This is a genomic window from Ideonella paludis (assembly GCF_018069865.1).
Taxonomy (GTDB): Bacteria; Pseudomonadota; Gammaproteobacteria; order Burkholderiales; family Burkholderiaceae_C; genus Ideonella; species Ideonella paludis.
In genome coordinates this window covers 115,343-172,046 of sequence record NZ_JAGQDG010000008.1, presented here as the reverse complement: position 1 = coordinate 172,046, position 56,704 = coordinate 115,343, and the positions used below count along the sequence as shown (strand labels likewise).

The following is a 56,704-nucleotide window of genomic DNA, read 5'->3' as shown; positions in this document are numbered from 1 at the left end:
TTGTGCCGGAATTGGGCGTGCCCGAAGACCCGGTGACAGGCAGCCTGAATGCGAGCTTGGCGCAATGGCTGATCGGCAGCGGCCAAGCGCCGGCGCAATACCGGGTATCGCAAGGCACATGCATGGGGCGACAGGGCCGGGTCTATGTGCAAGCTGACGTGCAAGACATTTGGATCGGCGGGCACATTGCAGCCTGCATCAGCGGCACCGTCATTCTGGGAAACCACTAGCGCATCTTTGCAACGTCTCGCTCACGAGAGTCTCAAGCTGCCCTACACTTCCGCCCCGGGGAGATTCATCAAGCAGTATCGAGGAGTCTCATGAGATTCAGAGAGGTCGTGATTTTCAGCGGCCAGCGTTTTCAAGTGCCGCAAGGCATTCAACGCATTGACCACCGCAGTACCCATGGATGGCAGTTGCGCTATGCAGGGACCAAGCTCTTTTCAGACCATACCGCCGATGGCAGTGGTGCAGAAAAGGCTTTGAACTTGGCCATGGATGAGCTTCAAAAGCGCATCCGCAACACCCCTCCCGCGTCGCGCTTGCAGCGTGCGCCCAGCAAACACAAACGCAATGACCTGCCCGTAGGGATCTCCGGTCCGGTGGTGCGCTTGCGCAAGGGCGGCACGGTGCGGGATTGCAGCTTGTCGGTGCTCTTGCCGCGCTTTGGCCAAGCCTCACAGCGCAAGAGCGTCTACATCGCCACCGAGAACACCTATACCGTGGAGAAGTTCCAGCAAGCCCTGGACAAAGCGGTGGCCCTGCGTGAGAAAGCAGAGCGGGTGTACAAAAAGGCGGAGTTGGCCGCCGCCAAGGCCGGGGCCTTGGATCTGAAGCGTCAACTCAAGCGCTGATCAGCGCCCACGAAAAAGCCCACTGCAGCATGCGCTGAACAGTGGGCTTGGCCTTACCGGCTGCGAGGGCTTGCCCCCGCACGCCAGCCTACGGCTTGGCTTATTCCTTGCGGAAGTCGTCGTGGCAAGCCTTGCAGGTCTTGGCGGCGCCACCGAAGGCTGCCTTGATCTGATCCAGATTGCCCGTCTTGGCCGCTGCGTTGAGCTTGGCGACTTCTTCTTGCATCTTCAAAGCACTGGCCTTGTACTCATCGGCCTTGCTCCAGACCTCGGGCTTGGCACGGGTGTCGCCGCTGGCGGTGCCGTCAATGAAGCCGGCCCAAGGCAGGGCGGCCATGTTGTTGACGATCTCCGCATTGATCTGAGCGGCGCGGGCGTCAAAGGCCGCCTTGCCGTTGGCCATAGCGCCAATGCGCGCAAAGTGGTTGGCCATCACCGTGAAGGCGGCCTTGCGGTACTTGATGGCATCTTCAGGCTTTTGGAACTGAGCTGCTGCGGGAAAGGCGGCGGCCAGTGTCAGCACCGCGGTGGCGGCCAAAGTAAAACGCTTCATAAACATCCTCCGAAAAATGAGGGCCAGGGGCCTCGGGTCCATCCGTGCACGCTGCATGCCCGAAAGAGCACCTGCGCGCGTCCGAGTGTACGCATTTGAAAAGTCGCAGGGCGTCGCTCAAGAACTTCATGAGAGATCCTCGGTGTGTTCCGGCGGCCTGCGTTATCGTTGCAAGACATCACCATTTTTTTGAGTCGCCCCATGTCAACGCCACCCACCCCTCTCGTCCCCACCCGCGTTTGGGACTTGCCCACGCGCCTCTTCCACTGGCTGTTGGTGGTGGGCGTGGTGGGCCTGGTCATCACCGGCAATGTGGGGGGCAACGCCATGGTCTGGCATGCCCGCTTGGGTGTGGGCGTGGGTTGTTTGCTGGTGTTTCGCTTGCTGTGGGGCGTGGTGGGCGGGCGCTGGTCCCGTTTTGCCAGCTTTGTGCGCAGCCCCGCTGCGCTGCTGCGTTACTTGCGCGGCGCCAGTACACCGGATGAGCATGTGCATGTGGGCCACAACCCGCTGGGCGCGCTGTCGGTGCTGGCCCTGTTGACGGTGCTGCTGGTGCAGGTGGCCACTGGCTTGGTGTCGGATGATGAGATTGCCTTCACCGGCCCCCTGGTCGCTTTCGTCAGTGGTGCCACCAGCAGCCTGGCCACCAGTTGGCACAAAGGCTGGGGCAAGCTGATCTTGATCGGGCTGGTGGTCCTGCACGTGGCTGCCATTGCTTGGTACAAGCGCAAAGGCCAAAACCTGGTCACCCCCATGATCACCGGCGATGCAACGCACCCAGCAGACACCCCGGCCAGCGCCGATGGCCTGGCCCAACGTGGCTTGGCCCTGGCCTTGTTCTTGGCCTGTGCGGCAGGGGGCGCTTGGGTGTTGGCGCAAGGCGGCTGAAGTAGACTTGCCCGCATTGCGCCCACGACCCTCGCCATGCCCGCCCCCCAGATAGAACTGCTGCCCGCTGAGTCGCCCGAGGCGATAGAGGCGGTTCGAGAGATTTTTCGCGAGTACGCCAGCAGCTTGGCGGTGGACCTGTGCTTCCAGAACTTCGAGCAAGAGCTGGCCGCACTGCCCGGTGACTATGCCGCGCCCGGTGGCTGCTTGCTCTTGGCCTGGGTAGATGGCGCGCTGGCCGGCTGCGGTGCCTTCAGGCCGCTGCCGGATGCCGACTACGCCAATGCCTGCGAGATGAAGCGCTTGTTTGTGCGCCGAGCCTTCAGGCGTTTTGGCTTGGGGCGCGCCTTGGCGCAAGCCCTGATCGACCGGGCCAGCCAAGAGGGCTACTCGTGCATGCTGCTCGACACCCTCGACGACATGGAAGCCGCGCGCGAGCTCTATACCTCGCTGGGTTTTGAGGAAGTGGCGCCCTATTACTTCAACCCGATTCCGGGCGCGCACTACCTCAAGGTTGAGTTACTCTGAACGGCCCCAGGGCAGCATCAGCGCCAGCGTCAGCAGCTTCTCAAACTCGGGCCTGAAGCCCGCGATGATGGCATCGGGCTCGGGGCACAGCACATCGTCGGTGATCAGGCCGAACTGCACGCCACCGGCATAGCTGAGGATGCTCACGCCCATGCCGATGTCGCCGCTTTGCGGCACCCAAAACATCACTTGTTTGACGGTGCGGCCGCAGAACTGCAGCGGGTCTTTGGGCCCCGGCACATTGGTCATCACCGCTGTCGCCTTCTTGGCAAACATGTTGAGCAGCGAGGCCTGCACCGGCTTGATCAGCAAGCCGGCCACGGCCAGCAGCGCAAAGGCCAGCACGGGCTGGTAGCCGCCCTTCAGCTCGTTCATGCGGGCACGCACGGCTTCCAGGCGCGCGACCGGGTTGGCGATGCCCACAGGCAGCACCAAGGGCACCAAGCCAAAGCGGTTGCCCAGCTTCCAGGCCTGCTCTAGCGGGCGCAGGTTGACGGGCACCATGGCGCGGATCTCTTTGCCCGACGGGTCTTCGCCGCGGGCGCGCAGGTACTCACCAATGGCCCCCGCCACACAGGTCAGCAGCACATCATTGATGGACGCGCCCAGGGCCTGGCCTACCGCCTTGACCTCGTCCAGCGGCAGCGGCTCGCCCCAGGCCACGCGCTTGCCCGGCGTGGCCTTGCCTTTGAGGCTGGTGGGCGAGTCGTCAGGCATCAAGGCCAGTGAGGCAGCGTCGTTGATGACCTGCATGCCCACTCGCGCGGCCTCCAGGCCCTCGACCATGGGCTGGCCGGGGTTGGCCATCAGCTCGACCGACTTGGCCATACCTCCCCCGGTCAAGCCAATCGCCTTGATGGTCAGGTCGGCCATGGGCTTGATCAGGGCTTCGCCCAGCCAATCATGCTCAGCGCCCTCGGCCTGACGGCGCTTGCGTTTGGGCGGCGCTTTGCCGCCATCGGTGATGGAGAGCATCACCGAGATGAGCGCAATGCCATCGGCGATGCAGTGGTGCACCCGCACCACCAGCGCGCTGCGGCCGTCTTCCAAGTTTTCGACCAAGTGAATCTGCCACAGTGGCCGGCGCATATCGAGCGGCGTGGCTGAGAGGTCGGCCACTCTGTCTTTGAGCGCATCAAGGGGCGTTTGGCCCGCCTGCGGCTCCAGGGTCTCGGGCACCACATGAGCGTCGATGTCAAAGTGGGTGTCTTCCACCCACTGCGCGCCCACCGCGTCTTCCACCACCTTTTGGCGGAAGCGGTCGTACTGCAACAGGCGCTCGGCCACGCGCAAACGCGCCTCGGCCACCGACAAGGTCGGCTCAATCAGCCATACCCCCACAATCATCATGAGGTTGGCAGGCGTGTCCATGCGCAGCCATGCGGTATCGACCCGCGACATACGTTCAATCAAAGGGCCAGCCATGGTGGAGTCATTCCTCTAACGCAAGTTCTTCTGTCTCGGACGATGCTGGTTAAGATCGCGAGCGTCAAGCCAGACTTTCACCCATCTCACTCGATCAGGAGACACCCATGGCCGACTTGAAAGCCCAGTTCGAAACCGCCGTTGCTGAAAGCAAGCAGTTGCCCGAGAAGCCGGACAACATGACCTTGTTGCAGATCTATGCGCTCTACAAGCAAGCCACGGCGGGCGATGTGGAAGGCAAGCGCCCTGGGTTCACCGACATGGTGGGCCGCGCCAAATATGACGCTTGGGACGGCCTCAAGGGCAAGAGCAGCGACGAGGCGATGCAGGAATACATCGACCTGATCGAGTCCCTGAAATAAGCCCCGGCTGCCGCTGCGCCCGCAGCTCCCAGCGCAAGACCCGGCCTGATGCTTTGCAGACGGCCGGGTTTTTCTTGGGTGCGGCGCTTCAGGCCTTCTTGGCTTTGGCCTCAGCCTTGGCCACGGCCTCGTCCAACTGCTTGCGGGTCTCGGCCTCAAACTGGCCGGCAAAGGCCTTGAACAAGAAGCCCAGCTTGGCGGTGATCTCGAAGTGGTCGCCCGCCACAATCATCTGGCCCGTCACGCCAGAGCGTTTGAACTCCAGCGTGTCACTGGTCTCCCCTTCGAGCATGGTGCATTCCAGGTCAAGCTTGGCCTCGGCATGTTCGGCCCACTTCATGGCCACCTTGCGGGCTTTGGCCAGGCCCAGCGTGTGTTCTTTACGGACGTTGATGTCTGACATCAGCTTGTTCTTTCTGTCTCAAAAATTGTCGGTAGGGCTCAAGGCTTTCAAAGCCGCTTCGCGTTCGGCGGGCGTCAGTGCCCCCAAACGCGCCACCGCCGCGTGAAAGCGCGCAAAGTCGCGCCCCTCTTTCGCAAACAAGGCCTCAAAGGCGGGCACCCACTGAAGGTAGGCGGCTTGCATGCCCAGCGTGGCGTTGTTGGCGCGTGCAAAGAAGGCATCGTAACCGGCAAACCCACCCCAGCGCTCGCGCTTGAGTTGTTCAAACTCGGCTCGCATCTCGGTCATCACAGCGGCCTTGCGCTCGCGCTTGATGGCGTCGCTGTCTGGCCCGCTGTAGAGCGCTTGCAAGCGTGCGCGTGTCTTGGCTGTCAGCGCACGCATGTCGGCGCGCCGCTCATCCAGCGCGCGGTGCCGCGCTAAAGCGTCGGCCGAGCCGTGCTGCTGCAGCCAACGCTCGCCGCCTAAGCGCTCGACGGCCGTCGCATAGGATTCATTAAAGGTGGTGTCGCCTTTGATGAACACGACTTGGTGCGACAGTTCATGAAAAATCATCCGAGCGAGCTCAGCCTCAGGCCACTGAATGAAGGTGTTGAGCAAGGGGTCGCCCCCAAGCCAATCGCTCATTCCCAGCGTTGAGTAGGCAGGCACCGGGTAGACGCTGGCCTCCCAGCCCTGCGCGCGAAGAGCCGCCGCCTCGGCTTGGGCTGCCGCCTCGTCGAAGTAGCCGCGATAGCTCACACAGCCCACCACCGGGAAGCACCAAGTCTTGAGCGTCAGCGAGAGCTCGGGCGCGGCCACCACATTCCAGACGGCTGCGGGGCGTTTCAGGTCGGCATAGCGGCGGTAGCTGTCGTTGTCGGGCAGCTTCAGCTCGCTCACCGCAAAGGCCCGCATCTCTTGGCTCTGGGCTAAGCGCTGCTTCAGTGCAGCGGGGGTTTGTTCATCGGCCAGCCATTCCGGCACGGGCTTGGCCGCCCCCACCAAGGCCAGATGGCCGGTGGCTGATTGCGCCAGATAGCCCACACTGCTGCAGCCGCTGGTCAGGCACAGCGTGGTGGCGGCCAACAGCGCCAACACCACCCCCCCCAGGGGCAGCGCCAGCAGCCATCGTCTCAAACGCATGTCCGTCAGGCCCGAGCTTGAGCGGCCGCCAGCGGTGCCACCTCGACCAAGCAGTCGTAGAAGCTGGGGGCCTGGCCCAGGTCGGTCAGTTGCTGGTGCGTCACTTCATTGACATTGGTGCGGTTCACGCCCAGCTTGCGCCACCAAATGCCCAGGCCGTTGACCACGCCTGCTCGGGCTCGCTGGTTGATGCGAGCCACGCAGTGGTAGTCACCGCGGTCATTGAAGACGCGCACCATGTCGCCATCGGCAATGCCGCGCTGGGCAGCGTCGTCGGCATGCATCTCCAGCACCGGCTCGGCTTCGATGTCGCGCAAGCTCTTGACGTTGACGAAGGTGGAGTTGAGAAAGTTGCGCGCCGGCGGCGAGATCATGGCCAGCGGAAAGCGCTGCGCCAGGGCAGGCGCCGACACCACGCTTTCGTAGTTGGGCACATGGTCGGGCAGCGGCACCCCCGGCCCCATGGCCCAGGCCTTGCCATTGGGCGTGGGGAAGCCGCCCTGGGCGAAGGGCGCGTCGGGCAGCGGCAGCTTGACCCAGCCGTCGCGACGCAGGGTGTCAAAGGGCACGGCGTCGGTGAAGGCCTGTGCGGCCAAGGCCTCGTCGCTGTCGGTAAAACACGGCTCGGCAAAGCCCAGGCGCGCCGCCAGTTGGCGGAAGATCTCGCAGTTGGAGCGGGCCTCGCCGCGCGGAGGCACGGCTGGCTCGTTCACCAAGGCATAGGTGTGGCCGTAGCTGGTGTGCGCGTCCCAATGCTCCAGTTGCATGGTGGCGGGCAGCACGATGTCGGCATGGTCGGCGGTGTCCGTCAAAAAGTGCTCCAGCACCACGGTGAACAGGTCTTCGCGCGCAAAGCCCGCCACCACTTGGCGGGACTGCGGCGCCACTGCCACCGGGTTGCTGTTGTAGACCACCAGGGCCTCAATCTTCGGGCCGAAGTCGGGCGAGGACTCACGCAGCAGGTCTTGGCCCACGGTGCTCATGTTCAACGTGCGTGGCCGGCGCTGGCCCAGCAAGTCCGGCCGCTGCAGCCAGGCATCGTTGCGCACCGGCTTGAACCAGCCCGAGGCGCTCATCAACAGGCCCCCCGCCTTGTGGCGCCACGCCCCCACCAAACAGGGCAGCAGCGCAATCAGGCGGGTGGCATTGCCGCCGCCGCGCACGCGCTGCATGCCGTAGTTGAGCCGGATGGCGGCGGGGGCTGTGGTGCCGTAGTCGCGGGCCAAGCCACGGACTTCATCCGCCGTGATGCCGCAGACCTTGGCCACCCGCTCAGGCGGCCACAGCAAGGCGCGCTCACGCAAAGCTGGCCAGCCCTCGACATGCTGGGCCAGGTAGTCGTGGTCCAGCCAGTCGTTGACGATGAGCTCATGCATCAGGCCCAGCGCCAGCGCACCGTCGGTGCCCGGCAGCAAGGCAATGTGCTGGTGGCATTTTTGGGCGGTTTCGGTGTGGCGCGGGTCGATGGCGATCAGCTTGGCACCGGCGCGCTTGGCGGCCTGGGCGAAGGTCCAGAAGTGCAGATTCGACGCAATCGAGTTGCTGCCCCAGATCAGGATCAGGCGGCTTTCGGTGAAGTGCTCGACATGCATGCCCACTTTGCCGCCATAGGTTTGCTGCAAGCCCTCGCCACCGGCAGAGGCGCAAATGGTGCGGTTCAGCAAGGACGCGCCGAGCTTATGGAAAAAGCGCGCCGCCATGCTCTCGCCCTGCACCAAGCCCATGGTGCCGGCATAGCTGTAGGGCAGGATGGCCTCAGGGTTGCGCTCGGCAATGGCACCCAGGCGGCTGGTGACCTCGTCCAGGGCCTCGTCCCAGCTGATGGCCGCAAACTGGCCGCTGCCTTTGGGGCCGACGCGGCGCAGGGGTGTCAACACCCGCTCGGGGTGATTCACCCGTTCGGCGTAACGCGCAACTTTGGTGCATAAGGCCCCGTGCGTCGTCGGGTGGTCGGCATCACCTTGGATGCGGATGATCTGCTCGCCCTCCACCGTGACCTTCATGGCGCACGTGTCCGGGCAATCATGGGGGCAGGCGGCCCGTACAAGCCGTTGAGTGGGGCTGGATGTCATGTCGCTCATGATGTCATAGGCTTGATGTGGCTCATCACCTTATAGAAAACACTCTTTCCCAGAGCTTAGGTTTTTTGCAAGAATCGCGGTCTAGGCGCAGATCGTGCTTTCACCTTCTGATGTTGAAGCCGCTGTGGCTTCCGCTTGGCATGACAAGAAAATAGCAGGACCATGAGCTGTAACGTTCCTCGCCGCGCTGCCTTGCAGCGCTTGGCCGCCCTCGGTGCCGCGGCCACCTCCCTGCCCAGTTTTGCGCAACGCGACGGGCGCCTCATCCTCGGCCAGTCAGCCGCATTTTCCGGCCCTGCTGCGCAACTGGGTTTGCAAATGAACCGCGGCGCTCGGCTGTGCTTTGACCAAGTCAATGCCAGTGGTGGGGTCAACGGCGCCACCATTGAGCTGCGCACGCTGGACGACGGCTATGACCCCGCCCGCTGCAAGGCCAACACCGACAAGTTCATCAACGACAACGTGTTCGCCCTGTTCGGCTATGTGGGAACGCCGACCGCTCTGGCAGCCCTGCCGCTCATCAACGATGCACGCATTCCCTTCTTCGGGCCTTTCACAGGCGCGATGGGCTTGCGTGAGCCGTTTTCTCGCAATGTGTTCCATCTGCGGGCGTCCTATGACGACGAGACAGGGCTGATCGTCAAGCAGCTCACCGCCTTGGGCCTGAACAAGATTGCCGTCTTTAGGCAGAACGACAGCTACGGCCAAGCGGGCTTGGATGGTGTCACCAAAGCCTTGAAGGCCCAAAGGCTGGAGCCTGTGGCCATCGGCACGGTGGAGCGCAACAGCACTGATGTGGCCGCCGCCGTCAAAACCATTGTGGCGGCCCGGCCCGATGCTGTGGTGCAGATCTCGGCCTATAAGAGCTGTGCAGCCTTCATTCGGGAGGCCCGCAAAGCCGGCTATGGCGGCACCTTTTTCAACGTGTCGTTTGTGGGCACCCAAGCGCTGGCGGATGAACTGGGCCGTGAGGCGCGCGGCGTGCTGGTCAGCCAGGTCATGCCCTACCCCTACACCCAGAGTATGCAAATCACGCGCGAGTACCTGGACGCCGTGAAGGCCGCTGGGGCCGACGCCAAGCCCAACTACTCCAGCATGGAAGGTTATTTGGCGGCCAAGGTGTTTGTGGAAGGCCTGCGCCGCTCACGCAGCCTGAGCCGCGATGGCCTGATTGGTGGCTTGGAGTCCATGAGCAACGTCAACTTTGGCGGCTTTGCGGTCAACTTCAGCCGCACCAACCATGTGGCCTCGCGCTTTGTGGAAGTCTCCATGCTGACGGAAGACGGCGGCGTGCGCCGTTAGGCCGGAGCGCGAGCCCCGCCCCCGGGGCAACCCCAATCCCTGCGGCTGGCAGGGCCGCAGGCGCCGCACTAAGATGCGGCGCATGTACTTTGGGACAGCCCGATGAAACTCATTGACAACATCGTCGCCTCGGCGGCCGACATCTCCGCCATCCGACGCGACATCCATGCGCACCCTGAGCTGTGCTTCCAAGAGGTACGCACCGCCGATGTGGTGGCCCAGCAGTTGCAAAGCTGGGGCATTGAGGTGCACCGCGGCCTGGGCACTACCGGCGTGGTGGGCATCATCAAGGCCGGCACCAGCGCCCGCGCGGTGGGCTTGCGCGCCGACATGGACGCCCTGCCCATGACCGAGTTCAACACCTTTGCCCATGCCAGCAAGCACCCGGGCAAGATGCACGCCTGCGGCCACGACGGCCACACCGCCATGCTGCTGGCCGCCGCCAAACACCTGGCCCAGCACCGCGACTTTGACGGCACCGTGTACCTCGTCTTCCAGCCCGCCGAAGAAGGCGGTGGCGGCGCGCGCGAGATGATCAAAGACGGCCTCTTCGAGCGCTTCCCCATGGATGCGATCTTTGGCATGCACAACTGGCCCGGCATGGCCGCTGGCGACTTTGCCGTTTGCCGCGGCCCGGCCATGGCGTCCAGCAATGAGTTCAAGATCACCATCACCGGCAAGGGCTCCCACGCCGCCCTGCCCCACAACGGCATCGACCCGGTGCCCGTGGCTTGCCAAATGGTGCAGGCCTTTCAGACCATCGTCACCCGCAACAAAAAGCCCACCGATGCGGCCGTCATCTCGGTGACCATGATCCACACTGGCGAGGCCACCAATGTGGTGCCCGACACCTGCGAGATCCAGGGCACGGTGCGCACCTTCACCGTCGAGGTGTTGGACATGGTCGAGCAGCGCATGCGCGACATCGCCCAGCACACTGGAGCCGCCTTTGGCGCCACGGTGAACTTTGAGTTCCACCGCAACTACCCGCCCACCATCAACCACCACGCCGAAGCCGACTTTGTGCGCAGCGTGATGCAAGACTTGGTAGGCCCCGCCCACACCCACGAGTTTGAGCCCACCATGGGCGCCGAAGACTTCAGCTACTTCTTGCAAGCCAAACCCGGCGCCTACTTTGTGATCGGCAACGGCGACGGCGCCCACCGCGCCGCCTACAGCCTGGGCCACGACGCCGCCCATTTAGGCCCCTGCAACCTGCACAACCCGCACTACGACTTCAACGACGACTTGATCCCGCTGGGCGGGTCGCTGTGGGTGAAGTTGGTGGAGAAGTATTTGGCGAAGGGGTGAGGCTGGGGGGCTTCCAGCAACCGTTAGTGCGTGCAGTGGGTCTCGGGGGCGTGATTCCGCTCATGTCACCCGGCCTCCGGCCTCCTTCTTAACTTCGCTGCATCACGCCCCCAAGCCCCTCTGCAGGTTGACTCTTTGTTTGACTATGCTGCACAGGAGTTGACGCACTGGGCGGCGTGCTGCCGAAACAGTCCATGCCCAGATTGGTCAACACAGCCGAGGCAAACTCTAGCAGTTGACCGTCTGCTTGACAGAGATGCTTGCAGCTCAGGCGAAGCTCATGAGTGAATAAAAGTATTACGTCGTCGATTACGCCACTGGCATACCCCGCTAGGTCTATCGCAGTGACGCAGTTGCGACGGAGTACTTCAGCACCAGTAGGCTATGGCGAGCCAAAAGAACGGGGGCCTGGTCGGATGCCGAGGCAGAGGTAAGGCCACTGTTGAATTTGTGGCTGAAGGGCGACTTCGACCCAGAAGATGACGAAATCAGTGAGGATCAGGCCACCGCGTATCTCAATGAATGGCGCAAAGGCCGTTGGCCCGGTCGCGAGTAGGGCACCTATTCACTCCAGGAGGCAACGCGCAGTGGGGTCAGCATTCAACCCATTGCAACGATGGCATCAAACGGCTTTGCACACGGTGGGCAATCACAGGAACAAGAATGTAGGCTCAGGCTAGGCTCACGGAGCTTGGCTGTTGACCCCCTCGTTTAAGCACTTGTGCTTCGCTCCTCTACCCACAAAGGTTTGCCATGTCTTCCATCGTCATCGTGTTTCACAGTGGCTACGGCCACACCGCCAAAGTTGCTCAAGCCATTGCCGAAGGCGCAGGGGCTGCGGCCAGCCTGCTGGCCATTGATGCTGAGGGCAATGTGCCCGAAGGCGGCTGGGAGCAGTTGAATGCCGCCAAGACCATTGTGATGGGCTCGCCGACCTATATGGGCAGCGTGAGCTGGCAGTTCAAGAAGTTTGCAGATGCCTCGTCCAAGGCCTGGTTTACCCAGGCTTGGAAGGACAAGCTGTTTGCGGGCTTCACCAACTCGGCCTCGATGAACGGCGACAAGCATTCCACCCTGCATTACCTCATGACCCTGGCCATGCAGCATGGCGGCCTGTGGGTGGGCATGGGCCTGATGCCCAGCAATCGCAAGGCTTCAACGCGCGACGACATCAACTATGTGGCCTCGTTCGCGGGCCTGATGACCAGCACGCCGGCCGACGCTTCTGCCGACGAGATGGTGGCCGGCGACATTGCCACGGCCAAGGCTTTTGGCCAGCGCTTGGCCGCGGTGACGGCGGCGCGCTAAGCACATCACGCAGCATTGAGACGGCAGGCCCGGGAGGGCCTACCGCCTCCACCACCACTGCTTAGTTGATGGTGATGCGCTTGGACGAGGTATCCGGGCGCTTCTTGGGCAGCGTCAGGGTGAGGACACCGTTGTCGTAGCGGGCCTGGGCGGCGTCGCGGTCGATGTCCACCGGCAGTTGCAGGCTGCGCGACAGGGCACCGTAATAGCGCTCGGCCCGCAGCACGCGCCCTGCTTCGGTCTGGCGGTCTTGCTGCTTGATTTCAGCCTTGAGGTTGACCACGGGGCCGTCGATGTCGACATGGATGTCGTGCTTGTTCACACCCGGCAGCTCGGCGTGCAAGGTGTAGCCCTCGGCGTCTTCAGAGACATCGATCTTGATGGTGGCGGGCAGGGCCTCGCCGTGCAGAGGGCGCACAAAGAAAGCAGGGCCTGCGATGTCACGCAGGAACTCGTCCAACAAACCGGTGCGGGAAGCAATGACGTTCATGGCAACTCCTTGAAGCTGGCGGTGAGAGAAAGACGACCACGCTGGGTCGCATGACACTCAGATAGAGGTCGCCTCCGCAAACTTCAAGAGCTGACTTTCAGAGTGCTGCGTCTAGCTTTGACGCAGCGCAAAGTGGCACTCAGACCGCGAAGCCCAAGCCCTGCAGGTCGCTGCGCAATTGCTCGGCAGTGGTGAAGCGCAGCGCCGGCAGGCCGGCCTCCATAGACGCCGCCACATTGGCCGGGTGGTCGTCGATGAACAGGCCTTGGGCGGCCTGCTCGGTGCTCCAGCCAAACTGCGCCAAGGTCAGTGCAAAGATGGCGGGGTCGGGTTTGATCAGGCCCACGCGGCCCGAGAACACGCCGTCGCTCATCAGCCCAAACACCTGGGGGTGGTGTTGCTCCAGATGGTCGGCCAGGGGCTTGGGCATATTGGAGAGAAAGTAGATGGGGTGGCCCGCCGCGTGCAGCGCGCGCATGACGGCCAAGGTCTCGGGCATGGGCTGCAGTTCCTCCGCCACACCCAGCACCACGGCATGGACGTCTTCAGGGCTCAGGCCGGTACGGGCCGCGATGCGTTGGCACAGGGGTGCCACTTCGATCTGCCCGGCGTCAAACAAGCCCCAGTCGCCCTTGAAGTCTTGGAAGACTTCTTTCGCCCAGTGTTGGGCCAGCGCTGGCGTGGTGGCGCGTGTGGGCAGCACGCGCATCATCAAATCAATGGGCCGCCAGCGGAAGACCACGGCGCCAAAGTCGAACACCACGGGGCGTTGTGCGGCGCTCATCGTGCTCATGCGCGCACCTTGGCCAGCAGGCCGGCGGTGGAAGCATCCAAACCCGTCACATCCCCGGAAGCCAAGCGCGGCAAGAGTTGGTTGCACAAGGCCTTGCCCAGCTCCACGCCCCATTGGTCAAAGCTGTTGATGCCCCAGACCACGCCGCTGGTGAAGACGCGGTGCTCGTGCAGGGCAATCAAGGCGCCCAGGGCGCGTGGGGTGAGCGCCTCCAACAGCAAGGTGGTGCTGGGCCGGTTGCCGGGGAAGCTGCGGTGGCGGGCCAGCACCTCGGGCGCCAGGTCGGGCGACGCGGTGGGAGCCTTTTCGCCCAAGGCCTCGGCGGCAGTCTTGCCCTGCATCAGGGCCTGGCTTTGGGCCAGGCAGTTGGCCAGCAGTTTGGTGTGCTGGTCGGCCAGTGGGGTGCGCACGGCCTCGGGCAGCTCGTAGCGGGTGTGGGTGGGGGTTTTGACGGCGATGAAGTCCACCGGGATCACGTCCGTGCCCTGGTGCAGCATCTGGAAGTAGGCATGTTGGCCATTGGTGCCGGCCTCGCCCCAAACCACCGGGCTGGTGGCCACGGTGAGCGGCGCGCCACCTTGATCCACACATTTGCCGTTAGATTCCATCTCCAACTGCTGCAGATAGGCGGCAAAGCGGCGCAGGCCTTGGTGGTAAGGCGCGACCGAGCGGCTGGCAAAGCCATGGAAGTTGCGGTACCAGACATCCAGCAGGCCCAATTGCACCGGCAGGTTTTGGGCCAATGGGGCGTGGCGGAAGTGCTCGTCCATGGCGTGGGCGCCGGCCAAAAACTCGCGGAAGGCTTGTGGGCCAATGGCGATGGCCAATGGCAGGCCAATGGCGCTCCACAGCGAGTAGCGGCCGCCCACCCAATCCCAAAACCCGAAGGTCTGCGTGATGCCAAAGTCGGCAGCGGCCTTGAGGTTGGTGGTCACGCCGACAAAGTGGCGAGCGGTGTCCACACCGCCTTGGGCCAAGAACCATGCGCGGGCCGCCTGGGCGTTCGCCATGGTCTCCTGGGTGGTGAAGGTCTTGGAGGCGATGATGAACAGGGTCTTGCGCGCGTCCAAGCGGGCCAGAAGTGGGGCGATGTCATGCCCGTCCACATTGCTGACGAAGTGCAGTCTCAATGCCCGGTGCTGCCAAGGTTGCAGCGCGATGGTGGCCATGGCAGGGCCGAGGTCAGAGCCGCCGATGCCGATGTTCACCACATCGGTGATGCGCCCGGCGTCGGCCTCGGCGCGCACGGTGTCGGCATAGGCCAGCAAGGCGTCCAGCACGGCATGCACATCGTCGCAGAAGGGTGCAGCACCACGCGGGGCGCGCAAGGCGGTGTGCAGCACCGCGCGGCCCTCTGTGCTGTTGATGGGCTGGCCGGTGAACAGGGCCTCGCGATGGGCGGGCAGGTCGGCCTCTTGGGCCAGCTCCAGCAGCAGGCGGCGGGTGTGTTCGTCCCACAGGTTTTTGGACAGGTCGGCAAACACCTCGGGCGCTTGCAAGCTGAAGCGCTCGAAGCGCGCCGCATCACTGGCGAAGCGCTCTTGGAGCTTCAGCTCACGCCCATGGGCCTCGTAATGCCCTGCCAGGGCCGTCCAGGCCACTCCCCCCACTGCTTGGCTCATGTCACTTGCTTTCTGCGATCAGTTTGTCGAGCTTGCCCGCGTCAACGGCGAACAAGCGGATGCCTTCAGCCAGCTTTTCGGTGGCCATGGCGTCTTCGTTCATGGCCCAGCGGAAAGCCTTTTCATCCAAGCTCAAGGCGGGAATGTTCATGGCCTGCGCGGCTTGGGCGCTCAAGGCGGGTGCCAGCGGTGCGTCTGTGGCTTGCAAGGCGGCCAGCAGGTCGGGGCTGATGGTCAACAGGTCGCAACCAGCCAGGGCCACGATCTGCCCGACATTGCGGAAGCTCGCCCCCATCACCTCGGTGGCGATGCCATGCTTTTTGTAGAAGTTGTAGATGCTGGCCACGGACTTCACGCCAGGGTCGTTGGCACCGGCCATGGCCGCTTCGTCCCACTGGGCGCCGGCCTGTTTTTTGTACCAGTCGTAGATGCGGCCCACGAAGGGCGAGATCAGTTGAACCTTGGCGTCACCACAGGCCACAGCCTGGGCAAACGAGAACAGCAAGGTCAGGTTGCAGTGGATGCCTTCGCGCTCCAGCTCGGCAGCCGCTTGGATGCCTTCCCAGGTGGATGCGATCTTGATCAGCACGCGGTCGCGGCCAATGCCTGCGGCCTCATAGAGCGCCATCAGGCGACGGGCGCGGGCCACGGTGGCGGCGGTGTCAAAAGACAAGCGTGCGTCGACTTCGGTGGAGACGCGGCCGGGGACCACTTTGAGGATCTCCAGGCCAAAGCGCACCAACACCTGGTCGACGATTTCATCCAGCGCCGCGCCGCGGTGGGCCGCCACGGTGTCGGTCAGCAAGGGCGCGTAATCCGGCTGCTGCACCGCCTTCAGGATCAGTGACGGGTTGGTGGTGGCGTCACGGGGCGCAAACTGCGCCATCTGCTTGAAGTTGCCGGTGTCGGCCACAACGATGGTGTGAGCCTTGAGTTGGTCGAGTTGGTTCATGGGCTAGGCCTGGGTGGGGTGGACGGTCGTGCTGCGAAAGGCGCGCCTGGTGCAGCGTGAAAACCAGAATGATGCCAGCGCCGCCGACGCCCCCACCGCCTTCAGGGAAGGCTGGGGCCTGTTGACCGCCACAAGAAACTCATGCATCATCCAGCCCGTAATTTTATTACACATCTTCAACGGCAACATCATCACGACCATGGCTTTTGATCTGGTTTTTTTCGGCGGCACGGGCGACCTGACCTGGCGCAAGCTGATGCCCGCACTGTTCCAAGCCTTCCGCCACGGCAAGCTGCCGCCCGGCGGCCGTATCTTGGCGGTGGCCCGTGATGATCGGACAGATGAGCAGTACCGCGCCTTCATCCAAGAGCGCTTCTCGGAAGTGGATTCGTCCAAGCGCCCCAGCGACGAGGAGTTTGCCCAGTTCGCCGCCCTGCTGCATTACCGCCGCATGGACCTCTCTCAGCCCACCGACTACCAAGGCCTGAAGGCCTGGTTGGACGAGCGCGGCGCTGAAACCGTGGTGCTCTACCTGGCCACCAGCCCGCACCTCTTCCCGGTGATCTGCGAGCAGCTCGGCGCCGCCGGGCTGAACGACAGCAAGGTGCGTGTGGTGCTGGAGAAGCCGCTGGGCCACGACCTAGCCAGCGCCAAGGAGATCAACCGTGTGGTGCGTTCGGTCTTCCGCGAAGAGCAAGCCTTCCGCATCGACCACTATTTGGGCAAGCCCTCGGTGCAGAACCTGATGGCACTGCGCTTTGGTAACGCCCTGTTTGAGCCCCTGTGGCGGCGCGAGAGCATCGCCAATATTCAGATCACCTTGGCCGAAGGCCTGGGCGTGGGCACGCGGGGTGATTTTTACGACCGCACCGGCGCGCTGCGCGACATGATTCAAAACCATGCGCTGCAACTGCTGACCATGATTGCGATGGAGCCGCCATCGTCGTCGGACGCCGACGCGATTCGCGATGAAAAACTCAAGGTCCTGAAGTCGCTCAAGCCCTTCACGGCCACCCACATCAGCCGCGATGTGGTGCGTGGGCAATACCGCGCCGGCACGGTGGATGGCAAGGCCGTACCGGGCTATCTGGAGGAGGTCAAGGTGCCCGCGGGCAGCGCCTGCGAGACCTTTGTCGCCATCCGCACCGAGGTGCAGAACTGGCGCTGGGCCGGCGTGCCGTTTTACCTGCGCACAGGCAAGCGCTTGGCCGCGCGCGACGCCCAGATCGTGGTGAACTTCCGGCCGGTGCCGCACCCCATTTTTGCCGGCGGCTCACGGGCCAATAAGCTGATCATCAAGCTGCAGCCAGAGGACGGGCTGGAGTTGCAACTCTTGGCCGCCAAGGGCAACAGCCATGGTGAGTCGCTGACCACGGTATCGCTGGACTTGGACTTCGACAAAGCCTTCCCCTCCGAGCGCGTGGGGGCGTATGAGCGTTTGCTCTTGGATGCGATTGCCGGGCGCCTGAATCTGTTCGTGCGCAGCGATGAGCAAGAGCAGGCTTGGCGCTGGGTGGAGCCTATTCTGGATGCTTGGGCTCAAGACAGCGGCGACCTGAAAACCTATGCCGCCGGTAGCTGGGGCCCGCCGGCCGCCAGTGCGCTGGTGGCGCGCGATGGTTTTGCCTGGGCCGAGGAAGAGTAAGCTCTTTCACCTAAGCTCTGGCCACCACGCATCTTCAAGACACCACCATGCTCGACCGTATCCGCGCCTCCATCCCCGCCCTGCCGCCAGCCGAGCAGCGTGTGGCCAAGCTGGTGTTGCTGGACCCTCGGGCTTTTGCCTCGCTGCCGGTGAGCGAGCTCTCGGAGCGGGCGCATGTCAGCAAGCCCACGGTGGTGCGCTTTTGCCGCAGCGTGGGCTATGACGGCCTAGCCGATTTCAAGCTCAAGCTGGCGGGCACGGTCAACGAAGGCGTGCCCTTTGTGCACCGCTCGGTGGACGAGGACGACAAGCCCGGCGACCTGATCGTCAAGGTCATTGATAACGCGGTGTCTGCGCTGCTGAAGTACCGCAATGACGCGGCCGGCCATGCTTTTGAGCGGGCGCTGGTGGCACTGGCCGAAGCGGGCCAGCAAGGCAAGCGCATTGAGTTTTTTGGGGTGGGCAACTCCGGCATCGTGGCCCAAGACGCGCAGCACAAGTTCTTCCGCTTGGGCGTGCGCACCGCCGCCCACAGCGACGGGCATGTGCAGGTGATGGCGGCCACCATGCTGCAGCATGGCGATTGCGCCGTGGTCATCAGCAACTCAGGCCGCAGCAAAGACCTGATGGATGTGGCGGAGATTGCGCAGCGCAAAGGCGCCACGCTGATCATCATCACGGCCTCGGGCTCACCGCTGGCGCAATTGGCCCAAAACCACAATCAGATATTGCTGGCGGCCGACCACCCTGAGGACTACGACCGCTACAGCCCCATGGTGTCGCGCATGCTGCACCTGATGATCATCGACATCTTGACCACTGGTGTCGCCCTGCGCCTGGGGCCACAGATGCGCCCGGCTTTGCAAGAGATCAAACGCAACCTGCGCTCTCGGCGTTACGCCCAGGCGCAAGACGATCAGTGAGTGGCGGCTGGGCTCATGCCCAGCATGTCATCCACGCCGTAGAGCTTGGCCAACTCTTGCAAGCGCGCAGGTACGTTCACCACCACCAGCTCCCGCTGATGCGACTGCGCGTGGCGTTTGCACTCCAGCAGCACCGCCAAGGCGGCGGAATCAATGTGCGTCAACGCTGCCGCATCCACCGTGACTGTGGGCTCGGCTGCCTGCGCAATCGACGGCAGCACGCTGCGCAAGACCGCGTTGGCCTCGCGAAGAGTCAAGTGGCTGGGCAGCGCGATCATGGGGTCAGCCCTTGGCTGCCGACGAAGCGGCCTTGTTGCGGTCTGCCAGCTTTTTGATCAAGCCATCAATGCCCGTGGCACCGATTTCTTGATTGAAGCTGCCTTTGTACTGCTCGACCAGCCAGACACCCAAGACATTCACGTCATAGATCTTCCAGCCACCGTCGGTTTTCTCCAGGCGGTAGTCGAGCTGAATCGGCTCGCCCTTGCCTTTGACTTCCGTGCGCACGACGACTTCGGTGTCTTCAGCAGCAGCCCGGTAAGGCTTGAGCTGGACGGTTTGGTCTTTCACTTGGGTCAGCGCACCGGCATAGGTGCGCACGAGCAGCACTTTGAATTCGTCTTGCAAACGCTTTTGCTGCTCGGGCGTGGCGGCACGCCAGTGACGGCCCACCGACAGAGAGGTCATGCGCTGAAAGTTGACATGGGGCATGACCTTGGTGTCGACCAAGGCAATGATCTTGCCGATGTCGCCGCCTTGAATGGCCTTGTCAGATTTGACGACATCGATCACTTCGCTGGAAATTTGCTTGATCAGCGCGTCAGGGGCCACCACCTGCGCTTGGCTCACAGCGGGCACCACATAAGCCGCCACGGCTACCGTGGTCACAGCCAAAGAGCGGTACAGGGATTGAGCAAACATGATGTTTCTTTCCTTGAATGGCACACCCTCAGCACAATGCTCAGGGTATGGAGGACAACGTTTCGACGCTGGCTTGGGTTCACCCGCCAGCTCGGTAAAGTTTTACGTCTTGGTCAAAAGGCTTACTGCGCAGCGCTGGCGGGCTCTGCGTCAGCCGGCTCTTCGGGCGGGTTGCCGTCATAGACCAAGCTGCGACGGCGGGCCAGATAGGCATCGCGCAAAAAGCTGTATTTGTCCAAGGCGACATCGGCCAGCACGCGTTCAGCACTCAACAAGCCCGCTCGGGTGCTGACCACACGCAGACCTGAGAGTGTCACCACAGCGCCGGTGTCGTTGACAAAGTTCAGGCCGCCCCCTTTGAAGTCCACCGGCAGCGCTGCGGTGTCACGCAGGGTCGATGGGCCCAAGAGGGGCAGCACCACGTAAGGGCCGGGGGGCACGCCCCAAAAGCCCAAGGTCTGGCCGAAGTCTTCGGAGTGACGCTCCAGGCCGAACTCAGTGGCAGGGTCGAGCACCCCGCCCAAGCCGAAGATTGTGTTGCTGGCCACACGCAAGGTCATGCGTGCGGACTCGACCACCTTGCCCTGCAGCAGCAGGTTCACGGTCGACCAGACATCACCCAGGTTGCCGAAAAAATTCTTGACGCCCTCGCGCGCAGGGTCCGGCACTGTGTTTTGGTAGCCCTTGGCGACAGGCTTCAACAGTGCGGCATCCAGCGCGTCATTGACGTTGTAGACCGCCCGATTAAAGCCTTCCCAGGGGTCAGCGGGCGAGCCCGTGGTGCGTGAACTTTGGGCCAGTGCAGGCAGGGCCGACAGTGCCAAAGCCAGGGCACACAGGCCGGACTTGAATGCGCCTTGCATCACTTGCCACCTTCTTGCTGCGAGCCTGCGTCAGAGGCCTTGTTGAACAGTAACTGCCCAATGAGGTTCTCCAACACGACGGCCGATTGTGTTTGCCGAACGACATCCCCAGCGACGAAGACCTTTTCATCGCCACCGGGCTCCAGGCCCACGTACTGGTCGCCCAGCAAACCCGAAGTCAGGATCTTGGCTGAAGAATCCTTGGGAAACTCGATGCCCTTTTGAATCTCCATCACCACCAATCCTTGATAGGTTTTGGGGTCGAGGGCGATGCTCTTGACACGGCCGACCGTCACACCGGCGGAGCGCACCGGCGCGCGCGCCTTGAGGCCACCGATATTGTCGAACTTGGCCGACAAGGTGTAGGTGTCACCCGAGGAGGTGAAGGCGCCCAAGTTGGCCGCTTTCAGCGCCAAGAACACCATCGCCGACAGGCCCAGCAGCACAAACAGGCCCACCAACACTTCAACACGTTTCTTGTTCATCATTCCATCTCCCCATCACGGCGTGGCGAACATCATGGCTGTCAGGACAAAGTCCATGGCCAAAACGCCCAACGAAGCTGTCACCACCGTGCGGGTGGTGGCATGCGCCACGCCTTCCGGAGTAGCCTGTGTCTCGTAGCCTTGGTACAAGGCCACCACCGTACAGATCACCCCAAACACAAACGATTTGACAACACCGTTGCCCACATCGCGCCAAACATCCACCCGCGACTGCATGATGGACCAGAAGTTGCCCGAATCAACCCCAATGAGCCAGACCGCGACCACGTAGGCCCCGAGAATGCCCACGGCCGAAAACAAGACGGCCAAGATCGGCATCGAGATCACGCCGCCAATGAAACGCGGCGCCAACACCCGGGCACGCGGATCAATGGCCATCAACTCCATCGCGGCCAATTGCTCGCCGGCCTTCATCAAGCCGATCTCAGCCGTCAGGGAGGTGCCCGCGCGGCCCGCAAACAGCAGGGCGGTGACGACGGGGCCCAACTCTCGGACCAGCGCGAGGTTCACGATGAGGCCGAGAGACTCCGCCGCACCGTAGGTGACCAATGCGTAATACATCTGCAGGGCCAGCACAAAACCGACGGCCATGCCCGAGGCCACGATGATGAGCAGCGAGCGGTTGCCAATGGCATGGACCTGCGCCACCACCAAACCAAAGCGCTTGAGTGCCTGTGGCGTATGGCGCAGCAAGTCCGCGAAGAAAAATGCCGCGTGGCCCAAGGCTTGCAACCAGCGCAACACGACGGCGCCCATGGAGGCCACGCCCGAATGGATGGGAGTCATCAGCCGAGCACTCCCAAGTCTTGCGCCATGGGCGGCGCGGGGTAGTGGAAGCGCACCGGGCCATCAGGCTCACCGCGAATGAACTGACGCACCTCGGGGTCGGTAGAAGCGGCCAGTTGATCAGGCGTGCCATGCGCCACGACCTTGCCGCCCGAGGACATCAGGTAAGCGTAGTCGGCAATCGCAAAGCACTCCTGCACGTCGTGCGAGACCATCAGCGAGGTGGCGCCCGTCGTGTCATTCAGCTTGCGAATGAGGTTGGCCGTGATGCCCATGGAGATCGGGTCCAAGCCAGCAAAGGGCTCGTCATACATGATGACTTCAGGGTCCATCACCGACGCGCGGGCCAGGGCAATGCGACGCGCCATACCGCCCGAGACTTGGCTGATGCGCAGCGGCGCCGCGCCCCGCAAACCCACCGCATTGAGCTTCATCAGCACGATGTCGCGGATCAGAGACTCCGGCAGATCGGTATGCTCCCTCAGGGGGAAGGCAACGTTCTCAAACACCGTGAGGTCGGTGAACAAGGCGCCGAACTGGAACAGCATGCCCAGGCGGCGTCGAATGCGATAGAGCTGGGCTTTGTTACGCGGGTCGATGAGCTCGCCGTCAAACACCACCCGACCCTGGTTGGCCGCATACACCCCACCGATGAGACGCAGCAAGGTGGTCTTGCCGCAGCCAGACCCCCCCAAAATAGCCGTCAACTGGCCACGACGAAAGCTCAAGGACACATCGTTGAGGATCGTGCGGCTGGCGTCATAACCAAAGGTGACGTGGTCGAATTCGATGAGAGTCTGGGACATGGGATTCAGGGCTAACCCTTGCATTGTCTCATGCAGGGTTAGCGGATCCCTCCCCGCGTTTGAGTGAGACAAATCCGCCACAAGCCCCCGTGAATTTTCCGCGAAGCATTGTGGAGACACGCCTGGGCAACGTTCCCACGCCGCCCAGGCTCACTCATCTTCAGCGCGGCAGGTTGCTGCTGCCTTGCAGGAACTCATCGACAGCGCGAGCGGCTTGGCGGCCTTCGCGGATGGCCCACACCACCAAGGACTGTCCGCGGCGAACGTCGCCCGCCGCAAACACTTTGTCGACATTGGTCTTGTAGCCGCCCACCAGATCAACGCTGGCGCGGGCATTGCCGCGCGCGTCTTTGTCCACACCAAAGGCTTCCAGCAGCGTGGCGACAGGGTTCACAAACCCCATGGCCAGCAAGGCCATATCAGCCTTGAGCACTTGCTCCGAGCCCGGCACTTCGGTCATCTTGCCGCCTTGCCATTCCAGGCGCACCGTCTTGACGCCGGTGAGCTTGCCCTTCTCGCCCAAGAACTCCTTGGTGGCGATGGCGAACTCGCGCTGGCAGCCTTCTTCGTGGCTGGACGAGGTGCGCAGCTTGATGGGCCAATACGGCCAGGTCAGCGGGCGGTCCTCGACTTCCGGCGGCATGGGCATCAGCTCAAACTGCACCACGCTGGCCGCGCCATGGCGGTTGCTGGTGCCCACGCAATCGGAGCCGGTGTCACCACCGCCAATGACGACCACATGCTTGCCGTCTGCGCGCAATTGGCCCTTGAGCTTGTCGCCCGCATTGACCTTGTTCTGCTGCGGCAAAAACTCCATCGCAAAGTGCACGCCGTCCAGGTCGCGGCCGGGCACGGGCAGGTCGCGGCTTTGCTCAGCCCCGCCTGCCAGCAAGACGGCGTCGAACTCAGACTTGAGTTGCTCAGCGCTCACCGATTCTTTGGCCCAATTCGTGACCTTGGAGCCCTTGGGCATCTCACCGACCAGCACCGAGGTGCGGAAGACCACGCCTTCGGCTTCCATTTGCTTGACGCGACGGTCGATGTGCGACTTCTCCATCTTGAAGTCGGGAATGCCGTAGCGCAGCAAGCCCCCCACGCGGTCGTTCTTCTCGAACACCGTCACCGAGTGACCGGCCCGCGCCAACTGCTGTGCCGCAGCCAAGCCAGCCGGGCCCGAACCCACGATGGCCACGGTCTTGCCGGTCTTGTGCGCAGAGGGCTGCGGCTTGACCCAGCCTTCGTCCCAGGCGCGGTCAATGATGGCGTGCTCGATGGACTTGATGCCCACGGCATCCGCATTGACGTTCAGGGTGCAGGCGGCCTCGCAGGGCGCGGGGCAGATGCGGCCGGTGAACTCAGGGAAATTGTTGGTGCTGTGCAGCACGTGAATAGCGTTCTGCCAGTCACCGCGATAGACCAAGTCATTGAAGTCGGGGATGACGTTGTTGACCGGGCAGCCGTTGTTGCAAAACGGTGTGCCGCAGTCCATGCAACGTGCGGCCTGCACCTTGGACTCCTCGGGCTTGAGCCCGATCACAAACTCTTTGTAGTTCTTCAGACGCTTGGCAGTGGGCTCATAGCCTTCTTCCAGTCGCTCATATTCCATGAAGCCAGTAACTTTTCCCATGATGGCTCTACTTTCAATCTCTGAAGGGGTTACTTCGCAGCGGCCGTCGCGCCGCTCTTGGCCTTGGCCACCACAGTGCTGGCTTGCGCACGGGCGTGGATCTCGCCCAGGGCACGCTTGTACTCATGCGGGAAGACCTTGACGAACTTGGCCCGTGAATCGGCCCAGTGGTCGAGGATGTCGCGCGCACGCAGCGAGCCGGTCCAGCGGTGGTGGTCCTCCACCAACTTCTTAAGCATGGCTTCGTCCGTTTGGCCCTTGTGCCAGATGGCAGGGTCCACCGAGGCTTCCTGCTCATCGCGCGGCAAAACCTTTTCCAGGGCCACCTGCGCTGTGTTGCAGCGCTTGGCAAAGAGGCCGTCTTCGTCATAGACATAGGCCACGCCGCCGGACATGCCGGCCGCGAAGTTGCGGCCCGTCTTGCCCAGCACCACCACGGTGCCGCCAGTCATGTACTCGCAGCCATGGTCGCCAGTACCTTCCACCACCGCCGTGGCGCCCGACATGCGCACGCCAAAGCGCTCGCCTGCCACGCCGCGGAAGAAGGCTTCACCGCTGGTCGCACCGATCAAGGCCGTGTTGCCGACGATGATGTTGCGGTTGGCGTCGCCTCGGAACTCGATGCTGGGGCGCACCACCACGCGGCCACCCGACAAGCCCTTGCCGGTGTAGTCGTTGGCTTCGCCGATCAGGTAGAGCGTGATGCCCTGCGCCAAGAAGGACGCGAAGCTTTGGCCGCCCGTGCCTTCCATTTGAATGAACAGGGTGTGGTCGGGCAGGCCTTCGGGGCGATGGCGGATCAGCTCGCCCGACAGCATGGCGCCAACCGAGCGGTTGACGTTGCGCGCATCGTCCATGAACTGGACCTTCTCGCCCTTTTCAATCGCTGCGCGGCTCTTCTCGATCAGCTTCTTGTCCAGTGCCTTGTCCAGACCGTGGTCCTGGCTTTCGGTGTGGAAGCGCGGCACGCCGGCCGGCACTTGCGGCATGTGGAAGACGCGGCTGAAGTCCAAGCCCTTGGCCTTCCAATGGCTGATGGCTTTGCGGGTGTCGAGCAGGTCGGCGCGGCCAATCAGGTCATCGAACTTGCGGATGCCCAACTGAGCCATGATCTGGCGCGCTTCTTCAGCCACGAAGAAGAAGTAGTTCACCACGTGCTCGGGCTTGCCCGAGAACTTCTGGCGCAGCACCGGGTCTTGCGTGGCCACGCCCACCGGGCAGGTGTTGAGGTGGCACTTGCGCATCATGATGCAGCCCTCGACCACCAGCGGCGCGGTGGCGAAGCCGAACTCATCGGCGCCCAACAGCGCGCCAATCACCACGTCGCGGCCGGTCTTGATTTGGCCGTCGGTCTGCACACGCACACGGCCGCGCAAACGGTTGAGCACCAGGGTTTGCTGGGTCTCCGCCAAGCCCAGCTCCCAGGGGGTGCCGCAATGCTTGATGGACGACCAGGGCGAGGCGCCCGTGCCGCCGTCATGGCCAGCGATCACGATGTGATCGGCCTTGCACTTGGCCACGCCGGCTGCAATGGTGCCCACCCCCACTTCAGACACCAGCTTCACGCTGATGTCGGAGCGCGGATTCACGTTCTTCAAGTCGTGAATGAGCTGTGCCAGGTCTTCAATCGAATAGATGTCGTGGTGCGGTGGCGGGCTGATCAGACCCACACCCGGCACCGAGTGACGCAGCTTGCCGATGTACTCCGACACCTTGCCGCCGGGCAATTGGCCGCCCTCACCCGGCTTGGCGCCTTGGGCCATCTTGATCTGAATCTGATCGGCCGAGACCAGGTATTCGGTGGTCACACCAAAGCGACCAGACGCCACCTGCTTGATCTTGGAGCGCAGGCTGTCGCCGGCTTGCATCTCGTAGTCGGTTTCGATGACCGACTTGCCGACCACGTCCGACACCTTGGTGCCTTGGGTGATGGGGATGCCCTTCAGCTCATTGCGGTAGCGGGCCGGGTCTTCACCGCCCTCGCCCGTGTTGCTCTTGCCACCGATGCGGTTCATGGCCAAGGCCAGGGTGCTGTGCGCTTCGGTAGAGATGGAGCCCAGTGACATGGCGCCGGTGGCAAAGCGCTTGACGATCTCCTTGGCGGATTCGACCTCGTCCAGCGGAATGGCCTTGCTGGGGTCGATCTTGAACTCGAACAGGCCGCGCAAGGTCAGGTGACGCTTGCTTTGGTCGTTGATGATCTGGGCGTATTCCTTGTAGGTGTCGAACTTGCCCGAGCGCGTGCTGTGCTGCAGCTTGGCAATCGCGTCCGGCGTCCACATATGCTCTTCGCCACGGGCGCGCCAGGCGTATTCACCGCCGGTCTCCAGCATGCTGTCCAGCAGCGGGTCGTCACCAAAGGCAGCGCGGTGGTTGCGCAGCGCTTCTTCGGCCACTTCAAACACACCAATGCCTTCGACTTGCGTGGCGGTGCCCCGGAAGTACTTGGACACCATGTCCTTGTTCAGACCAATGGCCTCGAACAGCTGCGCACCGCAGTAAGACATATAGGTGGACACGCCCATCTTGGACATGATCTTGGAGAGGCCCTTGCCGATGGCCTTGATGTAGTTGTAGATGGCCTTCTCGGTGGAGAGGTCGGCGGGCAGGTCGGCGTGCAGATTGGCCAGGGTTTCCAAGGCCAAGTAGGGGTGAACGGCTTCAGCGCCGTAGCCTGCCAAGACGGCGAAGTGATGCACTTCGCGCGCTGAGCCTGTCTCCACCACCAAGCCTGCCGTGGTGCGCAGGCCCTCACGGACCAGGTGGTGGTGAATGGCGGAGAGCGCCAGCAGCGCCGGGATGGCCACATTGGCGCGGTCCATCTGGCGGTCGCTGATGATCAGGATGTTGTGGCCGCTCTTGAGGGCGTCCACGGCTTCTGCGCACAGCGAGGCCAGCTTGGCTTCGACGCCCGCCTTGCCCCAGTTCAGCGGGTAGGTGATGTTGAGCGTGTAGGACTTGAACTTGCCGTTGGTGTGGGCCGCGATGCCGCGAATGCGGGCCATGTCGGCGAAGTCCAGCACGGGCTGGGTCACTTCCAAGCGCATGGGCGGGTTGACTGCGTTGATGTCCAGCAGATTGGGCTTGGGGCCAATAAAGCTGTTGAGCGACATCACGATGGCCTCGCGGATCGGGTCGATCGGCGGGTTGGTGACCTGGGCGAACAACTGCTTGAAGTAGTTGTAGAGCGGCTTGTTCTTGTCGGACAGCACCGCCAAGGGGCTGTCGTTGCCCATGGAGCCGATGCCTTCTTCGCCGTTGATGGCCATGGGCGCCATCAGGAATTTGATGTCTTCCTGGGTGTAGCCAAAGGCTTGCTGGCGGTCCAACAGGCTTTCGGTGGCGGCGGGCACTTCGGCCTCTCCAGCAGGAATCTCGTCCAAGCGAACTCGGACGTTATCGATCCATTGACGATAGGGACGTGCGGAAGCGTATTGGTTCTTCAGCTCTTCGTCGTCGACGATTCGGCCTTGTTCCAGGTCGATCAGGAACATCTTGCCGGGCTGCAGGCGCCACTTCTTGACGATCTTGTTCTCGGGAATGGGCAGGACGCCAGACTCTGAGGCCATGACGACCAAGTCATCATCGGTCACGATGTAGCGGGCGGGGCGCAGGCCATTGCGGTCCAGAGTGGCGCCAATCTGCTTGCCGTCGGTGAAGACCATCGCAGCCGGGCCGTCCCAGGGCTCCATCATGGAGGCGTGGTACTCATAGAACGCGCGGCGACGCTCGTCCATCATCTCGTGCTGCTCCCAGGCCTCTGGGATCATCATCATGGCCGCATGCGCCAGCGGGTAGCCGCTCATGGTGAGCAGCTCCAGCGCGTTATCAAAGGTAGCGGTGTCGGACTGGCCTTCAAAACTGATGGGGTAGAGCTTCTTCAGGTCGTCACCCAAGACGGGTGACTTCATCACGCCTTCACGGGCGCGCATCCAATTGAAGTTGCCCTTGACGGTGTTGATTTCGCCGTTGTGCGCCACCATGCGGTAAGGGTGGGCCAGGGGCCACTCGGGGAAGGTGTTGGTGGAGAAGCGCTGGTGCACCAAGGCCAGGGCCGAGACGGTGCGGGGGTCTTGCAGGTCTTTGAAGTATTTGCCGACTTGGTCGGCCAGCAGCAAGCCCTTGTAGATGATGGTGCGACAGCTCATGCTGGGCACGTAGTACTCGCGGCTGTGCGTCAGCTTCAAGGCCTGGATGGCCGCCGATGCGGTCTTGCGGATCACGTAAAGCTTGCGCTCCAGCGCATCCGGGACGATGACGTCAGCGCCCCGGCCAATAAAGACTTGGCGGATCACCGGCTCGGTGGTGCGCACCGTGGGGCTCATGGGCATGTCGCGGTCGACAGGCACATCGCGCCAGCCCAAGAGCACCTGGCCTTCAGCCTTGATGGCGCGCTCCATCTCTTGCTCGCAGGCTAGGCGCGACGCGTGTTCTTTGGGCAAGAAGATCATGCCCACGCCGTATTCACCCGGCGGTGGCAAGGTGACGCCTTGGGCGGCCATTTCGGCCCGGAAATAGTCGTCTGGGATCTGGATCAGGATGCCCGCGCCGTCGCCCATCAGTGCATCGGCCCCGACCGCACCGCGGTGGTCCAAGTTTTCCAGGATCTTCAGACCCTGCTCGACGATGCCGTGCGCCTTCTGGCCTTTGATGTGGGCCACGAAGCCGACGCCGCAGGCGTCATGCTCGTTGGCAGGGTCGTAGAGACCGCCTTGGGCCGAAAGTTCGAGTTCTTGACGGGTCGTGAGGCCCGATGCTGCCGTGCTCATGGCGCATTCCTTGATCAGAGCTAGGGATGCCGCGAGATTAGGCCAAACCCGGAGACAGCTCAAGAACTAACAAATAGGGTCAGAGTCAATTTATTCGATAGACAACAGGTCGCGCCATTTATTTGGGGACAGAGTGGTTCAGCTTGGTGCCCCAAAGCCCCATGTCAGTGCTCTAGGCGGTCTTGCGTGGCCGCCCCCTGGGGCGGGGCGTGACGGAGCGGGCCAGCTGCTGGGCGACGCGCTGCTCGAATTCCGGCCCACCGAGCGGGCGCCCCCCCAGAAGGGCAGCCTCGATGCGCCTGAGCTCACGGTCGCTAGGGCCTTGATCCCACCACTGTTTGTAGGCGGCTTCGCGCTCGAAGGGGGTGTTGCCCAGGGACCAAAAGGCGGCATGGGAGGTGACCGCCGGGTGGGTTTGGCGGCCCAGGTGGTGGTCCAGACTGCTCCAGATCGGTCCCGTCGCCAAGTCGCTGGGGTCGTGGGGGGCATGCAAACCAGCGGCGGCTTCGACGTAGCGAAGCACGCTGAGGACTTCAGCAGGCTGCTCAACAAGCGCCGACCGAAAGCGACCCTCCCAGGGCGTGCCACGGCGCTGGTGGCGCTGGTTGTACCAGGCGACATAGCGGCGGCCGAGTGTTTGCATGGCGCGGCCCAGCGCTGTGTCGGTAGACGGCGTCAGCAACAGCAGCGCCTGCCCCGGCGTCAGCGCGTAGGCATGTAGAAGCACCTGATGCTGCCGACAGGCCTCACGCAGATCGGCGATGTAGCGTGCGGCGTCCTCACTGTCGTGAAACACCGGCGCCAAGCCATGACCGCGCTGTGCCACCAAGTGCGGCTCATGGGCGAGGCTGATCCGGGCTTGGCGCGCCATGGTGTCTCAAGCGCCTGGGAGCAGGTCGCGACCGGTCAGGCGCCGATGCTCACGGATGGCGAAGCGGTCCGTCATGCCCGCGATGTAATCTGCCACGCCGCGGAGGTCGGAGTTTGGTTTTTGAAATTCTTCGGGCATCAACGCCGGATCGTTGGCATAGACCGCAAACAGCTCAGTCAACGCCTGTTTGGCCGCCGCCGTGGTTTCCATGACTTTGGGGTGGCGGTAGAGTGACTTGAAGAGGAAGCGCTTCAATTCTGTGTTGCGCGCTCGCATGGCCTCACTGAAACCGATCTGGCTGGGCAGACGACGGGCCGCCCAGGCATCAGCGGGCTGGTTGCTGCCCAACCGTGCTTGGGTTTCTGCGATCAAGTCGTAGATTTGTTCTGACAGCACACGGCGAATGATCTCGGCGAGCAAGCGTCGCGGCTGCTGGCGGCTGAGGCCAGGGTGGTCGCGCTCCACTTCGTCCCAGGTGTGCTGCAGCAGGGGCACCTCACGCAGCTGTTGGAGGTCCAGCAGGCCTGAACGCACACCGTCGTCGGCGTCATGGGCGTTGTAAGCCACTTCATCCGCGAGGTTGGTGAGTTGTGCCTCTAGGCTGGGCTGTGTGCCATCCAGAAAGCGACGGCCAACGCCGTCGGGTTCTTTGAGTTCAAGCTGCTGCGCCAAAGCGAGCGGGCAGCGTTTCAAAATGCCTTCGCGCGTTTCAAAGCACAGGTTGAGTCCATCCCAGAGGGGATATCGCTTCTCAAGGCTGTCCACAACACGCAAGCTCTGCAGATTGTGCTCAAAGCCACCATGCTGGGCCATGCAGTCATTCAGAGCATCTTGCCCTGCATGACCGAAAGGTGTGTGGCCAAGGTCGTGCGCCAGCGCAATGGCCTCCACCAGGTCCTCGTTCAAGCCCAAACAACGTGCGACTGAGCGGCCTAATTGAGCCACTTCCAAAGAGTGCGTGAGGCGGGTTCTGAAAAGGTCGCCCTCATGGTTCAAAAAAACTTGGGTCTTGTAGACCAAGCGCCTGAACGCGGAGCTGTGGATGATGCGGTCGCGATCACGCTGGAACGCATTGCGGGTGGGTGCATCTGGTTCAGCGATGCGACGCCCCCGAGAGGAGGCGGGCGCCGAAGCCCAAGCGGCAAGGGGCGCTGCGTGGGGCACCGTCTGCATCGGCTTGCTGGCGTCAGAGAGGCGCACAGGTTCGCGCCAACACCTGGCTGACGGTTTCATCGTCAGCAGCGCGCATCACAGCTTTACCCAATCCTTCCAGGACCACAAAGCGGATCGCGCCGTTTTCAGCTTTTTTGTCCACGCGCATATGCCGCAGGTAGTCCTGCGCGGGCCACGCTGGCCCAACCACCGGCAAGCCAGCGCGCTGGATCAAGGCTCTCATGCGGTTGACGTCACTCGCCTCCAGGATCCCCAATGCGCGCGACAACTCCGCCGCCATGACCATGCCGCAGCCCACCGCCTCCCCGTGCAGCCAGACGCCATAGCCCATGCCGGCCTCAATGGCGTGGCCAAAGGTGTGGCCGAAGTTCAGAATGGCGCGCAGACCCGACTCGCGCTCATCTTGACCCACCACTTCGGCCTTGATTTGGCAGGAGCGCACGACCGCATGACGCAATGCAGCCAGGTCACGCGCCACCAAGTCTTCCATGTGAGCGTCTAACCAGCTGAGGAACGACGTATCAAAAATTGGCCCGTACTTGATCACTTCAGCAAGGCCGGCGGCCACCTCTCTCTGTGGCAATGAAGCCAGCAAAGACAGGTCGCACACCACACGCTCGGGCTGATAGAAGGAGCCGATCATGTTCTTGCCCAAGGGGTGATTCACCGCTGTCTTGCCCCCCACTGACGAGTCTACTTGCGCCAGCAGCGTGGTGGGCACCTGCACAAAGGGCACGCCCCGCATATAGCAAGCTGCGGCAAAGCCAGTCATGTCGCCGATCACCCCGCCCCCCAGCGCAAACAGCACGGTCTTGCGGTCGCACTCTTCACGCAGCAGGGCATCAAAGATCAGTTGCAGCGTCTGCCAATCTTTGTGGGCTTCGCCGTCAGGCAGCGTGACGACATGAACGGCGGCGTAATGGGCTTGGAGTTGGTCCACCAATCGCTGGGCATACAGTGGCCCAACCGTGGTGTTGGTCACGATGACGGCGGACTTGGCGCGGGGCAGCCCCTGCCATGTCTGTGGGTCATCGAGAAGCTGTGCGCCGACGCGCACGGTGTAGCTGCGTTCGCCCAGCTCGATGCGGACGTCTTCGAAGGGGAGTGAGGCTTGCGACATGGCGACAAGTGTATGTCGCCAATTTGGCCCAAGGCTTTCAGCCGCTTTGGCCTAGGCTGGGCTCTGAGGAGCTTGCTGAATCCAGCCATCCCGCCATCTCCACCTGCATGGCGATCAGATTGACCAAGGTCGCTAGGGAGTGGCGCCCTGTGTCGATGACAAACTCAGCCGCCTCGCGATAAAACGGATCTCGCTGCGCATAGAGATCGCGCAAACGCTTCAGCGGGTCCGCGACCTGCAACAGTGGCCGCTTAGTGTCGTGGCGCAAGCGGCGCATCAGCTCTTCGGGAGTGCTGCGCAGATAGATCACATGATTGCCGGCAGCCCGCAGCGCTTGGCGATTGGCAGGACGCAACACCGCGCCCCCACCTGTCGCGAGCATCAGGCCTCCACCAGCGGTGAGTCGAGCAATGACCCGCTCCTCCACAAGCCGAAAAGCCTCTTCACCCTCTCGGTCGAAGAAGCTTCGGATGCTCTCTCCGAGCTCAGACTCGATTTCCGAGTCTGAGTCCAGAAAGCGCAGGCCCAATGAGCGAGCCAACTGTCTCCCGACAGTGGACTTGCCGCAGCCGGGCATGCCGACCAGGGAGATTACCGAGCGCACTGCGTGAGGGCGGCGTCCTTGAACACGGGAACGGGGACGCTGGTTGTCACACCCTTGGGCGTCTTCGTGGTGACAAACACCGTGCCAGCCGTTGTCGTTTGGTCGAACCCAACAGAGATACCAATGGCCGTTGCATCCGATGTACTAACCACCGGCGTGCCACCCAAGACCTTGACCGACAAACCATCCGTGGCGGTCACAGAAACCTCTGTACCAGCTGGCATGGGGTTCAAGCGGTTGGGGTTGCTATCAGCCAAAAGCAGGGTCATGGCGCCTGCGGCTGAGAAGATGCCGGTGTTCACCCGATAGAAGGTGGAGGTAGTGACGCCGTCGCTGGACGACACGATAGATCGAGTAGCGCAGCTACTATCAAGCGTGCCAGCTAAGCCCAGCGGATTGCCGACGCCGCCACGGAAGATGTAGACCTCAGGCGACGAGGTCGACAGGATGGTTTCCGTCGCACGGCGCACAAAGTTTCGACCCAATGTCTTGTCGCAGCGCGTACCAATGGACGGGATCGAGGCGTTGCTCGGCAGCAGGGGGTTGGTATTCAGCACGCAGTTTTCTGTCGAGTTGGCGAAGCTGATGGTTTGGTCGACCGCAGAGTCATAGGTGGTGACGAAACGCCGGCTGATAAAGAGATCGCCTAGATCTTGGAAGGGTTCTGCGCTGCTACCACCGTCCCAGACGTTGTTGCCATTCAGGTCGAGGAAGGACTCTTCGCCCAGGGCATAAGCCAAGACGGTAATTCGACCATCCGCAGGCCGTGGTTCAGACGATTGGAAGGTGGCCGTCGCGCTGGACAGACCTTGAACAGACTTCGTAAAGGCTTGAGACGCAATTTGGCCGCCACCTTCAGTGACGAAGTTAATGGCCGTGTCGTCTGGCACTGGATTACCGAGCCGATCAGAAGCGATGATGGTGTAGCTGTTGGTCGTGCCGTCGTAGTTCCAGCCTTCGATATTGATCGTCCTCTGTGCCAGAGAGAAGTTCTGCTGGGCTGGAAGTCCCACTGCGATGCTGAGGCCGCTCGATACGGTATTCACGCTGGTGTTGCTGCTCAGTTCAGCACGCACACGCACGGGGGTAGGTACCGTCCCGGCCACCACACGGCCAGACACCTGACCGTTGCTGTCGCTGTTGCGAGGTATCCCTGCTCCTTCCAGCGTCACACCGCCCGTCGCATTCACCAAGCTCAGCGTGACCGGCACATTGGGCAGCGGGTTACCGGAGCTGTCACGCACCTGGAAGGTCACCGTCGAAGACTCAGCAAATCCGGAGCCTTTCAGGTAGATCACTGAGGGCGACGCGGAGACATAGGCCAAGCTGGATGCCGCAGGCTTGCCAATCGGTATCTGGATCGATTTGGACTCAGTGGAGCCCACCACAGAGATCGTCACCGTGTCGTTATTCGAGTTCACACCGCACTGGTTGTCCTTCAGCACGAAGGACCCGCTTCCAATGGACGTGGTGAGCAGGGCTGGCAGCAAAGTGGCCTTGCCAGTTGCCGCACACTGGGACACCGCTTGAAGGGTGACGGGCACACCAGGCAATGTTCCAGACAAAACCACATCGATATTGGTCTGGCCGTAAGGGCCAATGCCCGCCGGTGAGTCACTCGTGAGGGACTGAATCTGGATAGGAATGGCGATGACGGAGAAGCCAGCCTTGGCAGAGACGTCCACACCGTTAACCTGCGCGCTAGCCAGCACGTAATCAGCGCCCGCGGTGGTGGAAGTCGCTGGGCTCAGCTGAACTTGGGCTTTGCCAGATGCGTCGGTCAAAGCGCTGTTGGCATTGAATCGGCCCAAGCCCTTTTCGCTGCTGAACGTCACCACCGCATTCGGAACCGCCACACCCTTGGCATCCAACAGAGTGACGCTGATGGTGGACGGTGCGGCATTCGAGACCGTAGTGCTGCTGAGCGCCACCGCTACAGAAGCAGTGCCAGCGCTGAAGCCATCCACAACGGTGACGGTGCCGGTACCGGTCTTTGTGCCGCTGGTGGCCGTCAAAGTGATCACCCGAGGTGTGGTGTTTGAACCCATGCCCAGAGTCACTGTCAAAGTACCGGCCGCACTTGTGGTGGCCGCCCCCGCCGTCACAACCCCCCCTTGGTCCGCCCGCACCGTCACCGGCGCTCCGGACACTGGAAGATTGTTGGCATTGACCGCTTGCACAGTGACTTCAACAGGCGCTGGCGCCTTGTTCGAAATCGTGGAAGTTGCAGCGGTCACACGCAGCTCAGCCACGGCCGCCGAGGGAGAACCTTCAACCACCGAAACCACCGCACTCTTGGCGATAGCGCCACTGATGGCCGTCACGGTCATAGTCCGCACTGCACGGTTGTCGCCCAACTCAAGGTTGCCCGTGAGGATGCCGGAGCCATCGGTTTTGGCGGCAGCGGCCGTGATCAAGCCTCCATTGGCAACGCTCAGCGTCACCGGCGCGTTGGAAACCACTTGATTGGATGCATTGACAGCCGTTACCGTCACAGCGACGGGAGCCGGAGCGCTGGCGTCAATGGAGGCGCTGCTGAGTGCGACGCGCAGATCACTGACTGGCGAGGAGGGGCCACCTTCAACAACAGCCACTGAGGCTTGCTTGCTGACAGTGCCGCTGACTGCGGTGATGGTCATCACGCGCACAGACTTGTTGGTGCCAGCATTCAAAGTAGCCGTCAAGACACCGGAGGCGTCCGTCTTGGACGCGCCCGCCAAAATGTTGCCCTCTTGATCGACCGAGACCGTCACCAGCGCATCGGCCACGGCCTGATTGGCCGCGTTGACAGCCGTCACTGTGACGGTGACCGGCGAAGGCGACGTCAGGTCGATGGTGTTGGACGATAAAGCGATGCGCAACTCGCTGACTTTTGCCGTGCTACCACCGTCGCCGGAGCAGCCGATCACACAATCACCAGCGTCACTGCCACCGCCGCCGCAGGCCGTGAGCAACGCCACCATCAAGCCGAGGACCACGCCCCATAACGAACGAATCATTTCTCTACTCCTGGGGTTCTTTTATTCAGCGCGCGGACGAGCGATCCGTGACGACTTTGGGGGTCAGGAAGACCAGCAATTCGTTGCGACGATCGCTGCGGATGGTGCTCTTGAACAAATTGCCCACATAAGGAATGTCACCCAGGAGCGGCACCTTGGTGACTTCGGTACTCTCATCTTGGGTGTAGATACCACCGATGACGACCGTACCGCCATTCTCGACAAGCACCTGAGTTTTCACGTGCTTGGTGTTAATGGCAGGACCAGCGGCCGTTGACACGCCACGACTGTCCTTGTTGATGTCCACATCGAGAATCACATTTCCTTCAGGCGTGATCTGGGGCGTAACCTCCAGCTTCAAACTGGCCTTCTTGAACTGAATCGATGTGGCGCCGCTAGAGGTGGCAACCTGGTAAGGCAACTCTTCACCCTGCTCGATCACGGCTTTGACTTGGTCTGCGGTGACGACACGCGGGCTGGAGACAATCTTGCCCTTGTTGTCGGCTTCGAGCGCTGACAACTCCAAGTTCAGGAAACGGTTAGCCGTTGCGCTAAACAGCGACAGAGCGAAGGTCGCAGGAGAAGCCGACGAATAGGCACCACCTGAAGCAGGCATATTGACGAACTGAGTGTCGTTGTAGAGGAAGTCCGAGGACTTGACCTGCAAGGTCTGACCGCCCACAGCGTTGTAGTTGCCGCCAATGGTGACGTTGTTGCCGCCACCTAAGCCGTAGCCTGGCACGCCACCACGCAAGCCGCGGAAGTCAGAGGAACCCAGCTTCACGCCCAATGAGCGGCCGAACGTATCGTCAGCCTCAACAATCCGGGCCTCAATCAGCACCTGACGCACGGGCACGTCAATCTTGCTGACCATCATGGCCACCTCTTCAAGCTTGGCGGGGATGTCGGACACAAACAATTGGTTGGTCCGAGATTCAGCCAGCACCGAGCCACGCGGAGAGAGGATGCGCACCGCAGAGTTGCCCAAACCAGCGCCACCCGCGCTGCTCTGCCCCATCAAGGCCTTGCCCACGTCTTCTGCTTTGGAATAGTTGAGCTGGAAGGATTGGGTCCGAACAGGCTCGAGGTCAGAGATCTTCTTCTTGGCCTCGAGGTCAACCTGTTCTTTCGTCGCCAATTCTTCCTTGGGCGCAATCCACAGCACATTGCCTGACTTGCGCATGCCCAAGCCCTTGGCTTGAAGAATGATGTCGAGAGCCTGATCCCAAGGGACATCCTTCAGGCGCAGCGTCACATTGCCCGTGACAGAGTCGCTTGTCACCACATTGAAGTTGGTGAAATCAGCCACGACTTGCAACAGGGACCGAACTTCGATGTTCTGGAAATTCAGCGACAGCTTCTCACCTTGATAGCCAGCGCCTTGCGTCACCTTGTTGGGATCCATGCGGACCGGGCGAACTTCCAACACGAATTGGTTATCAGTCTGATAAGCGCTGTGCTCCCACGCACCGCGAGGCTCCACAATCATGCGGACGCGGTCACCACTTTGCGTGGTGGAAACAGTCTGGACCGGCGAGCCGAAGTCCGACACATCCAGACGACGACGGAGCTTTTCTGGGAGATTCGAGCGCTGAAACTCGACCACCAAGTTCTGGCCTTGCTGCTTCAGGTCAACGCCAACTTGGGAACTGCCCAAGCCCACAATGACACGTCCCGCACCGTCCGGGCCACGGCGGAAGTCGATGTCACGAATGGCCTGCTGATCTACGTTTTGCGACGGAGCAAACGTTGACGTTGAGGTCGAAGCGATTGCCGGCGCTGCCGCGCCTGCTGAGGCAGCCTGCTCCAGCAGCACCACCAACATATTGCCTTGAATCTCTGTGCGATAGCCAGATGCCTGACGCAAATTCAAGACCAAGCGCGTCCGCTCACCAGCGCTAGCCACATTGACGCTGCGTACATTTCCTTGGTTGAGATCGACAGAGCCGCGCCCCAAGCCGTTCACGACACCAGGGAGGTCAATCGCTACCCGAGGTGGAGATTGAACGGCAAAGCCCGCCGGCAGAGCCGAAAGCGCCTCACTCATCTCAATGCGCACCACCTCGCCACTGGACTGCTGAGCACCCGTGATCGACCGAATGGTGTTTTGAGCCATCACACACACGGGTGTGATCATGCCCAAAGTGAGGGCCAGAACGCCCGTTTGCCAACTCCGCATCTTGTGAAACTCCAACCCGTTATTCATCGCGCATTCTCCTGAAGTTGGAGGGTGCTTGTGCGCTCGATCCACTCACCTGCCGAGTCCTGCACAATCTCTCGTAGCGTGAGATCGGTTTCCCCGATCTTCGTGACTCGGCCATAGTTCTGGCCTAAATACTCACCCTGCTTCACGTAATAGAGCAGGTTTTCAACCTTGACCAAGGCATGAGGTCTGCCTTGCTTCACCACACTGCCGACCATGGTCATGCTGTCCAAGGGATAAGCCTCTAAAGGATCCTTCCTGCGACGCATTTCACTTTCGAGCAAGCTGCTGGATTGACGTTGATCCAACTTCGCTCCGGCACTCAACTTTTGATTGCTGAAGGGATCAATCTCTCCGGCCACCAAGTAGGGCTCAGGAACGAATTTCTTGGGCGCCGCAATGGGCTGCACACTGGGCTTAGAGGACGCCTTTTCTTGGTCGAGCCATTGCTGCAGTTCTTGTTGTTCGCCACTGCAAGCCGCCAAGACGGCCGCCAGAGAAATCAAACTTATCTTCAGTGCGCGCATCATGGCTTAGCCTTCACTGCATTGCGCTTCACCTCGGCCACTTCTGCGGGGTCGAGGTATCGGTAAGTACGAGCCATCGCCTCCATCGACAAGGCACCGCCTGAAGCATCCTTGGTGGCCGGCACGACGACGAGATTGTGCAGCGTGACAATCCGCGACAAATTGGCGATGTCGCCCGCGAAAGCCCCGACATCGTGGTACTTTCCGGTCACTTTGATAGCAATCGGCAATTCAGCGTAGTAGTCTTTGATGACCACTTGCCCAGGCTTGAAAGACTCGAATTGGAGCCCTCGCCCCAATCCCGCCTGGTTGATATCGGAAAGCAGAGCGTCCATTTCCGCTTTGCCGGGCAATTGGCGCTCCAGTTGGGTCACGTACTCTTGAACCTGCTGCTTTTGCTTTGTCAATTCGCTGAGATTGATGGCTTGAGCAAGCTTGTTCTTGTAGTCCGCCTTGAGGGCTGGCTCACGATCCAATTCGGCTTGCAATTCGGCGTCTGCATCACTGAGCACCAAAATCCAACCCACAAACAAGACGGCCAATGCCGTTGCAACCCAGGCAGCAACCTTTGGAATCAAGGGCCACTGGCCGGGCTCGCGCGGATTGAGTTCCCTGAATTGCGCTGACAGCCCTTCAAGCGAGGCGCCCAAGTCAATATTCAATTTAGAAGATTTTGTTGCCATGACTCGCCTCAGGCTCCCTTGCCGGTCGCCGGATTCTTGGGTGCAGATGCGCCACTGGCGGCCCCAAGGATCGATTGCGGACGCTTGATCGTCAAGCGCATGGAAAAGTCAAACAGCCTTCTGGGGTCGCGGCCTTGAGTCGGTGCCGCCTTAATCTCAATCAGCTCTGGGCGCTCCAACCAAGCCGAGTTGTAGGCAGTATTGCGCAGCATCTCGGACACGCGTTCGTTGGTCTGGGACATCCCCGTGACCGTGACAATGTTGTCCGCCTGCCTGATCGAGGTGAGATAAACACCCTCCGGTGTCTGTTTCACCAACTCGTTCATCAGGTACACAGGAACGTTTCGGTCAGTCTGCAAATCTTCAACCGCCTGTTGCCTGGCCTTCAAACCGTCAATATCGCTCTTTAAAGAAGCAATGTCTTTGATTTGAGCATCCAGGGTTTTTATCTCTGCAGAAAGAAACCGGTTTCTGGCCTGCTGGGACGATGAGAGCTGTTGAATAACCGCATACCACACCACCACTAACGCCATGCCCACCAAACCGGCCAGCGCCAAAGCTGAAAAGAACGCACGCTTGCGTTCTTGCCGTTTGACTTCTCTATGGGGAAGCAGGTTGATCAAAATCACTGCACAAATCTCCGCATGGCCAGTCCGCAGGCCGTCAGATAAGACGGAGCCTCACGGCGCAGCTTGGCTTCTCGAACCGAAGAGCCCAGCTTCATATTTTCAAAGGGATTGACCACTTTGGAGGCAAAACCAGTAACCTCCTTCACCTTCTCCCGCAGACCCGGCATGGATGCGGCGCCACCCGCCAGCATCACATAGTGAACCTTGTGGTGCGGCGTACTGGTGAAAAAGTATTGCAGCGCACGACCAATCTCGTGCGCCAAACTATCCACAAAAGGTGTGAGCAGCGTGACTTCGTAATCCTCTGGCAAATCACCGCTGATTTTCTTTTGCTCGGCCTCTTCGTACGAAAAACCGTATTGGCGAGAAATCAATTGCGTCAGTTGAGAGCCGCCGAAAGACTGGTCGCGATCGTAGAGCATCTCGTCTTCGCGCAACACTTTGAGGCTGGTGGTGTCGGCACCGATTTCAAACAGCGCCACAAGAGCGTCTTTCCCCTGTTCGGGTAGAGCCGCAATGATGCGCCCAATGGCCAGACGAGAGGCGTGCGACTCAATGTCCAACACCGTTGGCGTCAAACCAGCCGCTTCAGCCAGACCTTGGCGATCCTGGACGCGGTCTTTTCTGGAGGCTGCGATCAAGACATCGACATCGCCAGGAGAGGTGGCGTTGGGGCCGATGACACAGAAATCTAGACTCACTTCGTCCAGCGAAAACGGAATGTATTGGTGGGCTTCTGACTCCACCTGCATCTCCATTTCCTCTTCCCGCAAGCCGTCAGGAAGCACGATTTTCTTGGTGATAACGGCCGATTGAGGCATCGCCATGACCACTTGCCGGGTGCGCGTTCCGCTTCGGCTGACGACTCGGCGGACCGCATCGGCGACCTCGTCAAATTTCTCAATTTGGCCGTCGACGATCCACCCCTTCTCAAAGGGTTCACTGGCCAAACGCTCAAGCACCATCTCCCCAGAGGCAGATCGACTCAACTCCACCAGCTTGACGCTGGAGGAGCTGATGTCCAACCCGATCATCTGAGGATGTCCACGGCCTAGCAGGCGATCAAGAAAACCCACGCGACAAGGCTCCAAAGACGCCGCGAAGCGCGACGCAAGTTAAGAAATCACTTCAATCGTATCAGCAAGACCATTGAGAGACCACTGAAATACAGGGGTCCTTCCGTCTTTGCCGTTGTCATTCAAACACGCATTGGCTTGAGAAGAGCCTCAGGTTACAAGAGGTTGCACCAAGTTCCACAACGGGAGTGCGGACTTTGCGAAATGCATCACAGCCTATCGGCCGGGCTGAATGGCGCTTCCTATAATCAGGCACACCCGCCAAGGTCCCCATGAGCGCCATCGATTCAGAACAAGAAGCCACTTCACCTCGCCGCGAGGGTCCCGCCCTTGGGCTGTTTGGACACCTCCTGAGGTTTATGGGGAGACTCCTCGGCCTTGCGCTGGCCCTGGTGGTGATGGTGATTATTTGCGCAGGCTTGGCTTTGGCAGTGGCGTATCCCAACCTGCCCGAACTCAGCTCTGTCACAGACTATCAGCCGAAGCTGCCCTTGCGCATCTATTCCGCAGACGGCTTGCTGTTAGGCGAGTACGGGGACGAACGCCGTCGCTTTACTCCCATTCATGAGATTCCCAAAGTCATGCAAGAGGCGGTCTTGTCCATTGAGGACTCCCGCTTCTATGAACACAGCGGTGTCGACTACTTGGGCGTGATCCGCGCGGGCGTCGCACAGTTTGGGTCCATGGGAAGTCAAGGCGCATCGACGATCACCATGCAGGTGGCGCGAAACTTTTACCTGTCCACGGAAAAGACGGTCACCCGAAAGCTTTATGAAGTCTTGTTGGCCTTGAAAATCGAAAGCCAACTGACAAAGCCACAGATTTTGGAGCTCTACATGAACCAGATCTATCTGGGTCAGAGAGCTCATGGCTTTGCGGCGGCCAGCGAGATTTATTTTGGAAAACCTCTTAAAGATATCTCGATTGCCGAAGCAGCCATGTTGGCTGGCCTGCCGAAAGCGCCTTCAGCCTATAACCCGATCGCCAACCCTAAGCGTGCCACGCTGAGGCAGCAATACATCATCGATCGGATGCTGGAGAACCGCTTCATCAGCCCAGAGCAACATGCTCAAGCCAAAGCGGAAGTCTTGAAGTACAAAGAGCCGACCAACGTCCCTGTGCACGCTGAGTACGTGGCCGAGGCCGCGCGTCAACTGGTGTTCGGCCAGTACGGCGCAGAAACCTACACGCGGGGGCTTCAGGTTTACTTGACCGTCAACTCTGGCGATCAAATGGCCGCCTACCGGGCGCTCCGCAAGGGCCTGATGGATTACGAGCGCCGGCAGGCCTATCGCGGTCCGTCGGCTTATGCCGCGCTGCCCGCCGATAGCAAGGCTTTGGATCAGCGCATTGCGGAGGTTCTGGCCGAGCATCCTGACAACGATGAATTGAAGGCGGCGCTGGTGTTGGAAGCCTCCCCGCGCAAAGTCGTCGCAGCCCTCCCCTCCGGCGAGCAAGTGACCATGACGGGCGACGGATTGAAGGCTGCAACATCTGGCTTGAGTGCCAACGCAGACCCCAAGATACAAATCCGGCGCGGCGCAGTCATTCGAGTCATCAAGAATGCGAAGGGTGATTGGTTCATTACCCAGCAGCCAGAGGTCGAAGGTGCATTTGTCGCGGTTGAACCGCAGACGGGTGCCATTCGCGCCTTGGTGGGCGGATTTGACTTTGCCAAGAACAAGTTCAACCACGTCACCCAAGCCTGGCGACAACCCGGCTCCAGCTTCAAGCCCTTTATCTACTCTGCTGCATTAGAAAAGGGTTTTACACCGGCCACCGTGGTTAACGACGCGCCCTTGTTCTTTGACGCTGGCAGCACAGGCAGCCAACCCTGGGAGCCCAAAAACTATGACGGTCACTTTGACGGGCCCATGTCTTTGCGACGCGCCCTCGCCAAGTCCAAGAACATGGTCTCGATCCGCGTGTTGCAGGCCGTGGGCGTTAATCCGGCTCGTGACTGGATCGCTCGCTTTGGGTTCGACCGCGACAAGCATGACCCCTACTTGACCATGGCGCTGGGCGCTGGCTCGGTCACTCCGATGCAAATGGCGACGGGTTACGCGGTGTTTGCTAACGGCGGCTACCGCGTCAACCCCGTCTTGATCGCCCGCATTACCGACAGCCGCGGCAAGCCGCTTCATGAGGCCAGCTTTGCGCCGCCAGATGAGAGCCAGCGCGTGATCGATGCACGCAATGCCTTTGTGATGAGCAGCCTCTTGCAAGAGGTCACCCGCTCCGGCACCGCTGCGCGCGCTCAAGCCACACTCAAGCGCAATGATGTATTCGGCAAAACGGGTACGACCAATGACTCGATGGACGCTTGGTTCGCGGGCTACCACCCCTCATTGGCAGCGATTGTCTGGATCGGCTACGACAACCCACGCAAGCTGGGTGATCGCGAAACCGGTGGCGGCCTGTCGCTGCCGGTGTGGATCGACTTCATGAGCCATGCGCTGAAAAACACACCCATCGTAGAGATGACGCCGGCCGAGGGCGTAGTGAATGTCGGTGGAGAGTGGTACTACGAGGAGTACAGCCCCGGCAGAGGTGTGAGCAGCGTGGGCTTGGAGGATGCCGCCGCAGTGCCTCAGGCACCGTCTGATGAGGAAAAGAAGAGCATTCTTGATCTCTTCCGCTGAGTCTGGCGGATGCAAGCCTCGTCGGGCTTGCCCCTGGTCGAAGCAGCCACGCTGGTTGGCAGCTCAGTAACTGCGTCCTTAGGCGGCGGTCGCATCCATTGCAAAGCGCAAAGGCATGCCGGCTTGCTGACTGGCGTGGTGCGACAGGCAATGCATCAAACCTTGCCCATCTCGGGTGTCCACCCACTGACCCTCACTCCAACGGAAGTGAAAACCTCCGCCACGTGCGGCCAGCCACAGCTCCTTCAGAGGCGGCTGTGTGTTGAGAATGATTTTGCTGCCATTGGGAAAGGCCAATTCCAGCAAGCCACCGCTGCGGTGCGTGTCCACATCAATCACATCTTGATCGAGCCAGGCATCGCACTGCTTTTCAACGGCGGACAAGGTCGCATGGGCGTATCGCTGATAGTCGGCGTCACTCAATTCAGGCGTGGTCATGGTCAGTAGAATCCGGCAATGCATATCGATCAAAGCCGAAGTGTAGTGGTGCCCTCGCACAGCCCCTTACCGAACGGGGGCTTCCAGTGCCGGCCGCGCCCGGCACGGCTGTGGAGCCGGGTGGCGGCGGTAGGCCTGTTGGTCGGTCTCTTGCAAGCGTGTGGGCAACGCGGGCCGCTGGTGATGCCCGCCCCCACCCCGTCAGCATCACCAGCATCGGCCGCATCAGCGGCCCCTGCACGCTGATGCCCCAGCGGCCTCTCAGTGAGGCTTGAGTGCTTGTCGCCAAGCACACACAGCGCTAACGGTGGGTAGAAGCCTGCGGCAACACGTTCAAAGGCGCCCTTCTTCGACAGCGTGGCAAGACACGCGAATGCCGCCGATGGTGCGAAGCTCTGGACGCTCCGAGGAGCACCGCGCATTGGCGTGGGGGCAGCGTGGGTGAAAGGCGCATCCCGTGGGCGGATTGAGCGGATTGGGCACTTCCCCTTGCACCGGCGTGCGCGCCCGCCCCGTCATTTGAATGTCGGGAATGGCATCCAGCAACATGCGCGTGTAGGGGTGGCGCGGCGCCTCAAACAACTGCCGCTTCGGCGCCTGCTCAACCAAACGCCCCAAGTACATCACACCGACTTCATCGGCCACATGGCGAACGACAGCCAAGTTGTGGGAGATGAACAAGTAAGTCAGACCCCGTTCGCGCTGCAAGTCTTTCATGATGTTCAAGACTTGCGCCTGCACCGAGACATCGAGCGCCGAAGTCGGCTCGTCGCAGACCAAGAACTCAGGCTGGGTGGCCAGCGCGCGGGCAATGGAGATGCGCTGACGCTGTCCACCCGAAAACTGATGCGGAAACTTCTGCACATCAGCAGCAGCCAAGCCCACCGATTGAAGAAGGTCCGCCACCTTGTCTTCAATGCCGCCCGCGTCGCTGATCAAGCCATGCTCGCGCAAAGGCTCCCCCACGATGTCACGCACGCGCCAACGGGGATTCAGGCTGGCATACGGATCTTGGAAGATCATCTGCATGCGTTTGCGCAACGCCCGTGCTCGTGGGGACTTCAGCACCGCGGCGGTGTCCTCGCCATCAAAGCGCACCTCACCAGCCGTCGGCCCATACAAGCCCACGAGCAGACGAGCCACAGTGCTCTTGCCGCAGCCCGACTCGCCGACCAGCGCCAATGTCTTGCCACGCTCAATCTCGAAACTCACGCCATCTACGGCGTGGACAAACTGGCGAGGCTTGCCCTCCACCACACGGTTCAACCAAGGCGCTGACACGTCAAACACCTTGCTCAGGCCTTTGACCTCGACCAATGCTGTCATGACGCGACTTCCTGATTATTTTCGTTAAGCCAGCAAGCAGCCTGGGTCGCTCCTGCGGACATGAGATTCGGACGCTCTTCGCAGCAACGCTGAAACACCTTTTCGCAGCGTGGATTGAAAGCGCAACCTGAGGGAATCGCATTCAGGCGGGGCATCGCGCCATCGATCTGGAGCAATCGCTCGCGGTCGTCATCCATGGCCGGAATAGAGCCCATCAGCCCTTGGGTATAAGGGTGAGCAGGATGGTGGATGACGGCCTGCACCGGCCCGACCTCAACCACACGGCCGGCATACATCACTGCCACGCGGTCGCAAGTCTCGGCAATCACGCCCATGTCGTGGGTCACCAGCATCACGGCCGCACCCTTGTCTTTGGCCAGGCGACGCAACAGCGCAATGATCTGCGCCTGAATGGACACATCCAAAGCAGTGGTCGGCTCGTCAGCCACGATCAAGCGTGGCTCAGCGGCCAGCGCCAGCGCTATCACCACCCGCTGGCGCATTCCGCCGGAGAACTGATGGGGGAATTGGTCTACCCGCGCCTCGGGGGCGGGTATGCCGGTTTGGCGCAGCAGGTCGATGGCACGCTCGCGGGCCTCGCTGGCCGACAGCGGCAAATGCGTCTGAATGGTCTCGATCAACTGCCGCCCCACCGTATAGAGCGGATTGAGTGAGGTCAGCGGATCTTGAAAAATAGCGCCAATGTGACGACCACGAATCTTGCGCATCTCGTCATAAGGCAGGTTGTCGATACGACGACCATCGAGACGAATCTCACCGTCGGCTACTCGGCCAGGTGGCTCCAGCAGGCCAATGATGGCGGCCCCAGTCAGGGACTTGCCCGCACCCGACTCACCCACCACCCCCAGGATTTCGCCCGGCGCGATGTCAAAAGAGACGTCATCTAGGGCCAGCAAGGTGCCATGGCGCGTGGGGAACTCCACCCGCAGGTGCTTCACTTCCAGTAACGCAGTCATGGCACTTACCTCAGGCGGGGGTTCAAGGCGTCACGCAGCCAGTCACCCAGCAGGTTTACGCTCAAGGCAATCAACATCAACATGCCCCCAGGGAAGACGGTGATCCACCATTCGCCAGAGAACAGAAAGTCATTTCCGACTCGAATCAAGGTACCCAGCGAGGGGCTGGTGGGTGGCACGCCCACACCCAGAAACGACAAGGTCGCCTCGATGATGACCGCTGCGGCCACATCGATGGTGGCCAGCACCAGCACGGGGCCCAACACATTGGGCAGCACGTGACGCAACATGATGCGGGCTGGCGCCACGCCGATCACGCGCGCCGCCTGCACGTACTCTTTATTGCGCTCCACCATGGTCGAGCCGCGGACGGTGCGCGCGTACTTCACCCACCCTGTCAGGGCGATTGCCAAGACCAACACCGTGAAAGCCAATGTGTCGTGCGCATTGGGAAACAGCGCCCGACCCACACCGTCAATCAGCAAGGCCACCAAGATGGCCGGGAAGGACAGCATCACGTCGCAGACACGCATGATGAAAGCATCGGTCTTGCCGCCCACAAAGCCGGAGAGCAAGCCCAGGCACACCCCAATCGTCACGGACAGCGCCACGGCGGCCAAGCCGACGAACAAGGAGATGCGAGCCCCGTACATCAGGGCCGACAAAATGTCGCGCCCTTGGTCGTCCGTCCCGAGCAAATACTTGGTCTTGCCATCGGCCTCCCAGGCGGGTGGCAGGCGGGCGTCCGAAAGGTCTAAGGTGGCCAGATCAAACGGGTTGTGTGGCGCGATCCAGGGCGCGCCCACAGCGCAAATGACACAAATGCCCGCAATGAGCGCGGACACGATGGCCACCGGAGAGCGGCAAAAGCTGTACCAAACATCGCCTGCGAAAAAGCGAGCCAAGGCACCTGGCGGAGCCGCCTCAGCGGATGGTGAGATGGTCATGGCAGAGGTATGAGGTGAAGACGGGACAGCCGGAGGGCGATCCGAAATGAGGTGAGGTAGCAGATGCTCAATGGCCTGCTGCGGAGCGCTCGACGCGCAAGCGCGGGTCGACCGCGAAGTAAAGCAAGTCGACCACCAAATTGATCAGCACAAAGATCAGTGAGATGAGGCACAGGTAAGCGGCCATCACAGGGATGTCTGCAAACTGCACCGCCTGGATGAACAACAAGCCCATGCCCGGCCACTGAAACACCGTCTCGGTGATGATGGCAAAGGCAATCAAGCCACCCAACTGCAAGCCCGTGATGGTCATCACCGGCACCAATGTGTTCTTCAAGGCATGGCCGAAGTAGACGACCCGATTGCTCAAGCCGCGTGCCCGAGCGAACTTGATGTAGTCCGCCCGCAAAACCTCCAGCATCTCTGCACGTACCAGCCGCATGATCAATGCCAACTGATACACCGACAAAGTGATGGCGGGCAGCAAAAGATGCTTCCATCCATCGGCGGTGAGCAGACCCGTCGTCCAATTGGCACTCAGGTTCACCACATCGCCACGCCCGAAGCTGGGCAGCCAGGTCAGCCAGACGGCAAACACCAAGATCAACAAAATACCGATGAGAAAGGTGGGCAGAGACACGCCCAACAGCGACAAGCCCATCAGCAACTGCGAGAGCCAATTGCCCCGCTTCAGAGCCGCATAGACACCAAATGGAATGCCGACCACCAAGGCAATCAAGGCCGCTGCCGCTGCCAACTCCAAGGTTGCAGGGAAGCGCTCTGCGATCAAGGTCGAGACTTTGCGCCCTTGGCGCAGGCTCAGCCCAAACTCGCCCTGGACAGCATTGCTGACAAAGCTCGCAAACTGAACCACAAAGTGCTGATCCAAACCCAGATCACGCCGAAGTTGCTCTCGCTGTTCGGGCGTGGCATCTTGGCCCAACAGGTTGGTGACTGGATCGCCCACATACTGGAACAGCATGAAGGCGATGAATGCCACGGTGAGCATCACCAGCACCGCTTGAGCGAGGCGACGAAGTACAAATGCAAACATAGAGTCTTGGACCCTGTGGTGAGACTGGAGGTCTTGAGGGCTCTGGACAGCGCAACGCTGAAGGCCTCAAGCCTACAGATGCGAGCAGCGCCCAGCGCTGCCCGCTGATGGATGTCAGGGTCAATTGACCGTCACGGTGCGCATCTCAATGCGATTGTCCGCACGGTGTGACATGGTCACATTGCGTTTCATGGCCCAAGGAATGACCTGATTGTGCAGAGGGATGTGCGACACCTCTTCATGAGACAGCAGCAGGGCCTTCTCGATCAAGTCATTGCGAGCCTTTTGATCCACTTCCTTTTTTATGCGTTCAATCAGCGCATCCATCTGCGGGTTGGAGTAGCGGCCCACGTTGTAGTTACCATCTCCTTGAGCACCCACAGAGCGAACCAGGGACTGCAGGGAATACAAGGCATCGAAGGTCGGCACACCCCAGCCCAGCATGTAAATGCTGGCTTCATAGCGCTGGATCATCGGGAAATAGGTGACCAAGGGCAAGGTGCGAAGCTTGGCCTTGACACCCACGCGCGCCCACATCGCTGTGATGGCCTGACAAATTTCTTCGTCATTGATATAGCGATTGTTGGGGCAGGCGAAATCCACTTCAAACCCATTGGGATAGCCAGCGTCAGACAGCAGCTTACGAGCAGCGTCCGGGCTGTAGGGATGACGGGCATCCACCTTGCTGGACCAGCCATTGACTTGCGGAGCGACCAGCGTGCCAGTGACCTGGGACATGCCACGCATCGTCGTTTTATGGATGGCTTGAATGTCGATCGCCTGGTAGAGCGCCTTGCGCACTCGGCTGTCCTTCAAGGGGTTCTTGCCTTTGATGTTCGAGCCGGGCAACTCATCTCGGAATTGATCCAAGCCTAAGAAAATGGTGCGGTTCTCGGCACCGTCCAAGACTTTGAGGTTGGCACTGGCCCGCAATCGAGGCAGGTCCGCGGGTGACGGATCCAGCACCATGTCGACCTCGCCGGACAACAAGGCCGCCACACGGGTCGAATCAGACTTGATCGGCGTATAGACAATCTCGGTCACATTGCCGCTCATCTTGCCCCACCAACTCGGCGCCCGCGTCAGAACCATTTTCACGTCGGGGTCCCAGCTCTTCAGCATGAAGGGGCCGGTGCCATTGGCATGCCGATGGGCATAGTTTTCTTCTTTGGACTTGGCATCCTTTGGGGTCACCGACCGGTTCTTCTCAGCCCAGTCCTTGTCGAGCATACGCAGCTCAGTCAGCTGCCGGATCAACACGGGGTTAGGCCCTTTGGTCAGGATATCCACCGTGAACTCGTCGACCTTTACGACTTTGTCGATGCCTTGTGTGTAAACCCCGTAGTTGGAGGCTTTGTCCATGGCGCGGTTCAACGAAAACACCACGTCGTCGGCGTCAAAGGCCGCACCATCATGAAACTTCACACCCTTGCGCAGTGAAATGCGCACCTGGGTGGGGCTCAATTGCTTGTAGCCCGTGGCCAATTGAGGCTCCAACTCAAACTTGCCGTTGTAGTAGAACAGGGACTCATAAACCGCTGCATGCACGCCATTGCCCAGTGCATTGTTTTGGCTGTGGATATCCCAACTCGGAATGTCGCTGGCACTGGCCCAACGAAGGGGAGCGGCTTGGCTAGATACGCCGGTCAACACAACGGCAGCAGCCAGCAAATTCAAGTGAAGTTTTTTGATCATGGGGTCTCTCGCGTCGATGGACGGCTAAAGGGTGCGGCTCGCAGCACATCCTCTTGAGATCAGTGCTACGGGTTTTAATACGCTCCGCATGATCGCGGATTTTGCAGCTTCTGTGCCAACGGGAAAGCCCCATGATCGATCGAGCGCTTGCACCAACTGCAGCCACGGTGGCTGACGCGCTAGCGGCTGGTCGTCAAATCCACATTGGCATACCAAGCTTGAGCGCGACCGCCCGTATTGTCAGCGTCAGTCATGATGCCCAAAGCGATGATCGGCCCCGGCTCCTCCCCAAAGGCGCGCTTGAAGTCAGCAATGACGTTTCTCTCGTACTCGCGCCATTGGCCAAGGTGCGCAGGCCCAGCTTCCAATACGATTTTGCGAATGCGATCCGTTCGAGGGCTGTTCACCACCGACTCGATGGTCGCTTGGTCATGGCCCCAGACATAGATCAGCGAAGCATAGGGTGGCCGCTCTCCAGTCACCATCTCAGCCAGGTCAAAAAGCATTTGGTTCTTCAGTGACAGGCTCTGGTGATCGCCGTCGAAGGCGACGACCACACTGGTGACGGCATCGTCTTTATCCACCACCCCCACGACGGCGTCGGGAATCAAGGCATTTGTCTTCCAAGCAAACCGCAAGGTCGGCTCGACACCTTGGGGTACATGCAATCGGCGGCGCAACATGCTGGCCGAACCCTGCGCAGAGGCTTGCCATCCGACAAAGCGCCCTTGTGTGATGGGGTCGTAGGTCGTCACACGCTTGCCAGGGAAGCGCACCTCTTCCCAAGGCGAATCTGCGGCCTTCACGGGCAGCGATGGCGGCGCATGTGTACAGGCCACCAGCGTCATCGCAAAAACACTGACCAGCACCAGTTTGCAGAGTCCTTGAGGCCAGGCGCACTTATGCGACAGAAGATCCATCGTTCATCTCACCGATATCCACGAAGGCAAGAAAAAGCCGCCCGAAGGCGGCTTTGGTCTTGTCGTTTGAGCCCGCGCAAAGCGGGCCTTCACGATCAGAAGTTGTGCTGAACGCCGAAGTCGTAGCCAGTCTTCTCGGTGGCCAACTTGCTGTCGCGGCCGAAGTCAGCGAAGACCTTGGTGCGCTTAGACAGGTTGTAATGCACGCCCAGGCCCAGCTTGCTGCTGACGGTGGTGGAACCAACCTTTTGGCTGGCGAAACCGGCCTTCAGGTCAGCCGCGCCAACCGGCACGTTCACGCCAACCAGGAAACCCTTGGCATCAGCGTTGGCTTGGGTTGTGCCCTTGGAAAAACCAGCCGACACGGTCGCGGCGCCGAAGTTGTAGCGGCCACCCAAGCTCCACTGCTTGTCGTTAGAGCCGTTCGGGTCTTCATAGCCAGCACCGACGAACAGAGGACCTGCTGCGTAGTTCGCTGCGAAGGACACGGGGCGCTTGCCACCACCGTTGGTGTTCGACTCAGCGATCTGAGCGCCGAAGTTGAAGCCGGACATACCGATGTGGTACTCGACCATGCTGGCGCTACGCACCTTGGTGATGCCACCAACACGCATGCCGATGTCACGCAGATGAGCCACGGTGTCGCCACCGAACGGGTCGATCTGGTTTTGGATCATCAAGAAGGCCGGAGTGTAGTCACGACCAACGCGAACCCAGCCGAAGCTGCCTTGCAGACCAGCAGTGCTGTAGCCATTCCAGAAGTTGGCGTTGGCTGCACCAGATGCCGGGTTGAAGCGGTGCTCGATGCCGAAGGTTGCCTTCAGACCGCCACCCAGATCTTCAACGCCACGGAAGCCCAGACGGCTGCCCGCGCGGTCCATCAACGCCTTGTCAGCGGTGCCCAGGTCCTTGCCCAGCTCAGCATTCAGCTTGCCGTAGATGGTCACAGACGATTGAGCCGAAGCAGCACCAGCAAACGCACCCAGCACGGCCAAAGCGAGAATAGATTTTTTCATTTCAACGATCTCCTAGGTTGAACAAGAGGTCCCGATCGGGGAAGAACCCGGATCACCTCAAAAGGTGGGGCTGATCAGGCCAACCTCCTCATCGGAAGTTGGCGCTATTGCACCAGACCCCCTAGCCTTCTGCCAAGGTTTGACACCGAAATGAGGGCTGTCTGTTGTCCGAGCACAACGAGAAAGGGAGTTTGGCCAAAGTCAAACCTGCTCGACATGTGCTTCTTGGCTCAGCGACGAGGGGTTTTCCCGATGTAAGCTCGCCCCATGCACGCCACTCACCACGCTCTTGATCACTGGTTGATCGCGGCCGACACCGCGCTGCGCACACTCAGCGGAGGCCTGCAAGCGAGCCGGCCCAACCCGGCAGCCGACCTGCCCCTCGCGCAACTGGACCCAACCGAGAAACGATTGGTGGGTGGGCTGATGCGCGTCAATCACGTGGGGGAGGTCTGTGCACAAGCCCTCTATGAGGCGCAGGCACTGACAGCCCAAACCCCTGCCAACCGCCTGCGAATGAAGCAAGCCGCCGTGGAGGAGGTCGATCATCTGGCATGGACCGCCGACCGCTTGCGGCAGTTAGGTGACAGACCCAGCCTTCTGAACCCATTGTGGTTTGCTGGCGCCTTTGGGATAGGCTTGCTGGCCGGCAAGGCCGGAGACGCGGTCTCCTTGGGTTTCTTGAAAGAAACGGAGCGACAGGTTGAGGCCCACTTGGCCAGTCACTTGGAGCGCTTACCCTCTCAGGACAAGGGCTCTCGGGCCATCGTAGAGCAGATGAAGCGCGATGAAGCCGCTCATGCGGAGATGGCGGACCAAGCCGGCGCCAGTGACCTCCCCCAGCCCGTCAAGACCGCGATGAAGCTTGCGGCCAAGGTCATGACGACGGTGGCGTTTCGGCTCTGACTTGCCAGTGCCTCGTCTTCCCAAGAACGTGAGTACCACTTAGGCTGCAGCGGCGTCTGCGTCTTTGATTTCCACCGAGGTAGAAATGCTGGCCGTGCGGCCCAGCATGGCGGTCGCAGAACAATACTTCTCGTGCGATAGCGCCACGGCGCGCTCCACAGCAGCCTGCGACAAGGCTTTGCCCGTCACCACAAAATGCAAGTTCAGGTGGGTAAACACCTTGGGGTCGGTCTCGGCCCGCTGTGCACTCATCTTGACCGTGCAGCCTGTCACCTGTTGGCGCCCACGCTTGAGGATCAGCACCACGTCATAGGCCGTGCAGCCTCCGGCACCAGCCAGCAGCGTCTCCATGGGCCTGGGCGCCAGGTTTCTGCCGCCCCCCTCGGGCGCGCCGTCCATGCTCAGCACATGGCCGCTGCCGGTTTCGGCCAGCATCACCATGCCGGCGTCGGCAATCCAATGTACGGTGCATTCCATGGCTCTGCTTTCCTCTAGAACTGTCAATCTGGCGCCGTGCATCGCTTAGAGGCGACGCTGGGCCACACAAGCGTGCGTGGATTCACATTATCCCGCGCTAGTGAGTACCCTCTATCGAGAATATATTGCAGTGCAACACAAGTGAAGTTAGACTCAGTTCATCGCAGTGTGCTGATACGCCCTGCAACCGCTTGTCTCCTCCACCTCCTCTTTTGGTGGATTCGGCCCGAAGCCTCACGGTTTCGGGCCGTTTTTTTGGGCTGGCTTATCATGCGGCGGTGCAGCAAATGCTGCACCCCTCATCCACCCCGACCCCAGGAGAGACGCCATGGCCGGCGCCCCCCGCTCCGCGCGCCCTGCTGCGCGCCCTCTTGCGAAAGCAGGCACGACTGCCCCAGACCCCACCGACTACCTGCGTCGAATTTTGACCGCCAAGGTCTATGACGTGGCCATTGAGTCGCCGCTGGACACGGCCAAGTCTCTGAGTCGTCGGCTCGGCAGCCAAGTCTTGCTCAAGCGCGAGGACCTGCAACCTGTCTTCAGCTTCAAGCTGCGCGGGGCCTACAACAAGATGGCGCATTTGAGCCCCGAGCAACTGCAGCGCGGTGTGATCTGTGCCTCGGCGGGTAACCATGCTCAAGGCGTCGCCCTGAGTGCCAAGCGCTTAGGTTGCAAAGCCATCATCGTGATGCCGGTCACCACGCCCAAAGTCAAGGTCGACGCTGTGACCGCCCTGGGTGGCGAGGTCGTGTTGTTCGGCGAGAGCTATACCGACGCTTATGGGCATGCCGTCGAGCTGGAAAAGCAGGGAGGCCTGACCTTCGTCCACCCCTTTGACGACCCCGATGTGATTGCCGGCCAAGGCACCATCGCCATGGAAATCCTGCGTCAGCACCAAGGCCCGATAGATGCCATTTTTGTGGCGATTGGCGGCGGCGGCCTGATCTCCGGTGTAGCGGCCTACATCAAGGCTCTCCGACCCGAGATCAAGATCATCGGCGTACAAACCGTGGACTCCGACGCGATGGCCCGCTCTGTGGAAGCCGGCAAGCGGGTCACATTGCCCGATGTCGGCCTGTTTGCCGATGGCACCGCCGTGAAGCTGGTGGGCGAGGAAACCTTCCGCCTGGCCCGGCATTGGGTGGACGAATTCATCCGCGTCGATACCGACGCCGTCTGCGCCGCCATCAAGGATGTCTTCCAAGACACCCGCAGCATCGTCGAGCCTTCCGGCGCCATGGGTGTAGCGGCCATCAAGCAATACGTCGAGGCCCATAAGCTCAAGGGCAAGGGCCAGACCTTTATTGCCGTGACCTGCGGTGCCAACATGAATTTCGATCGGCTGCGTTTTGTGGCCGAGCGCTCGATGTTCGGCGAGCAGCGCGAAGCCCTCTTCGCCGTCACCATCCCTGAAGAGCGAGGCAGCTTCAAGCGCTTTTGTGAGCTGGTCGGCCCGCGCAGCGTCACCGAGTTCAATTACCGCATCTCAGACGCTGACCAAGCCCACGTGTTTGTCGGCCTGTCCATCAGCAAGCGCGATGAAGCCGACAAGATCGAGCGCAGTTTCATCAAGCATGGCTTTGACACCGTCAACCTCACCGACGACGAACTGGCCAAAGAACACATCCGCCACATGGTGGGTGGGCGCAGCAGCTTGGCAGAGGACGAGCGCCTCTATCGCTTCCAGTTCCCCGAGCGGCCCGGCGCACTCATGCGCTTCTTGTCGGCCATGCACCCGAGTTGGAACATCAGCCTCTTTCACTACCGCAACCAGGGCGCAGACTACGGCCGCATCTTGGTGGGTCTACAGGTCCCCAAGTCCGACAAGAAGGCGCTCAAGGCCTTCCTGGACGGCCTGGCCTACCCCTATGTGGATGAGACCGACAACCCGGTCTACCGGATGTTTTTGCGCTGAGAAGCCCGCTTCCGAGGCCAACTCATTCGTGTCTCGGCGCGAGGCCGAAAACCGTGCAATGGCACGGCGAGGCGAAGCAACAAGGACACGGATGATTTAGAAATGGAATGACCATGAATAAAGATCTGTTCGACCAAGGCCTGCAGACGCGCCGCGAGGTGCTAGGCGCCGACTATGTGGACAACGCGATCAAGAACGCGGATGCCTTCAGCCTGCCGCTGCAGGAGTTGGTGACGCAGTACGCCTGGGGCGATGTCTGGAACCGACCCGGCCTGCCCCGCCGTGACCGCAGCCTCTTGGTGCTGGCCATGTTGACCGCCTTGAACCGCCCGCATGAACTGAAGCTGCATTTGCGCGGCGCACTGAACAACGGCGTGACCCGCGACGAGATTCGCGAGGTGTTTTTGCAAGCCGCCATTTATTGCGGGGCGCCAGCGGCGATGGACAGCTTTCGGGTGGCCAAGGAGTTGTTCAAGGAGTTGGACGGGGCTTGACCCGTCTCGACGCGGCTTTGGTGGTCGCGCGCGGTCGCTCACCTGAGCACGGCACGGATGGACTCCGCTCGTGTCCTCCGCCCCTCCCCTAGGGAGGGGCTCCCCCTTTACCTCGCTGCGCCCATCCGCACCGCGCTCAGGTTCGGGATTGGCTGCCGGTACCCGCGGCCATAGTCAGCTCACCGCTGATAGCGAAGTCGGCAGGGGGACAGTCATAGCGAAGTAAAGGAGGAGACGTCGGCGCAGCCGACGTCGGGGGACATGAGCGGTGACTGTCCCCCTGCCGACTTCGCCGCGCCACGAGTGAGGCCAACGGCAAGCAACACATCACCCACACTGCCCCACATACCCACAAGCCGTGCAGAAATCGCAGCCGTCTTTGTGGATCAAGGTGGCGTTACCGCATTCCGGGCACGACTTGCCGGCCATCGGTGTGATCGTGGCTGGCGCACCTGACTTCGGGCTTGGAGCCTCCAAGATACCCATCTCGCGCACCGGAAAGCCTTGCTCATCGAGCACACCCAACATCGCATAGCGGTGGATGATCAAGCGGGCCACATAGGCCACGGTGCTGGGCCAGATTTGCTGGCGCTTTTCGCCCGGCACCGGCGCCATGAAGTGACCCAAAGGTTCACCCACATTGAGCAGCTTGCGCAGCTTCATGCCGATCCATGCGGGGTCGATCACCCGCATGTCCAGCGAGAGCAAACGCGCCAAGCCATCGAGGGCCCGGGGGTAATTGCCAGAGAAGCCCAAGGCGCACGGCCGGGTGACGTAGCCCGACGGTGACTCCGGCGAAGCCAGGGCCACTTCCTTGAGCGTCAGGGTAAAGCTCTCGCCGGTGGCCGGGTTGTCGACATCCACGCCCCAGGCCAGCGTGCCTGCGGTCGACGTGCGCGGCTCGTCGCGGCTGAACATGGCGTCAATCACTGGCGAAGGCCCGGCGTTCTGGAACGCGCCCAGCGCCTCGCAGCGCCAGCGAATGACGCTGGCCGTGGCGGCCACGACCCCAGGGAACAAGCGCTGCTCGCCACTGGGGGGGAAAGGCATCTCAAACGAGCGCTCCTCGGCCACCGTGGCCAAGGCATCTAACTTGAGCTTGAGCCACTGCGGGTCGTTGACGCGCATGTCCATCGACAGCGTCTTGGCCAGCGCCCCCAAGCCCCGCG

General features: G+C 61.4%; 52 protein-coding genes (2 of these 52 cut by a window edge). 15 read left to right on the top strand and 37 right to left on the bottom strand.

Features of this window, described 5'->3' with window-relative positions:
* Together KAK11_RS19260 and KAK11_RS19255 are read left to right on the top strand one after the other, a co-directional pair.
* Positions 1-230 carry the final stretch of a PhzF family protein gene (locus tag KAK11_RS19260; protein WP_210811026.1) on the top strand. Its footprint begins 613 nt before the window's first position, so the window shows 230 of its 843 coding nt (coding positions 614-843); its start codon lies off the left edge, out of view; it ends in the stop codon at positions 228-230.
* Between the two features lie 90 nt (positions 231-320).
* Entirely contained in the window at positions 321-854 is a 534-nt protein-coding gene (locus KAK11_RS19255) for a hypothetical protein (RefSeq protein WP_210811025.1), read from the top strand.
* Positions 855-954: 100 nt separating this feature from the next.
* Here KAK11_RS19255 and KAK11_RS19250 read toward each other — a convergent pair whose 3' ends face one another.
* Entirely contained in the window at positions 955-1,407 is a 453-nt protein-coding gene (locus tag KAK11_RS19250; RefSeq protein ID WP_210811024.1) for a c-type cytochrome, read from the bottom strand.
* 201 nt (positions 1,408-1,608) lie between these two features.
* Between KAK11_RS19250 and KAK11_RS19245 the strand changes: the two genes are divergently transcribed.
* A complete protein-coding gene (locus KAK11_RS19245; RefSeq protein WP_210811023.1) occupies positions 1,609-2,295 on the top strand; it encodes a cytochrome b/b6 domain-containing protein in 687 nt (228 codons plus the stop codon).
* Between the two features lie 36 nt (positions 2,296-2,331).
* Positions 2,332-2,823, top strand: coding sequence for a GNAT family N-acetyltransferase (locus KAK11_RS19240; protein WP_210811022.1), 492 nt, complete (start codon positions 2,332-2,334; stop codon positions 2,821-2,823).
* Here the strand turns inward: KAK11_RS19240 and KAK11_RS19235 are convergent.
* Positions 2,815-4,248, bottom strand: a complete 1,434-nt coding sequence (locus tag KAK11_RS19235; protein ID WP_246499160.1) for a WS/DGAT/MGAT family O-acyltransferase — start codon at positions 4,246-4,248, stop codon at positions 2,815-2,817. The genes KAK11_RS19240 and KAK11_RS19235 overlap by 9 nt on opposite strands.
* A gap of 107 nt (positions 4,249-4,355) precedes the next feature.
* On the opposite strand from KAK11_RS19235, the gene KAK11_RS19230 reads away from it, so the two are divergent.
* Positions 4,356-4,610: an acyl-CoA-binding protein gene (locus KAK11_RS19230; protein ID WP_210811021.1), complete on the top strand. Its 255-nt coding sequence runs from the start codon at positions 4,356-4,358 to the stop codon at positions 4,608-4,610.
* Positions 4,611-4,698: 88 nt separating this feature from the next.
* Here the strand turns inward: KAK11_RS19230 and KAK11_RS19225 are convergent, their stop codons facing one another.
* Genes KAK11_RS19225 through KAK11_RS19215 form a run of 3 tightly spaced genes read right to left on the bottom strand, consistent with a single transcriptional unit; the run spans position 4,699 to position 8,210 of the window.
* A complete protein-coding gene (locus KAK11_RS19225) occupies positions 4,699-5,013 on the bottom strand; it encodes a polyhydroxyalkanoic acid system family protein (RefSeq protein WP_210811020.1) in 315 nt (104 codons plus the stop codon).
* Positions 5,014-5,031: 18 nt separating this feature from the next.
* Positions 5,032-6,138: an aminopeptidase gene (locus KAK11_RS19220; RefSeq protein WP_210811019.1), complete on the bottom strand. Its 1,107-nt coding sequence runs from the start codon at positions 6,136-6,138 to the stop codon at positions 5,032-5,034.
* Between the two features lie 5 nt (positions 6,139-6,143).
* On the bottom strand, positions 6,144-8,210 hold the full coding sequence (locus KAK11_RS19215) for a molybdopterin-containing oxidoreductase family protein (RefSeq protein WP_210811171.1): 2,067 nt from the start codon (positions 8,208-8,210) through the stop codon (positions 6,144-6,146).
* Positions 8,211-8,381: 171 nt separating this feature from the next.
* Here KAK11_RS19215 and KAK11_RS19210 point away from each other — a divergent pair, with 171 nt between their 5' ends.
* The 3 genes from KAK11_RS19210 to KAK11_RS19200 all read left to right on the top strand — a co-directional run bounded on the left by KAK11_RS19210 (position 8,382) and on the right by KAK11_RS19200 (position 12,140).
* Positions 8,382-9,521 (top strand): ABC transporter substrate-binding protein, encoded by a 1,140-nt coding sequence (locus KAK11_RS19210; protein WP_210811018.1) that lies wholly within the window; start codon positions 8,382-8,384, stop codon positions 9,519-9,521.
* Positions 9,522-9,623: 102 nt separating this feature from the next.
* Positions 9,624-10,832 (top strand): M20 aminoacylase family protein, encoded by a 1,209-nt coding sequence (locus tag KAK11_RS19205; RefSeq protein WP_210811017.1) that lies wholly within the window; start codon positions 9,624-9,626, stop codon positions 10,830-10,832.
* A 753-nt stretch (positions 10,833-11,585) separates the two neighbouring features.
* Positions 11,586-12,140, top strand: coding sequence for a flavodoxin family protein (locus tag KAK11_RS19200; protein WP_210811016.1), 555 nt, complete (start codon positions 11,586-11,588; stop codon positions 12,138-12,140).
* 61 nt (positions 12,141-12,201) lie between these two features.
* Here the strand turns inward: KAK11_RS19200 and KAK11_RS19195 are convergent, their stop codons facing one another.
* The 4 genes from KAK11_RS19195 to tal all read right to left on the bottom strand — a co-directional run bounded on the left by KAK11_RS19195 (position 12,202) and on the right by tal (position 15,997).
* Positions 12,202-12,630 (bottom strand): Hsp20/alpha crystallin family protein, encoded by a 429-nt coding sequence (locus KAK11_RS19195; RefSeq protein WP_210811015.1) that lies wholly within the window; start codon positions 12,628-12,630, stop codon positions 12,202-12,204.
* 139 nt (positions 12,631-12,769) lie between these two features.
* Positions 12,770-13,423 (bottom strand): HAD family hydrolase, encoded by a 654-nt coding sequence (locus KAK11_RS19190; protein ID WP_210811014.1) that lies wholly within the window; start codon positions 13,421-13,423, stop codon positions 12,770-12,772.
* The gene (pgi, locus tag KAK11_RS19185) at positions 13,420-15,045 is read right to left on the bottom strand and encodes a glucose-6-phosphate isomerase (RefSeq protein WP_210811013.1); all 1,626 of its coding nucleotides are present in this window, start codon (positions 15,043-15,045) and stop codon (positions 13,420-13,422) included. Before pgi ends, KAK11_RS19190 begins: the two co-directional genes overlap by 4 nt.
* Before the next feature lies 1 nt (position 15,046).
* Entirely contained in the window at positions 15,047-15,997 is a 951-nt protein-coding gene (gene tal / locus KAK11_RS19180) for a transaldolase (RefSeq protein ID WP_210811012.1), read from the bottom strand.
* A 199-nt stretch (positions 15,998-16,196) separates the two neighbouring features.
* On the opposite strand from tal, the gene zwf reads away from it, so the two are divergent.
* Positions 16,197-17,642 carry a glucose-6-phosphate dehydrogenase gene (zwf, locus tag KAK11_RS19175; protein ID WP_210811011.1) on the top strand — a complete coding sequence of 482 codons (1,446 nt, stop codon included), beginning with the start codon at positions 16,197-16,199 and terminating at the stop codon, positions 17,640-17,642.
* Positions 17,643-17,689: 47 nt separating this feature from the next.
* Positions 17,690-18,565 (top strand): MurR/RpiR family transcriptional regulator, encoded by an 876-nt coding sequence (locus tag KAK11_RS19170; protein WP_210811010.1) that lies wholly within the window; start codon positions 17,690-17,692, stop codon positions 18,563-18,565.
* On the opposite strand, the gene KAK11_RS19165 is transcribed toward KAK11_RS19170, so the two are convergent.
* The 18 genes from KAK11_RS19165 to KAK11_RS19080 all read right to left on the bottom strand — a co-directional run bounded on the left by KAK11_RS19165 (position 18,559) and on the right by KAK11_RS19080 (position 40,686).
* Entirely contained in the window at positions 18,559-18,843 is a 285-nt protein-coding gene (locus KAK11_RS19165; RefSeq protein ID WP_210811009.1) for an STAS domain-containing protein, read from the bottom strand. The genes KAK11_RS19170 and KAK11_RS19165 overlap by 7 nt on opposite strands.
* Before the next feature lie 4 nt (positions 18,844-18,847).
* Entirely contained in the window at positions 18,848-19,486 is a 639-nt protein-coding gene (locus tag KAK11_RS19160; RefSeq protein ID WP_210811008.1) for an MlaC/ttg2D family ABC transporter substrate-binding protein, read from the bottom strand.
* Positions 19,487-19,608: 122 nt separating this feature from the next.
* Positions 19,609-20,349 carry an MlaA family lipoprotein gene (locus KAK11_RS19155; protein ID WP_210811006.1) on the bottom strand — a complete coding sequence of 247 codons (741 nt, stop codon included), beginning with the start codon at positions 20,347-20,349 and terminating at the stop codon, positions 19,609-19,611.
* Positions 20,349-20,834, bottom strand: a complete 486-nt coding sequence (gene mlaD, locus KAK11_RS19150; protein WP_210811005.1) for an outer membrane lipid asymmetry maintenance protein MlaD — start codon at positions 20,832-20,834, stop codon at positions 20,349-20,351. The genes KAK11_RS19155 and mlaD overlap by 1 nt, the downstream gene beginning before the upstream one ends.
* 15 nt (positions 20,835-20,849) lie before the next feature.
* Positions 20,850-21,641, bottom strand: a complete 792-nt coding sequence (mlaE, locus tag KAK11_RS19145; protein ID WP_210811004.1) for a lipid asymmetry maintenance ABC transporter permease subunit MlaE — start codon at positions 21,639-21,641, stop codon at positions 20,850-20,852.
* On the bottom strand, positions 21,641-22,447 hold the full coding sequence (locus KAK11_RS19140) for an ABC transporter ATP-binding protein (protein WP_375140703.1): 807 nt from the start codon (positions 22,445-22,447) through the stop codon (positions 21,641-21,643). The genes mlaE and KAK11_RS19140 overlap by 1 nt, the downstream gene beginning before the upstream one ends.
* A gap of 160 nt (positions 22,448-22,607) precedes the next feature.
* Positions 22,608-24,074: a glutamate synthase subunit beta gene (locus KAK11_RS19135; protein WP_210811002.1), complete on the bottom strand. Its 1,467-nt coding sequence runs from the start codon at positions 24,072-24,074 to the stop codon at positions 22,608-22,610.
* A gap of 29 nt (positions 24,075-24,103) precedes the next feature.
* Positions 24,104-28,843: a glutamate synthase-related protein gene (locus KAK11_RS19130; protein WP_210811001.1), complete on the bottom strand. Its 4,740-nt coding sequence runs from the start codon at positions 28,841-28,843 to the stop codon at positions 24,104-24,106.
* Between the two features lie 172 nt (positions 28,844-29,015).
* The gene (locus tag KAK11_RS19125; protein WP_210811000.1) at positions 29,016-29,714 is read right to left on the bottom strand and encodes a transposase; all 699 of its coding nucleotides are present in this window, start codon (positions 29,712-29,714) and stop codon (positions 29,016-29,018) included.
* Positions 29,715-29,720: 6 nt separating this feature from the next.
* Positions 29,721-30,887: a deoxyguanosinetriphosphate triphosphohydrolase gene (locus KAK11_RS19120; RefSeq protein WP_210811168.1), complete on the bottom strand. Its 1,167-nt coding sequence runs from the start codon at positions 30,885-30,887 to the stop codon at positions 29,721-29,723.
* A gap of 13 nt (positions 30,888-30,900) precedes the next feature.
* Complete coding sequence (gene aroB, locus KAK11_RS19115) at positions 30,901-32,007, bottom strand: 3-dehydroquinate synthase (protein WP_210810998.1); 1,107 nt, start codon at positions 32,005-32,007, stop codon at positions 30,901-30,903.
* A 37-nt stretch (positions 32,008-32,044) separates the two neighbouring features.
* Positions 32,045-32,611, bottom strand: coding sequence for a shikimate kinase (locus KAK11_RS19110; protein WP_310737840.1), 567 nt, complete (start codon positions 32,609-32,611; stop codon positions 32,045-32,047).
* A complete protein-coding gene (locus KAK11_RS19105; RefSeq protein WP_210810997.1) occupies positions 32,599-35,610 on the bottom strand; it encodes a beta strand repeat-containing protein in 3,012 nt (1,003 codons plus the stop codon). Before KAK11_RS19105 ends, KAK11_RS19110 begins: the two co-directional genes overlap by 13 nt.
* A gap of 25 nt (positions 35,611-35,635) precedes the next feature.
* Complete coding sequence (locus KAK11_RS19100; protein ID WP_210810996.1) at positions 35,636-37,816, bottom strand: type IV pilus secretin PilQ; 2,181 nt, start codon at positions 37,814-37,816, stop codon at positions 35,636-35,638.
* Complete coding sequence (locus KAK11_RS19095; RefSeq protein WP_246499159.1) at positions 37,813-38,343, bottom strand: pilus assembly protein PilP; 531 nt, start codon at positions 38,341-38,343, stop codon at positions 37,813-37,815. Before KAK11_RS19095 ends, KAK11_RS19100 begins: the two co-directional genes overlap by 4 nt.
* Positions 38,340-39,023: a type IV pilus inner membrane component PilO gene (locus KAK11_RS19090; protein WP_210810995.1), complete on the bottom strand. Its 684-nt coding sequence runs from the start codon at positions 39,021-39,023 to the stop codon at positions 38,340-38,342. Before KAK11_RS19090 ends, KAK11_RS19095 begins: the two co-directional genes overlap by 4 nt.
* Before the next feature lie 8 nt (positions 39,024-39,031).
* Entirely contained in the window at positions 39,032-39,652 is a 621-nt protein-coding gene (locus tag KAK11_RS19085) for a PilN domain-containing protein (RefSeq protein WP_210810993.1), read from the bottom strand.
* Positions 39,649-40,686: a pilus assembly protein PilM gene (locus KAK11_RS19080; protein ID WP_210810992.1), complete on the bottom strand. Its 1,038-nt coding sequence runs from the start codon at positions 40,684-40,686 to the stop codon at positions 39,649-39,651. The genes KAK11_RS19085 and KAK11_RS19080 overlap by 4 nt, the downstream gene beginning before the upstream one ends.
* A gap of 401 nt (positions 40,687-41,087) precedes the next feature.
* On the opposite strand from KAK11_RS19080, the gene KAK11_RS19075 reads away from it, so the two are divergent.
* Positions 41,088-43,370 (top strand): penicillin-binding protein 1A, encoded by a 2,283-nt coding sequence (locus tag KAK11_RS19075; protein WP_246499158.1) that lies wholly within the window; start codon positions 41,088-41,090, stop codon positions 43,368-43,370.
* Between the two features lie 78 nt (positions 43,371-43,448).
* Here KAK11_RS19075 and cyaY read toward each other — a convergent pair whose 3' ends face one another.
* The gene (gene cyaY, locus KAK11_RS19070; RefSeq protein WP_375140702.1) at positions 43,449-43,808 is read right to left on the bottom strand and encodes an iron donor protein CyaY; all 360 of its coding nucleotides are present in this window, start codon (positions 43,806-43,808) and stop codon (positions 43,449-43,451) included.
* 18 nt (positions 43,809-43,826) lie between these two features.
* Between cyaY and lptM the strand changes: the two genes are divergently transcribed.
* Positions 43,827-44,054 (top strand): LPS translocon maturation chaperone LptM, encoded by a 228-nt coding sequence (gene lptM / locus KAK11_RS22320; RefSeq protein ID WP_375140701.1) that lies wholly within the window; start codon positions 43,827-43,829, stop codon positions 44,052-44,054.
* An 87-nt stretch (positions 44,055-44,141) separates the two neighbouring features.
* Here the strand turns inward: lptM and KAK11_RS19065 are convergent, their stop codons facing one another.
* From KAK11_RS19065 to KAK11_RS19035, 7 genes are all read right to left on the bottom strand, one after another.
* The gene (locus KAK11_RS19065; RefSeq protein ID WP_210810990.1) at positions 44,142-45,134 is read right to left on the bottom strand and encodes an ABC transporter ATP-binding protein; all 993 of its coding nucleotides are present in this window, start codon (positions 45,132-45,134) and stop codon (positions 44,142-44,144) included.
* A complete protein-coding gene (locus tag KAK11_RS19060) occupies positions 45,131-46,111 on the bottom strand; it encodes an ABC transporter ATP-binding protein (RefSeq protein WP_210810989.1) in 981 nt (326 codons plus the stop codon). The genes KAK11_RS19065 and KAK11_RS19060 overlap by 4 nt, the downstream gene beginning before the upstream one ends.
* A 5-nt stretch (positions 46,112-46,116) precedes the next feature.
* Positions 46,117-47,058 carry an ABC transporter permease gene (locus tag KAK11_RS19055; protein WP_210810987.1) on the bottom strand — a complete coding sequence of 314 codons (942 nt, stop codon included), beginning with the start codon at positions 47,056-47,058 and terminating at the stop codon, positions 46,117-46,119.
* A gap of 67 nt (positions 47,059-47,125) precedes the next feature.
* Positions 47,126-48,112: an ABC transporter permease gene (locus tag KAK11_RS19050; RefSeq protein WP_210810986.1), complete on the bottom strand. Its 987-nt coding sequence runs from the start codon at positions 48,110-48,112 to the stop codon at positions 47,126-47,128.
* Positions 48,113-48,232: 120 nt separating this feature from the next.
* On the bottom strand, positions 48,233-49,807 hold the full coding sequence (locus KAK11_RS19045; RefSeq protein ID WP_210810985.1) for an ABC transporter substrate-binding protein: 1,575 nt from the start codon (positions 49,805-49,807) through the stop codon (positions 48,233-48,235).
* A 179-nt stretch (positions 49,808-49,986) separates the two neighbouring features.
* Positions 49,987-50,676, bottom strand: coding sequence for a DUF3047 domain-containing protein (locus KAK11_RS19040; RefSeq protein ID WP_210810984.1), 690 nt, complete (start codon positions 50,674-50,676; stop codon positions 49,987-49,989).
* Positions 50,677-50,822: 146 nt separating this feature from the next.
* A complete protein-coding gene (locus KAK11_RS19035) occupies positions 50,823-51,743 on the bottom strand; it encodes a porin (RefSeq protein WP_210810983.1) in 921 nt (306 codons plus the stop codon).
* Between the two features lie 267 nt (positions 51,744-52,010).
* Between KAK11_RS19035 and coq7 the strand changes: the two genes are divergently transcribed.
* Complete coding sequence (coq7, locus tag KAK11_RS19030; RefSeq protein ID WP_210810982.1) at positions 52,011-52,649, top strand: 2-polyprenyl-3-methyl-6-methoxy-1,4-benzoquinone monooxygenase; 639 nt, start codon at positions 52,011-52,013, stop codon at positions 52,647-52,649.
* Positions 52,650-52,688: 39 nt separating this feature from the next.
* On the opposite strand, the gene KAK11_RS19025 is transcribed toward coq7, so the two are convergent.
* On the bottom strand, positions 52,689-53,126 hold the full coding sequence (locus tag KAK11_RS19025; protein WP_210810980.1) for an OsmC family protein: 438 nt from the start codon (positions 53,124-53,126) through the stop codon (positions 52,689-52,691).
* 328 nt (positions 53,127-53,454) lie between these two features.
* Here KAK11_RS19025 and ilvA point away from each other — a divergent pair, with 328 nt between their 5' ends.
* Together ilvA and pcaC are read left to right on the top strand one after the other, a co-directional pair.
* The gene (ilvA, locus tag KAK11_RS19020) at positions 53,455-55,041 is read left to right on the top strand and encodes a threonine ammonia-lyase, biosynthetic (RefSeq protein WP_210810979.1); all 1,587 of its coding nucleotides are present in this window, start codon (positions 53,455-53,457) and stop codon (positions 55,039-55,041) included.
* A gap of 113 nt (positions 55,042-55,154) precedes the next feature.
* The gene (gene pcaC, locus KAK11_RS19015; RefSeq protein ID WP_210810978.1) at positions 55,155-55,535 is read left to right on the top strand and encodes a 4-carboxymuconolactone decarboxylase; all 381 of its coding nucleotides are present in this window, start codon (positions 55,155-55,157) and stop codon (positions 55,533-55,535) included.
* A 327-nt stretch (positions 55,536-55,862) separates the two neighbouring features.
* Here pcaC and KAK11_RS19010 read toward each other — a convergent pair whose 3' ends face one another.
* Positions 55,863-56,704, bottom strand: the final stretch of a protein-coding gene (locus tag KAK11_RS19010) for an adenosylcobalamin-dependent ribonucleoside-diphosphate reductase (protein ID WP_210810977.1). 2,092 nt of this gene lie beyond the right edge of the window; only the last 842 of its 2,934 coding nucleotides appear in the window; its start codon lies beyond the right edge, outside the window; the stop codon is at positions 55,863-55,865.

Excerpts from the sequence above, each read along its gene's own strand:
- KAK11_RS19255 (WP_210811025.1), top strand. The coding sequence starts at position 321 with ATGAGATTCAGAGAGGTCGTGATTTTCAGCGGCCAGCGTTTTCAAGTG.
- KAK11_RS19250 (WP_210811024.1), bottom strand. The coding sequence starts at position 1,407 with ATGAAGCGTTTTACTTTGGCCGCCACCGCGGTGCTGACACTGGCCGCC.
- KAK11_RS19245 (WP_210811023.1), top strand. The coding sequence starts at position 1,609 with ATGTCAACGCCACCCACCCCTCTCGTCCCCACCCGCGTTTGGGACTTG.
- KAK11_RS19240 (WP_210811022.1), top strand. The coding sequence starts at position 2,332 with ATGCCCGCCCCCCAGATAGAACTGCTGCCCGCTGAGTCGCCCGAGGCG.
- KAK11_RS19235 (WP_246499160.1), bottom strand. The coding sequence starts at position 4,248 with ATGGCTGGCCCTTTGATTGAACGTATGTCGCGGGTCGATACCGCATGG.
- KAK11_RS19230 (WP_210811021.1), top strand. The coding sequence starts at position 4,356 with ATGGCCGACTTGAAAGCCCAGTTCGAAACCGCCGTTGCTGAAAGCAAG.
- KAK11_RS19225 (WP_210811020.1), bottom strand. The coding sequence starts at position 5,013 with ATGTCAGACATCAACGTCCGTAAAGAACACACGCTGGGCCTGGCCAAA.
- KAK11_RS19220 (WP_210811019.1), bottom strand. The coding sequence starts at position 6,138 with ATGCGTTTGAGACGATGGCTGCTGGCGCTGCCCCTGGGGGGGGTGGTG.
- KAK11_RS19215 (WP_210811171.1), bottom strand. The coding sequence starts at position 8,210 with ATGACATCCAGCCCCACTCAACGGCTTGTACGGGCCGCCTGCCCCCAT.
- KAK11_RS19210 (WP_210811018.1), top strand. The coding sequence starts at position 8,382 with ATGAGCTGTAACGTTCCTCGCCGCGCTGCCTTGCAGCGCTTGGCCGCC.
- KAK11_RS19205 (WP_210811017.1), top strand. The coding sequence starts at position 9,624 with ATGAAACTCATTGACAACATCGTCGCCTCGGCGGCCGACATCTCCGCC.
- KAK11_RS19200 (WP_210811016.1), top strand. The coding sequence starts at position 11,586 with ATGTCTTCCATCGTCATCGTGTTTCACAGTGGCTACGGCCACACCGCC.
- KAK11_RS19195 (WP_210811015.1), bottom strand. The coding sequence starts at position 12,630 with ATGAACGTCATTGCTTCCCGCACCGGTTTGTTGGACGAGTTCCTGCGT.
- KAK11_RS19190 (WP_210811014.1), bottom strand. The coding sequence starts at position 13,423 with ATGAGCACGATGAGCGCCGCACAACGCCCCGTGGTGTTCGACTTTGGC.
- pgi (WP_210811013.1), bottom strand. The coding sequence starts at position 15,045 with ATGAGCCAAGCAGTGGGGGGAGTGGCCTGGACGGCCCTGGCAGGGCAT.
- tal (WP_210811012.1), bottom strand. The coding sequence starts at position 15,997 with ATGAACCAACTCGACCAACTCAAGGCTCACACCATCGTTGTGGCCGAC.
- zwf (WP_210811011.1), top strand. The coding sequence starts at position 16,197 with ATGGCTTTTGATCTGGTTTTTTTCGGCGGCACGGGCGACCTGACCTGG.
- KAK11_RS19170 (WP_210811010.1), top strand. The coding sequence starts at position 17,690 with ATGCTCGACCGTATCCGCGCCTCCATCCCCGCCCTGCCGCCAGCCGAG.
- KAK11_RS19165 (WP_210811009.1), bottom strand. The coding sequence starts at position 18,843 with ATGATCGCGCTGCCCAGCCACTTGACTCTTCGCGAGGCCAACGCGGTC.
- KAK11_RS19160 (WP_210811008.1), bottom strand. The coding sequence starts at position 19,486 with ATGTTTGCTCAATCCCTGTACCGCTCTTTGGCTGTGACCACGGTAGCC.
- KAK11_RS19155 (WP_210811006.1), bottom strand. The coding sequence starts at position 20,349 with ATGCAAGGCGCATTCAAGTCCGGCCTGTGTGCCCTGGCTTTGGCACTG.
- mlaD (WP_210811005.1), bottom strand. The coding sequence starts at position 20,834 with ATGAACAAGAAACGTGTTGAAGTGTTGGTGGGCCTGTTTGTGCTGCTG.
- mlaE (WP_210811004.1), bottom strand. The coding sequence starts at position 21,641 with ATGACTCCCATCCATTCGGGCGTGGCCTCCATGGGCGCCGTCGTGTTG.
- KAK11_RS19140 (WP_375140703.1), bottom strand. The coding sequence starts at position 22,447 with ATGTCCCAGACTCTCATCGAATTCGACCACGTCACCTTTGGTTATGAC.
- KAK11_RS19135 (WP_210811002.1), bottom strand. The coding sequence starts at position 24,074 with ATGGGAAAAGTTACTGGCTTCATGGAATATGAGCGACTGGAAGAAGGC.
- KAK11_RS19130 (WP_210811001.1), bottom strand. The coding sequence starts at position 28,843 with ATGAGCACGGCAGCATCGGGCCTCACGACCCGTCAAGAACTCGAACTT.
- KAK11_RS19125 (WP_210811000.1), bottom strand. The coding sequence starts at position 29,714 with ATGGCGCGCCAAGCCCGGATCAGCCTCGCCCATGAGCCGCACTTGGTG.
- KAK11_RS19120 (WP_210811168.1), bottom strand. The coding sequence starts at position 30,887 with ATGCAGACGGTGCCCCACGCAGCGCCCCTTGCCGCTTGGGCTTCGGCG.
- aroB (WP_210810998.1), bottom strand. The coding sequence starts at position 32,007 with ATGTCGCAAGCCTCACTCCCCTTCGAAGACGTCCGCATCGAGCTGGGC.
- KAK11_RS19105 (WP_210810997.1), bottom strand. The coding sequence starts at position 35,610 with ATGATTCGTTCGTTATGGGGCGTGGTCCTCGGCTTGATGGTGGCGTTG.
- KAK11_RS19100 (WP_210810996.1), bottom strand. The coding sequence starts at position 37,816 with ATGAATAACGGGTTGGAGTTTCACAAGATGCGGAGTTGGCAAACGGGC.
- KAK11_RS19095 (WP_246499159.1), bottom strand. The coding sequence starts at position 38,343 with ATGATGCGCGCACTGAAGATAAGTTTGATTTCTCTGGCGGCCGTCTTG.
- KAK11_RS19090 (WP_210810995.1), bottom strand. The coding sequence starts at position 39,023 with ATGGCAACAAAATCTTCTAAATTGAATATTGACTTGGGCGCCTCGCTT.
- KAK11_RS19080 (WP_210810992.1), bottom strand. The coding sequence starts at position 40,686 with ATGATCGGGTTGGACATCAGCTCCTCCAGCGTCAAGCTGGTGGAGTTG.
- KAK11_RS19075 (WP_246499158.1), top strand. The coding sequence starts at position 41,088 with ATGGGGAGACTCCTCGGCCTTGCGCTGGCCCTGGTGGTGATGGTGATT.
- cyaY (WP_375140702.1), bottom strand. The coding sequence starts at position 43,808 with ATGACCACGCCTGAATTGAGTGACGCCGACTATCAGCGATACGCCCAT.
- lptM (WP_375140701.1), top strand. The coding sequence starts at position 43,827 with ATGCATATCGATCAAAGCCGAAGTGTAGTGGTGCCCTCGCACAGCCCC.
- KAK11_RS19065 (WP_210810990.1), bottom strand. The coding sequence starts at position 45,134 with ATGACAGCATTGGTCGAGGTCAAAGGCCTGAGCAAGGTGTTTGACGTG.
- KAK11_RS19060 (WP_210810989.1), bottom strand. The coding sequence starts at position 46,111 with ATGACTGCGTTACTGGAAGTGAAGCACCTGCGGGTGGAGTTCCCCACG.
- KAK11_RS19055 (WP_210810987.1), bottom strand. The coding sequence starts at position 47,058 with ATGACCATCTCACCATCCGCTGAGGCGGCTCCGCCAGGTGCCTTGGCT.
- KAK11_RS19050 (WP_210810986.1), bottom strand. The coding sequence starts at position 48,112 with ATGTTTGCATTTGTACTTCGTCGCCTCGCTCAAGCGGTGCTGGTGATG.
- KAK11_RS19045 (WP_210810985.1), bottom strand. The coding sequence starts at position 49,807 with ATGATCAAAAAACTTCACTTGAATTTGCTGGCTGCTGCCGTTGTGTTG.
- KAK11_RS19035 (WP_210810983.1), bottom strand. The coding sequence starts at position 51,743 with ATGAAAAAATCTATTCTCGCTTTGGCCGTGCTGGGTGCGTTTGCTGGT.
- coq7 (WP_210810982.1), top strand. The coding sequence starts at position 52,011 with ATGCACGCCACTCACCACGCTCTTGATCACTGGTTGATCGCGGCCGAC.
- KAK11_RS19025 (WP_210810980.1), bottom strand. The coding sequence starts at position 53,126 with ATGGAATGCACCGTACATTGGATTGCCGACGCCGGCATGGTGATGCTG.
- ilvA (WP_210810979.1), top strand. The coding sequence starts at position 53,455 with ATGGCCGGCGCCCCCCGCTCCGCGCGCCCTGCTGCGCGCCCTCTTGCG.
- pcaC (WP_210810978.1), top strand. The coding sequence starts at position 55,155 with ATGAATAAAGATCTGTTCGACCAAGGCCTGCAGACGCGCCGCGAGGTG.